This is a genomic window from Streptomyces sp. 4F14, assembly GCF_048159485.1.
Classification (GTDB): Bacteria; Actinomycetota; Actinomycetes; order Streptomycetales; family Streptomycetaceae; genus Streptomyces.
The window spans coordinates 399,260-454,763 of record NZ_JBLRVY010000006.1 but is presented as its reverse complement, the minus strand read 5'-3'; the positions used below and the strand labels follow the sequence as shown (position 1 = coordinate 454,763).

Sequence of the window (55,504 nt, the reverse complement as noted above, 5' to 3'; positions counted from 1 at the left end):
CGCTGCCCGCTGCCCGCTGCCCGCTGCCCGCTGCCCGCTGCCCGCTGCCCGCTGCCCGCTGCCCGCTGCCCGCTGCCCGCTGCCGGTCGGGCCCTTGGCCGTTGGCGGCTCCGTCCGGCGCCTCGTCCGCATTCGGCGGCCACGCCCTCCCCCCGACCTGCCCTTCTCCGCTGGCCGACCCCTGCACCGGCTCGTCGGCGACCGCCCCCGACCCGGTATCCTCCGGCGCCATGACCACCCCCCTCCCCAGACTCAGCGACGCCCACCGCCGCGCCCTCCTCGTCACCCGGCACCGCCTCGCGCCCGCCCTGCGCGCGGCCACTCCGGAGGAGGTCGCCGAGTCGGTGCTGTGCCTGCACGCGACGGACCCGGCGAGCGTCTATCTCTCGGTGGCCGCACGTCAGGAACCGCCGTCCATCGGGGAGTTGGAGCGGGCCCAGTACGAAGACGGCACCCTGGTGCGGATGTTGTGCATGCGGCGCACGGTGTTCGTGGTGCCCCGTGACCTCGCCCCCGTCGTCGACGCGGCCGCCGCCCGCCCGGTCGCGGCCCGCCTGCGCCGGGACCTCCTCAAGGTGCTGGCCGAACAACTCGGCTACGACGAGGAGAGGTTCACGGCCGTCGAACGCGAGGTCGTGACCGCGCTCACCGGACTCGGCGAGGCGACGGCGAGTCAGCTCTCCGGCGCCGTACCGGAGTTGAGCGAGCGGATCGTGCAGGCGCCCGGCAAGGCGTACGAGGCGCGGCCGAAGATCGCCAACCGGTTCCTCGGGGTGATGGCGGCGGAGAACCGGATCAGGCGCGGGCGCCCGCTGGGGAGTTGGGCGTCGTCGCAGTTCCGCTGGCGGCTCGTCGAACCGCACCCCGAACTGCCCGCGGCCGAGGCGAGGACGGCGCTGGTCACCCGCTACCTGGAGGTGTTCGGACCGGCCACCACCGAGGACGTGAAGTGGTGGACGGGCTGGAACCTCACCGACACCCGCAAGGCCCTCGCGGAGACCGGCGCGCTCCCCGTCACCCTGGACCACGGCGAGGGCCACGCCCTCCCCGCAGACCTGGAGACCCCCGACCCGGTGGAGCCCGGCATCGCCCTGCTGCCCGCCCTCGACCCCACCCCCATGGGCTGGCGGCACCGCGACTGGTACCTCCAACCCGCCCTGACCACCGACCTGTTCGACACGAACGGCAACATCGGCCCGACGATCTGGTGGGACGGCAGGATCGTCGGCGTCTGGTCCCAGCGCGCGGACGGCGAGATCGCCACCCACCTGTTCGACCAGGACGTCAGCACGGCCGCCCTCACCGCCGAGACCGCCCGCCTCGCGGACTGGTTCGGCGACACCCGCGTCCGTTCGAGCTTCCGCACACCCATCGAACGGCGCCTGTACGACGGCACCCTCTGACGGCCCGGCCCGAAGTCGCCGAGAACACGGCGGGGTTGCCCTCCGCATGGCGCCAACCCCCCGTGACCGGTGAGAATTCTGCGAAGCACGCTTTCGTCCGAGACGTGAACGATAAGGTTCCCAGCATGAACGCGCGGTTGGCTTTGCTCGGCACGGTAGGCCCCGGCATCCCGGAGAGCGAAGTCTTCCGACTGGCCCTCCAGCACGCCGTGGCCGAGCTGGGCGCCCTCGGTGGCACGATCCACCTGCGCGGCCCCAAGTCCCCGCTGCGCCTGGTCTCCTCGACCGGCCTGCCGTCCGCCCTCACCCGCGCCTGGGAACTCGTCGACCAGGGCGGCCCCCTCGCCCCCGCCCGCGCCCTGCACCGCGGCAGCGGCGTCTGGGACCCCCTGCCGGGCGACGCCACCGACCCCACCTGGCCCGGCACCGGCCTCGCCGCCCTCCCCCTGTACCGGGGCGAGCACAGCATCGGTGCCCTCACCGTCCTCACCGGCGACTCCGGCCAGCCGACGGCCGCCCAGTGGTCGTACCTGCGCGCCCTCGTCTCCTGGGCCGAGGACCGCATGGGCCAGGCCCCGCCGCTCACCCACCGCCCGCGCGGCGAACAGCACGCCCGGCTGCGCCAGGCCCTCAAGGAGGCCCGGGTCGGCGCCTGGGACTGGGACCTCACCAGCGGCGCCCTCAGCTGGGACGAGGCCGCGATGGAGCTGTACGGCACCCGCCCCGCCGACTTCACCGGACACATCGACAGCTGGCTGCGCGTCGTCCACCCCGACGACCTCGCCCCCACCCTCGCCCTCGCCGAACGCGCGGTGCGCGACCGCGACGTGTTCGAGGCCGAGTACCGGGTGCGCGCCCTGGACGGCGGCTGGAACTGGACCCGCACCCGCGGCAAGGCGACGTACCACGCGGACGGCGAGCCGCACCGGCTCATCGGCATGGCCTGGGACAGCGACGACTCCCGGCCGGGACGCGACGCCCTCGGCCGCGCCCTGCGCCACATGAGCGACGGCTTCCTCGCCGTCGACGACGACTGGCGGATCACCTTCGCCAACCTGGAGGCCGAGCGCACCCTCGGCCTCACCGAGGAGGAACTCTTCGGCCGCACCCTGTGGGACGTACCCGCCATTCGCTACGTCCCCGGCCTCGAACAGCGCTGCCGCAAGGCCGCCGCCGAGGAGAGACCCACCGAGTTCGACATCCACCCCAGCGACACCTGCCGCCGCTTCCACCTGCGCCTCGTGCCCGGCCCCGACGGCCGCACGCTGTACTTCACCGACGTCACGGAGAAACGCCGCCTCGCCGACGAACGCCGCGCGGGCGAGCGCGCCGCCTCCCAGCGCGCCGCGCGTATCGCCGAACTGACGGCCGCCCTCGCCAAGGCGACCACCTCGCAGGACGTCGTCGACGCGGTCGCCCGCCGGGTGCTGCCGCCGTTCGCCGCCACCGGACTGCTCGTCCAGGTCATCGAGGACGACCGGCTGCACAACGTCGGCGCCGTCGGCTACCCCGAGGAGTTCCTCGCCGAGATCGAGGGCCGCCGCCGCGTCCCGCGCGACCCCTCCTGGGACGCCGTCACCCACGGCACCCCCCTGTTCCTGTCCACCGCCCGCGAACTCGTCGAACGCGCCCCCCAGCTGGCGGCCATGCCCGAGCGCGCCGGCAAGGAGGCGTGGGCGTTCCTGCCGCTCACCGCCTCCGGCAAGACCTTCGGCATCTGCGTCGTCGCCTTCGACCGCCCGCGCCGCCTCACCGACGAGGAACGCACCCTGCTGGCCACCATCAGCGCGCTGGTCGCCCAGGCCCTGGAGCGCGCCCGCCTCTACGACGCCGAGCACACCCGGTCCCGCGAACTCCAGCGCAGCCTGCTGCCGGACGCCCTGCCCGACCTGCCCGCCTGCACCGCCGCCGCCCGCTACCTCCCCGCCGGCCAGGGCATGGACGTCGGCGGCGACTGGTACGACATCATCCCGCTCTCCGGCGGACAGGTCGCCCTCGTCGTCGGCGACGTCATGGGGCACGGCCTGCGCGAGGCGGTCACCATGGGACGGCTGCGCACCGCCGTCCACACCCTCGCCGACCTGGAACTCCCGCCCGACGAGATCATGGGCCACCTCAACGACATCGTCAGCGCGATGGGCGAACGTTCCTACGTCACCTGCCTGTACGCCCTGTACGACTCCACCACCCAGACCTGTTCCCTGGTCCGCGCCGGGCACCCGCCGCCCGCGCTGGTCCACCCCGACGGCACCGTCCACTTCCCCGACACCGTCGTCGACCCGCCGCTGGGCGCCGCCCGGCCGCCCTTCGAGACCGTCGAACTCGCCGTCCCCGAAGGCAGCCTGCTGGTCCTCTACACCGACGGGCTGGTGGAGTCCGCGACCCGCGAGGTCGACCAGGGCATGGCCGACCTCGGCCGCCTCCTGCGCACCGCGCACCGCGACGGCACCACCGCCGACCTGGAAGCCCTCTGCGACCGCCTCACCGCCGAACTCCTCCCCGCCGACCAGCAGGCCGCCGACGACGCCGCGTTCCTCGTCGCCCGGCTGCACGCCCTGCCCGCCGAGAAGATCGCCTCCTGGTGGCTCCCCGACGACCCGCGCGCCGCCGGACAGGCCCGCGGCCACGTCCGCGACCAGCTCACCGCCTGGCACCTCGACGACCTCATCCCCACCACCGAACTCCTCGTCAGCGAACTCGTCGGCAACGTCGTACGCCACGCGCGCGGCCCCGCCCGGCTGCGGCTCCTGCACGGCACCGAGCTGGTCTGCGAGGTCTTCGACGGGAGCCTCACCATGCCGCGCATCCGCCGGGCCACCGACACCGACGAGGGCGGCCGGGGGCTCCAGCTCGTCTCCGCGCTCGCCCACCGATGGGGGACGCGGTACACGGCGACCGGCAAGTGCATCTGGACGCAGCAGCCGGTCGACGGGCCGGTGGGCCTGCCCGGAGCCACGGACGCGGAGGGGGCCGGGATCCTCCCCGGGTTCGCGGACTTCGACGGCGACCTCGACAAACTGCCCTTCGGGGACGACTGGTGACCCCCGCTCAGTACGCTGCCCCCATGCGCATCTCCGTCTCCTCCGACATGGACGAACCCGTCGCCCGCGCCCTCGTCGTCGAACTGCGGGGGCGCGGCCACGACGTGATCACGCACGGCGCGCTGCGCGAGGGCGCCGACCCCCAGTGGGCGGTGTGCTCCGAGGCCGCCGCCCGGGACGTCGCCGAGGGCCGCGCCGACCAGGCCGTCGTCTGCTGCTGGACCGGTACCGGCGCCTCCATCGCCGCCAACAAGGTCCCCGGCGTCCGCGCCGCCCTGTGCACCGACGCCTACACCGCCGACGGCGCCCGCCGCTGGAACGACGCCAACGTCCTCGCGCTGGGGCTGCGCCTCACCTCCGAGCCGCTCCTCAAGGAGATCCTGGACGCCTGGTTCACGGCAGAGGCGAGCGACGACGCCGAGGACCGGGGGAACGTCGAGCACGTGTCCCGGCTCGACGGACGCTGACCTCAGCGACGTATTCGTACGACCGCCCGGCCCCCGTCGAGATCGACCGTCGTCCGGTGCGGCGGCGCCCCGTCCTCCTCGTCGTCCCGCAGGACCAGCGACGACTGGCGCTCCTTCAGCTCGTGCTGCTTGCCCGGCGACAGCGCCGCGTGGAGCTGCTCGAAGCCGGTCGCCGAGATCTGGCCCTGGCGGGCGGAGTTGCGCCACGGCAGGAGACCCGCGCGGCCGGCCCGCAGGAGGAGCTGGTCCGCGAAGGCCACGGCCGTCAGCACGATGACCAGTCCCGGCAGGGTCATGAAGACGACGAGTTCCATGCCGCCCAGTATGGGTCAGCCCACTGACAACGACCCCACCGCACGGTCGAAGTAGCGCCGCTCCGCGGGCTCTTGGGGCCGGAAACCACGCTCGGCGAACGGCGCGAACAGCCGCCCGTGACGCTCCAGGAGGTCCCGGGCCGGCTCCCGCGCGTCGACCGCGCCCTCGACCGTCACCAGCGGCAGCGACCGCGCCCCCGCGAGGACCGACACCGCCCACCGCTCCACGTCGTCCTCCGCGAGCCGCAGCCGCCGGAACCCCACCCCGGTCACCTCCTCCCAGCCGACACGCCGCCGCGACCAGGGCCGCAGCACCGTCACCCCGGAGTCGTCGCAGCGCACCGCGAACCGCCCGCGCAGCGCGAAGTGCAGCAGGAACGGCAGCACCAGGCTCCCCACGACCGCCGGCCCCGCCGGATCGGCGCCGAACAGGCCGCTCACCCCGCTCACGGTCATGGCGACCCAGCTGACCACGGTCACCCCGATGAACCACTCCGTGCGCAACGGGCCTTCCAGCACCCGCACCCTGACATCCGTCACACGATCACGGTAACCGCACGACAGAGACCCTGACATGAGTGTTCTCACTCAGACCGGGCAGATGAATTGAGCGAACCTCGACGACGCCGCCGCTGCCGACGACGCCGACGACGATGCATCGATGCATCCGAAGACCCGTACGGCAAGGGGCGGTTGGGGCCGGACAGGGCTCAGGGGGCACCGGACGGTATCCGCGGCCGACGCGGGGCGCACGGCCGGGGCGTCCGGCGCAGAGGCAGGGTCAGGGCGCCGGGGCGCGTGCGCCCTGGCCCGGTCCACCACCGGGCGCCTACTGTGGCGCCACAGCCCTGCGGCGCGGGACCGGCGGGGCACCCCGCAAGAACCCCGGAGCCCCGGCCGCCGCCCGGCCGGGCCCGCACACCGGGTCCGCACCCCGCCACGGCCGCCGGCCGACGGGGCACGGACACCCCGCGCGACAGGCACCACCCGTGACACCGCACGCGCCGAGGGCGCCGACCACCCCGCGCCGCGAGCGCGCGTCGAGAGCATCAGGAGGCCGCTGTGTCCCGACCCCGCATCGCCCTGATCGCCGACCCCACCTCGCCCGAAGGCTGCCGGGACTACCTCGCCGAGGCCGTGGAACTGCTCACCGGAACCCCGCCCGTGCGCGTCGACTCCCGGCACTTCGAGACCGGCGGCGGGGGACGCGCCGTACGCGACGGCGGCCGGTTACGGCTCCAGGTGCCCGAGGAGCACCTCGACCTCGTACCCGACGTCGTCGTCCTCTACGAGATCCCGCCCCACCGGCGTGCCGCCCTCGCCGGTTTCCAGCGGCTGCTGGAGGAGTGTGATGTCGCGACCCTCGGTGCCGGGCCCGACGCCTGGCGCACGGCCACCGAGAAGAACCTCACCGTGGAGCGCTTCCGGCGCGACGGCGTCGCCCAGATGGAGACCGTCGTGCTGTCCCGGCCCACGGACGGCGAGGCCCGGGACGCCTTCGAGGGGCTGGGCGGGGACACCTGGGCCCGGCCGGTCGTCGGCACCGGCGGCAACGACACCTTCCACGTCACCAGCCTCGACCGCCTCGCCGAGGCCGCCGCCTACTACGCGGGCCAGGACACCGACTGGCTGCTGTCGCGCGACGCCGGGAACGTCACCGCCGACGGGCAGCGCCACCAGTTCCGCGTCTTCGTCCTCGGCGGGCGGATCGTGCACGCCCGCGAGCACCTCCAGCCCGAGGACGACACGCCCTGCAACACCTGCCGGGGCGCGACCCCGGTCCACCTGGGGGCGCACGGACTGCCGCCCCGCCTCGCCGAACTGGCGATCGCGGCGACCGCCTCGGTGGGCCTGCCGTTCGCCGGGGTCGACCTCGCGGTGGAGAACGGCGGCGTCGTCTTCGAGGTCAACGTCCAGCCCGCCTTCGTGGACGGCGAACTCCCGCTCGTCGCCGTCCCGTACATCGAGGCCCACCTCGAAGCCCACGCCCTGGCCACCGGCGCCCGCCCCGGCGCGGCGCGGGTGCCGCTCGGGCGGGGAGACAGGCTCCCGTCCCGGTGACGTGACGCGACGGCCGGAGCACCCGACCGACGTGCTCCGCCCTGACCGTCACCGGGACGGGGTCCAACCACCCCGACCTGCGGGGGAGTCGGACCGTACAGCAACAAGAAAGCGGCGCGGCCGGGGAGGGACCCCGGCCGCGCCGCCGCGCGCGGAAAGCTCGGAAGCCGTCAGTAGGGAAGCGTCCGACCGGAGGGCGTCCGCAGGTCCTGCGGCTCCGGTCGGCGAGGTCCACGGGGATGCCTGTTCAACTGGATCCTCTTCACGTCCGCCTCCTCGTCCCCCGCAGCACGGGCCAGTTTGCGTCCCGTGCGCTCGGGCGTGTTGACCTTCTTGGGGCCGGTCATCCCCATCTCGCGGCCGGAATATGCCGGTGGGCCGGAACGAATGTGCGCAGGTCGGGGCGCACGCTCCGATGAGCCTGCGCCGCCTCTCTTGACGTGTACTTGGCCAAGTGGGTTCATGGGAGCGCTCCCATCTCTCTGTCCACAGCCTGAACTTCCTGGCGCTCACTCAACGGAGCCGCAGTGAGAACACCCAGATCCGTCTTCCGGAAAGTGCTGGCCGCCCTCCTCGGGGCACTCCTGCTCGGCGCGCTCGCCCCCGCCGCCGTCCAGGCCGCCACGACGGCACCCGCCGTCAAGGCGACCGGCCTGCACATCAGCAACGGCCGCCTCCTGGAGTCCAACGGCAACGATTTCGTGATGCGCGGCGTCAACCACGCGCACACCTGGTACCCGACCCGCCTCAACCAGTCCCTCGCCGACATCAAGGCGTTCGGCGCCAACACCGTCCGCGTCGTCCTCGCCGACGGCCACCGCTGGACCGCCAACACCGCCTCCGACGTTGCCAACGTCATCGCCCAGTGCAAGGCCAACCGCGTCATCTGCGTCCTGGAGGTCCACGACACCACCGGCTACGGCGAGGAGTCCGCCGCCGGCACCCTCGACCAGGCCGCCGACTACTGGATCGGCCTCAAGAGCGTCCTCGCCGGACAAGAGGACTACATCGCCATCAACATCGGCAACGAGCCCTGGGGCAACACGAACCCCGACGGCTGGACCGCCCCCACCGTCGCCGCCGTCAAGAAACTCCGCGCCGCCGGCTTCCAGCACCTCCTGATGGTCGACGCCCCCAACTGGGGCCAGGACTGGCAGGGCGTCATGCGCGCCAACGCCCAGTCCGTGTACGCCGCCGACACCACCGGCAACCTCATCTTCTCCATCCACATGTACAGCGTGTTCGACACGGCCGCCGAGATCACCGACTACCTCAACGCCTTCGTCACGGCCAGACTCCCCATCCTCATCGGCGAGTTCGGCGGCCCCGCCGACCAGTACGGCGACCCGGACGAGGACACCATGATGGCGACCGCCCAGCAGCTCAAACTGGGCTACCTCGCCTGGAGCTGGAGCGGCAACACCGACCCGATCCTCGACCTCGCCCTCAACTTCGACAAGAACAACCTGAGTTCGTGGGGCCAACGGATCTTCAACGGCGCCAACGGCATCGTCAGCACCTCCAAGGAAGCGACGATCTTCGGCGGTGGCGGCCCCGGCGGCGACACCCAGGCGCCGACCGCCCCCGGCACGCCCACCGCGTCGGCGGTCACCGGCAGCTCGGTGACCCTGACCTGGGCCGCGTCCTCCGACAACGTTGGCGTGAGCGCCTACGACGTCGTCCGGGTGAGCGGCACGACCGAGACGGCCGCCGCCGCGTCCACCACCAACTCGGCGACCGTGACCGGGCTTTCGGCCTCGACGGCGTACACGTTCGCGGTGTACGCCCGGGACGCCGCCGGGAACCGGTCCACCCGGTCCGCCGCCGTGAACGTGACCACGGGCCCGCCCGCCCCCGGCCAGTCCTGCTCCGTCGGGTACCGGGCGGTGGGGGAGTGGTCCGGCGGATTCCAGGGCGAGATCGTCATCAAGAACACCTCGACGACCGCGATCAACGGCTGGACCCTCGGGTTCTCCTTCGCCGACGGCCAGACCATCAACAACATGTGGGGCGGCACGGCCACCCAGTCCGGGGGCGCCGTGACCGTGAAACCGGCCAGCTACACGGCGAACATCCCGGTGGCCGGGTCGGTGACCGTCGGGTTCATCGCCACCAAGGGCGCCACGAACAGTGTTCCGGCCGCCTTCACGCTCAACGGCACGACCTGCGCGAAGAGCTGACGGACCATCATGACGGGCCGGGGCGAGCGCGGCACGCCCCGGCCCGTACCGCTCAGTCCTTCGCGGGTTCCTTCTTCGCGGACGCCTTCCTGCGCCCCCAGCGCGGCCGCAGCAGGGAGCGTTCCACCTTCTCCTGCGTGTCGTCGGAGGGCGTGTGGTCGCTCCACGACTCGTAGCCGGCGAACGGGTCCTCGGCCACCCGCTGAGCCGGGATCTTGCGGCGCAGGGTCAGCGTGTCGGAGTCGGGAAGGGTGTGGTCGGTGACCGTCACCGGGAGCATGACGAGGGACGTCGTGCCCGACCGGGCGGCGGACGGCCGCAGCTGGACCCGGATGCCGTGACGGTGGGCGAGCCGGCTCACCACGAACAGGCCCATGTGCTGGGAGGCGGTCGCGTCGGGGGCCGGGGGATCGGCGAGCTTGCGGTTGATCGTCGCGAAGTCCTCGGGGCGCAGCCCGATGCCCTGGTCGTGGATCTCGACCATGACCCCGCCGTCCGGCAGCCGGGTCGCCAGGACCCGCACCGGCGCCTTCGGCGACGAGAACGACGTGGCGTTCTCCAGGAGTTCGGCCAGCAGGTGCACCAGGTCGGTGACGGCCGGGCCGCCGATCTCGACGTCCGGGACGCCCGCCAGCTCGATCCGCTCGTAGCTCTCCACCTCGGAGGACGCCGCCCGCACCACGTCCACCAACGGCAGTGGCCGGTCCCAGAGTTGGCCGGGCCGCTCGCCGCCGAGGACGAGGAGGTTCTCCCCGTTGCGCCGGACCCGGGTGGCGAGGTGGTCGAGGCGGAAGAGGTTCTCCAGTTGCTGCGGGTCCGTCTCGTGGTCCTCCAGCTCGCCGATCAGGGCGAGCTGGCGCTCGACGAGGGACTGGTTGCGGCGCGAGAGGTTGGTGAAGATGGCGTTCACCTGACCCCGCAACCTCGCCTGGACGGCGGCGAGTCGGGCCGCCTCGCGATGGACGTGGTCGAAGGCGCGGGCGACTTCGCCGATCTCGTCCGTGGAGGTGATCGGGATCGGCCGCACCCGGGGGTCGACGGTGTGCGGGTCGTTCTGCGACAACCGGCCGATCAGCTCGGGGAGTTGACGCTCGGCGATGTCGATCGCGGAGGCGCTCAGGGAGCGCATGCCCCGGCTGGTGAGGCGGGCCATCCACGCCGCGAACAGGAACGCCAGCAGGATCGCCGCCAGCACCAGAGCGCCGGTCAGGATCGCGTCGTCACGCGAATCGTCCGCGATGGCACGGGCGTTGGTGAGCGCGCTGTCCACCAGCTGCACCTGGACGCTGCGGTAGGCGTCGAAGCCGAGCGTGGAGGACGCGAAGAACGACTCGGCGGTGATGCCTTCTTCGGCGAGGTCCTCGATGGACGCCCCCGTGGAGATCCGCTCGACCATCGTGGCGATCGTCGGCGGCGCCACGTACGTCCGCCCGGCGGCTTTCGCCTCGGCCTCGGCCTGCGCGTTGCGCTCCTGCCCGCGCGCCTGCGCCGTCGCCAGGGCCTGCTGGAGGCGGGTCGTGTCGTCGGGGGTGCCCGCCGCCGCGTATTCGAGCAGCGCGACCTGTTCGAGGTAGGCGTACGAGCTGAACGCGCTGAGCTGGGCGGCGAGTTCGCCCCGGGCGAGCTTGTCGCGGTCGCCGACCAGGAGGTGGGTGCCGATGGACCGGATCAGCGACTCGGCGGCCTGCGTGAGGGAGATCGCGTACAGGGAACGGCCGAAACTGGACTGGTTGGAGCGGCCGTAGCCCAGCTCGTTGGACATCTCCATCAAGGGGTGCTGGACGGCGTAGTAGCTCTCCTCGGTCTGCACGCCCGTCGTCTGCGCGGTGAACGCGGCGGCCCGCACCTGCGGCAACTGCCGCTCCCCGGCCCGCACCAGGGCGACCCGGCGGATCAACCGGCCTTCCTGCGGCATCCGTTCGACGGCCTCGGCGAACGCCTTCGCGTCCGCGTCGGTCACTCTGCGCGCCTCGGCGACGACCGCCGCGTCCCGCTGGCCACTGAGCAACGGGACGACGGAGACGTCCCGTTCGTTGATCGCGTCGCTCGCGTACTGGCTGGCGGCGCGCACGAGTTCGGCCACCCGGACCGCGTCGTCGGCGGCCCGCCAGGTCTCCAGCGAGTCCCGCACCCGGATCCCGCCGAGAACCAGGGTCACGAGCACCGGGAGCAGCAGCACGGCCCGAAGCCGCCTGGCCACCGGCCAGTTGCTGGTGAGCGGCGTCCTCGCGGGCTTCTCCGCGGGCCCTCTCGTGGGCTCGGCCGCCGGGGCGTCGGCTGAGGTGTTCGGCAAGTGCGTCCCATTCGGTTCCGAGCCCGCACACGTCCGGGCAGGGTGGGGCGGGGCTCGATCTGATCTGGCCAATTCTTAGCATCGAGCGATCGCCGGTGTTCATCGTTCGGCCCAAGCCGTCCAAGTTTCACACAGCCCGGTCGATCTCCACGACCGGCGTGTCACGTCGGAGGACCGTCAACCGGAGCGCAGCGCTCCCCACGTCGCCCGGTCCACGGAGCCTGTCACACCCAGATCCGCCGCGTCCTGGAAACTGCGTACCGCGGCCTCCGTGCCTGGCCCGAAAGTGCCGTCCTCGCCGCCGACGCCGTATCCTCGCGCGACCAGCAGACACTGCGCCTGCTTGACCTTCTTGCCGCTGTCGCCGGGGCCGACCGGGCCGTTGCCCGAGTAGTAGGCGCAGGTCGCGGGATGGGGATCGGGGTCGGTGGACGGGGACTCCACGCCCGGCGTGGGGCCCGGGTCGACGGCGCCGCCGCTCGGGCCCGCCGAGGGGGTCGGCACGTCGGGCACGGAGCCTTCGCCGGCCGAGCCGTCGGGGGTGGGCGCGGAGGAGCTCTCGCCGCCGTCCGTGCCGGGCCGCGAACCGGCGCGGTCGCCGGAGATGGTCTTCGTGCCGCTCGGCGTGCCCGACGAGGACGCCGCGCCCGGGCCCGGGGTGCCGTCGGTGGTCACGACGCTGTTCCTCGGCGGGGCGGCGGACGCGGGGCTGCCGGGGCGGGTCAGCACGAACGTGCCGGCCGCGACCGCGCACAGGGAGACGCCGGTGGTGGCGATGATGAGCCGCTTGCGGCGACGGCGGCCGGGTCCGGCGAGGAAGGGCTTGGCGGCGCCGGCTCCTGTCTCTCCTGAAGTGCCGTTCGAGTCCGGCGAGTTGCCCTCATGCTCCGGTTGCGGGGAGGCCGGCTCCGCCAACTCCCCTGACTCCGCGGCCCTGTACGCCGACTCCCCGGGCTCCGCGGCCCCGTACGCCAGCGACCCCGGCGTCTGTGCCACCCCGCTGTCCGCGACCGGCGGGATCACCACGGCCTCCGGCGCCGGGCGGCTCAGCGGGCCCGGCGGGGGCGTCGCGCCGAGCGGCGGGCGGTGGCCGCGCGGGCGCAGGAGAGGCACCAGCGCCACCGGCATGTCGTGCAACACGTCGTACGCCTCGCGCAGTTCACGGACCCGGGTGCGCAGCGGCTCGGGCCAGTCGGGGGAGGTGACGTGGGGTGCGGCGGACGCGGTCAGCGCGGCCGGGGTGGGGCGCTCGGCGGGGTCCTTGGCGAGGCAGGAGGCGAGCAGGGCGCCGAGGCCGGGGTCGGCGGCCGTCACCTTCGCGAGGACCTCCGCGTCGGGCTCCTCGAACGCCACGCGGTGCATGACGTCCACGCCCGTGCCGTCCCCGAACGGGGCGCGGCCCGCGGCGGCGTAGATGAGCGTCCCGGCCAGCGAGAACACGTCGGAGGCGGTGTCGCAGTGGCCCGTGCGCAGATACTCCGGGGACATGTACGCGGGCGTGCCGACCCGGTTGCCCGTGCCGGTGATCGCGCTGACGTCGACCGCCTTGGCGATGCCGAAGTCTATGACGTGCGTCCCCCGGTCCGAGAGCAGCACGTTGGACGGCTTCAGGTCGCGGTGCACGACATGCGCCTCGGCCAACACGCCCAGCGCCTCGCCGAGTTCGGCAACAAGGCGCCACACGGCGGCCGTCGGCAGCGCGCCGTCCTCGCGGACCGAGTCGGCGAGGTCGAGGGACGGGATGTACTCCGTTGCCATCCACAGGAGTTCGGCCTCGAAGCCGGTGCCCCGTAAGCGCGGCGCGCGAGCCGTGCGGATCCGGTCGTGGACCAGCGCCTCGCGCTCGAACCGGCGGCGGAAACGGGGGTCTTCGGCGTACTCGGGCCTGATCACCTTCACCGCGAACAGCCCGGGTCCGTCGTCGGCGGCCCGCCCCAGGTACACCCGGCCCATGCCGCCGCTGCCGAGCAGCGCGAGAGTCGCGTACGGACCGACGCGGTCCGGGTCGCCGGGCCGCAGCGGCTGCGCGCCGGTCCGCCGGAGGGCACCGGCCTCGTTCGTCACCGGACCCGGTGGGACCGGTCGCTGGTCTGACACAGATCAACCCCGAAGTGATGTTCGCCGTACGTCAGTTCGTCTGGGACGGGAAGTACGAGGCTAGCCCAGTACCGGCAGCTGACGCCGGTGATCGGGGCGATCGGATCAGGCCGGACCGCGGGTCGGGAGCATGGCCCAGACGGTCTTGCCCACAGGCGCGCGTTTCGTCCACCCCCAGTGCTGCGACAGCGCCTCGACGATCCTGAGCCCCCGGCCGTGCTCGACGAGCGGATCGGCCGTGTGCGGGTACACGGGGACGTCGTCGCTGCGGTCGGTGACCGCGCACATCAGATGCGTACGGCGCAGGGTGAGCCGGACGCGTACGTCACACGTATCCGCGTGCGGGAGGGCGTGCAGCACGGCGTTGGCGGCGAGTTCGGTGACCACCGCGACCGCGTCGTCGACGTCGAGGCGGTGCTCCAACTCCCAGTCGTCCAGCGTGCGGTGGGTGAAGTCGCGGGCCTCGGCGAACCCCTCCCGGCTGCCTGTGAGATCCAGGGTCGCGGACTTCGCGGTGGGGAACGGGGCGCGTGGCGGCACGGCTTCTCCCTGGGACGACGTCAAGTCGGGGCTCTGGCACACCGGTTGTCGGCCTGTCTATTATCCACGGTGTCGATGGCCGCGTGCAATTTCACGGGAAATTGCCCTCACCACCCAGGAGGCAGCCGTGCCGGTGGAGAACGGAGTACGGGCGAGCTCGCTGGACGCCCGCTGGACCAAGAGCCGCCACAGCAACGCGACCGGCAACTGTGTGGAGGCAGCGGCCCTGCCCGGCGGTTCCGTCGCCCTGCGCAACTCCCGCGACCCCGACGGCCCCGCGCTCGTCTACACGCCGGACGAGATCGCGGCGTTCCTCGCGGGCGTGAAGGACGGCGAGTTCGACCACTTGATGGGATAATCCGGTCGGAAAAGCACGGCCTCGTCATGTGCCCGGCCCTGAGGAGTTCAGGATGTCCGCGGAGTCACCTCGCGTCTCCCGCCTCGCACCGTATCTGAACCGGCAAGAGCCCGCGCCGACCCTGCTGAAGACGCTGGTCGGCCTCCAGCTCGCCGGAATGCGCGAGGACAAGGGCCTCGCCCAGGAGGAGGCGGCCCGCGCCGCCGGGTTCTCCCCGGCGAAGCTCTCCCGCATCGAGTCCGGCAAGGGCCGCAAACCGCCCGCCGAGACCGACGTACGCCTCCTGCTGCGGCTCTACGACGCCGAGGAGTACGAGGCGAGCGTCCTGCTCCAACTCCTGCGCCGGGCGGGCGAACCCGGCTGGTGGCAGCGGTACGACAAGCGGCTCATGCCCGAGTGGTTCGACCGGCTCGTCGGCCTCCAGGAGGGCGCCACCGCGATCCGCACCTTCGAGATCCAGTACGTGCCGGGCCTGTTGCAGACCCCCGCGTACGCCCGTGCCGTCGTCGAACGCGGGCTGCCCCGCGCCCCCTCGCGCGAGGTCGAGCGCCGGGTCGACCTGCGGATGCGGCGGGCCGAACTCCTGCACCGCCCGGACGCGCCCGCGCTGTGGGCGATCGTCGACGAGTCCGTGCTGCTGCGGGTGATCGGCGGGCGGGACGTGATGCGCGAGGAGCTGGCCCACCTCGTCGAGATGGCCGGGCGCCCCCATGTCACGCTCCAGGTCGTCCCGTTGGACGGCGCGGTCGCCTCCGCACCGCCCCTGCCGGTGACCTACCTGCGCTTCGGCGGCGTCGACCTGCCCGACGTCGTCTACCTGGAGCACCTCGCCGGAGCGGTCTTCGTGGAGGCGCAGGAGGAGACCGAGGAGTACCGGGCGGCGCTGGACCGGCTGGCGGACCAGGCCCTCGACCCCCGTGACTCGCTGGGGCTGCTGAGACAGGTGATGGCGGAGCGCTACCCCGGATAGCGGACGGCCCGGCCGGCGGGGTTCAGGACGGGATCCGGCCCACTCCGCCGAACTCGATCCACTCCAGGGTCTGCTGGCGCGGCGCGACCTCCGTGTCCGGGCGCCAGGTGGACACCTCCAGCAGGCCCGGTTCCAGGATCTCCAGGCCCTCGAACCACGCGGCGACGTCCCGCTCCTGGCGCACCCGGCCCCAGTGCCCCTGCGTCGCCTGGTCCATGAAGTCCGTGACGAACTTCCGCACCTCCGCGTCCTCGCTGACGAGCTGGCACATCACCAGGAAGCTGCCGGGCGCGAGCCGCTCGACGACCCTGCGGACGACGGCGTCGGGACCGTCCTGCTCGTCGTCCGGGATGCAGTGGAACACCGAGTTGAACAGCACGGCCACCGGCTGGGAGAAGTCGATCAGGCGCTCGGTGTCGGGGTGGGTGAAGATCTCCTCCGTGCGCCGCAGGTCCGCGTGGATGACGGCCGTGCGCCCGTCCTCCTCCAGCAGCGCACGGCCGTGCACGAGGACCATCGGGTCGTTGTCGACGTACACCACGTGCGCCGCCGGGTCGACGCGCTGGGCGACCTGGTGGACGTTGTCCTGCGTGGGCAGGCCCGAGCCGTGGTCCAGGAACTGCCGGACGCCGTACTCGCGCGCGAGCGTGCGGACCACCCGCTGGAGGAAGCGGCGGTTGTTCAGCGCGAGGGCGCGGGTGCTCGGGACGACCTTGTCGAGCTGTTCGCAGGCCGCTCGGTCCGCCGCGTAGTTGTCCTTGCCGCCGAGGTAGTGGTCGTACATCCGGGCCGCGGTGGGCACCGCGGCGTCGATGTCCATGGACAGGCGTTCACCGGGCCGCATGAGGCTCCCCCCAGGTCGGCTCCGCCGGGGCGCGGAGGCGAACTCATCGTAGGGAAGCGGGAATCGGGGGCGCCAGGGGTCCGTCGGGGGTTCGCCGGGGGTTCGGGCCGTGGGGGTTCACTCGAAGGTGGACTGTTCGTCCAGGCTCTGGATGTGTAGTCTAAATGGCGGAGAGGAGGGCGGAGGGATGGCGGGAAGCGGGAGCAGGGACGCCGAGCGGGACGCGATCCTGGCGGCGCTGCGGCCGGTCGTCGAGGGGCTCGTGGCGACGTTCGGGCCGGTGTGCGAGGTGGTGCTGCACGACTACCGGCGCCCCGAGCGCTCCGTGGTGGCGGTCGCGGGTGAGGTCACCGGGCGTGTGGTGGGGGCCGCGATGAGCGAGATCGGGCTGCGGGTGCTCGCCGGGGGAGACAAGGCGTCGGACGACCTGAACTACGTGACCCGCACGGTCGGGGGCAAGATGGTGAAGTCGTCCACGATGGTGCTGCGGGACTCGGGCGGCTCGGTCTTCGGCGCCCTGTGCGTGAACGTGGACATCACCGAGGTCGCCAAGGTGCAGACGCTGCTGGGCGCGCTCGCCGGACCGGCCGTGCCGGTGGCGCAGACGCCGGTGACGACGTTCGAGCACGACATCGACTCCGTGGTGGACGTCCTAGTCGACACGCACCTTCCCGCCCGCGAGGGGACCTGGTCCGACCTCGACCGCCCACGCCGCCTCGAACTGTTCCGGAGCCTGGACGCGCGAGGGGTGTTCGCCGTCCGGCACTCCGTGGAGCAGGTCGCGACCCGGCTCGGGATCTCCAGGGCCTCGGCGTACAGCTATCTGTCGCAGGCGAGAGCGGAAGAGTCTCGCTGAATGCACGTGACCGACTTGAGAGGTGGACCACCGATGACGACCACAGCCCTGCCGATCAGCTTCGACGACGTCCGGGAGGCCGCCGCCCGCCTCGACGGCGTCGCGCACCGCACCCCGGTGCTGCGGTCCCGGACGCTGGACGAGCGGGTCGGCGCCGAGGTGTACCTGAAGTGCGAGAACCTCCAGCGGATCGGCGCCTTCAAGTTCCGGGGCGCCTACAATGCGGCCTCCCGGCTGCCCCCGGAGCAGTTGGCGCGGGGCCTCGCCGCGTACTCCTCCGGCAACCACGCCCAGGCCGTCGCCCTCGCCGCCCGCGAACTCGGCACGACGGCCGTCATCCTCATGCCGGAGGACGCCCCGCGCTCCAAGCTGGAGGCGACCGCCGGGTACGGCGCCGAGATCGTCCTGTACGACCGGTACACCGGTGACCGCGAGGCCATCAGTGAGGCCCTCGCCGCCGACCGGGGCCTGACCCTGATCCCGCCCTACAACCACCCCCACGTGATGGCCGGCCAGGGCACGGCCGCGCTCGAACTCGTCGAAGAGGCCGGCGCGTTGGACGCCCTGCTGGTGCCGGTCGGCGGCGGCGGGCTGATCGCCGGGTCCGCCACCGCCGTGAAGGGGCTCGCGCCCCGCGCCCGGGTGATCGGCGTGGAGCCGGAGGCCGGGGACGACACGAAGCGGTCCCTGGAGGCCGGTCACCGCGTCAGCGTCCCGATCCCGCGCACGATCGCCGACGGACAGGCCCTGGACACGCCGGGGGAGCTGACCTTCGCGGTGATCCAGCAGCTGGTCGAGGCCGTGGAGCTCGTCTCGGACGACGAGATCAGGGCGGCGATGCGGTTCGCGTTCGAGCGCCTGAAGATCGTGGTCGAACCGAGCGGGGCGACTCCGCTGGCGGCGCTGCTCGCGGGACGGGTGGAGGGGCTGACCGGCAAGGTCGGGCTGATCGTGTCGGGCGGGAACGTGGACGCGGAGCGGTTCGCGGCGCTGTGCGGGGGAGGGGCGTGAGGGGGCTTCTGTGGCGATGCCGGTCCGGCGGCCCCGATGACGCCGGTTCCCCGGCACCCCCTCCGTAACGCCGGTTCCCCGGCAGCCCCTCCGTAACGCCGGTTCCCCCGAATGGCGGACCCCGCTGGACAGGCGGACCATGGAGAGGTAGGGCCGGAAGCGGAGGCCGGGGGGCCGGTCCCGGCCGTGATGTTGGCGTGGCCGGAAGGGAGGAGCGTCATGCTGGAGACGAAGACGCTCGACAAGCCCGACGAACGGCGCGATTTCCCGCGCGGTCACCTCGAAGCCGTCCACCTCACGGGGCTCGACTTCGCCGTGGCGACCTTCGAACCGGGCTGGCGCTGGTCCGAGTCGGTGGCCCCCCTCGCGGGCACGGACAGCTGCGAGATCCACCACAACGGTTACGTCGTCCAGGGCCGTATGCACATCCGGATGGACGACGGAGGCGAGGGCGAGGTCGGCCCCGGCGACGTGTTCGTCTGCCCGCCCGGGCACGACGCGTGGGTGGTGGGCGACGACCAGGTGATCGTGTACGACTTCGCGGGGTCGATGGCGAAGGAGTACGCGAAGGCGGACCAGTAGGTCAGACGGGGAGCAGTCGGCTGACGAGTTCGCCGAGCTGGCGGGCGGTGCGGCACTCGTGCATCGCGACCAGCTCGGCGTACTCGGGGGCGGCGGAGTCCCCCGTACCCCAGAGGGAGCGGGGCTCGGGGTTCAGCCAGTGCACACGCCGCGCGCGGTCGGCGATCTCGCGCAGGGCGGGCAGGTTCGGGTCGCTCATGTTGGTGCGGGCGTCACCGAGGACGAAGACGGTCGTGCGGGGGGTCAGCGTGAGGGCGTACCGCTCGGCGAACTCGCCCAGGGCGACGCCGTAGTCACTGCTCCCGTGCCACCGGGTGAGGTTCGCCGACGCCTGGATGGCCGCGCCGAGCCCCGCCGGGTCGGCGGCGCCGTGCCGCAGGAAGCCGGTCACCTCGTCGACGCGGTTGACGAACGCGAAGACGCGGACCTTCGAGAACTGGTCGTGGAGGGCCTGCACGAGCAGCATCGTGAAGTCGGAGAACCCCGACACGGACCCGGACATGTCGCAGAGCAGGACCAGTTCGGGCCGCACGGGCCGCCGCCGGCGCAGCACCGGACGGACGGGCACCCCGCCCGTCGACAGCGAGGCCCGCAGCGTACGCCGCAGATCGATCGTCCCCCGCGACGCACGCCGCCGCCGCGCCGCCAGCCGCGTCGCGAGCTTGCGCGCCAACGGCTGCACCGTACGCCGCAGTTCGGCCAGCCGGTCGCGCCCGGCGTACAGGAAGTCCACCCGGTCCGCGGTGGGCGCGACCGCGCGCCGCGCGATCATCTCCCGCCCCCGCCGCTCGGCCACCCGGCGCCGCGCCTCGGCGGCGACCAGGCCCCGGAACTCCTCGATGCGCCGCCGGAGTTCGTCGTCGAGGAGCCGGCCGGTGAACCCCGAACCGCCGCCCCGCGAGCGCACATCGTCGCGGACCCGCGCCAACAGGGTCTGCGGGCGCAGCCGTTCGAGGGTCTGGTGCGCCGACCAGCCGTCCGAGCCCGGCGAACTCCCGTACCCGCCGAGGCCGTCGACCGCCTCGACGGCCAACTGCCCCAGCGCCACCGAGTCGTCGTCCGCGAGGGCCCGAGCGAGCCGGTCCCGCAGCGACTCCCGGTCACCGGGCACCCCGCCGGGCGCCCCGACGGAGCGCGGGAAGTACAGGTCGAACACGGCGTCGAACACGGCCCGTTGCCCCGGCGTGTGCAGCAGGGTCGCGGCGAGCCCCTCCCGCAGCACCTCCCGGTCGTCGAACCCGAGCACGGCCACCGCCTCGGCCGCGTCGACGGTCTCGCCGGTCCCGACGGACACCCCGTGCTCGCGCAGCACGCCGGTGAACGCGGCCAGCCGCGCCGCGACGTCGTTCACACCGAGTCCAGGTCGAGCTTCGCGGCGGCCTTGAGGATGTCGTCCTGGTGCTTGAGGACGACCCCGAGGGTCTCGCGCACGACGGTCTCGTCCAGCGTGTCCGCGCCGAGCGCGAGCAGGGTCCGCGCCCAGTCGACGGTCTCCGCGACCGAGGGCGCCTTGCGCAGGTCCATCGCCCGCAGCGCCCCCACGACCCGGACGACCGACGAGGCGAGCGCCTCCTCGACGCCGGGCACCTTCAGCCGGACGATCCGCCGCTCCAGTTCCTCTTCCGGGAACCCGATGTGCAGGAAGAGGCAGCGCCGCCGCAGCGCCTCGGACAGTTCCCGGCTGGCGTTGGAGGTGAGGACGACGAACGGCCGGTGCGTCGCGGTGACCGTACCCAACTCCGGGACGGTGACCTGGAAGTCGCTGAGCACCTCCAGGAGCAGCCCCTCCACCTCGACGTCCGCCTTGTCGGTCTCGTCGATCAGCAGCACCTTGCGCGCGTCCCCGCGGATCGCCGTCAGCAGCGGCCGGGGCAGGAGGAACTCCTCGCTGAAGATGTCGGTCCGCGCCTCGTCCCACGACTCGTCGCGCCCCGCGCTGATCCGCAGCAGTTGCTTGGCGTGGTTCCACTCGTACAGCGCGCGGGACTCGTCGATGCCCTCGTAGCACTGGAGGCGGACCAGTTCGGCGCCGCCCACCGCCGCGACGGCCTTCGCCAGCTCCGTCTTCCCGACCCCCGCCGGACCCTCGACGAGCAGCGGCTTGCCGAGGCGGTCGGCGAGGAAGACGGTCGTGGCGATCGCCGGGGAGGCGAGGTACCCGGCCTCGGCGAGGCGGGCGGAGACGTCGTCGACGGACGTGAACAACGGGGCCTCCGACGGGGGAGCGGTGCGGACGGACCCCCCTATCTAAGCGCTTGTTCACTCCCCTTGTCACTGTCCACCAGGATCACCTCCAGCGTCCGGGGCCCGTGCACCCCCTCCACGCGGTCCAGCTCGATGTCACTCGTCGCCGAAGGACCCGAGATCCACGTCAACGGCCGCAGCGGATCGAGCCGTTCGAGCGCCTGCGGTACGGACGACACGACCTGGTCCGGCACCCGGACGACGCAGATGTGGTGGTCGGGGACCAGCGTGATCCGGCGTCGCCCCTGGTCGGGGCTGCCGTCGAGGACGATCGTGCCGGTCTCGGCGATGGCGAGCGCGCACGCCGTGACGACACTGGCGACGCGATCCAGCTCGTCCGGGGTGCTGCTCTCGACGTCCTCGACCCGCTCGACGTCGGACGCCGAGAGCCACTCGGCGTCCAGTCCGGGCGGGACCACGACGTGCCGGGAACCCCGATCGGCCAGCAATCGCACAATCAGACCAGGCAGCTCTTTGGAGTCCGCCCGGTGCACGATCGCCCGGTAGTCCGCGAGGTTCTCCGCCAGCAGCTCCACACACTCCGCCGGGCTCAGCCCCCCGTGCTCCCGCAGATACCCCCGCTCGATCGGCGCGTCATCGACCGCCACCTCCGCGAGAGCGCGCCGCACCCGCCCCAACACCCGTTCCCTGCTGCTCACTTCGCGCCCCCTCGGGTCCGCTGCCACCAGTCACGGAACGGCTCGACGGGCACCGTCGGCAGATCCCGCGTCCCGCTCCACGCCTTGCCGGGCCCGGGCAGCGTCCGCGGATGGAACCGCCGGCTCCGCGAGGCGACCCGCTGCCCCGCCCGCAACGCGCCCGCCCGTCCGAACGCCCACCCCGCCGCCCGCATCGCGGCCCGCTCGGCGGCATGCCCCTTCGCGGGCTTCAGCACGACCCGGTTCCCCTCCCGCACGACGGGCCCGCCCTGCACGACCCGCTCCCGCAGATGCACCAGCACCTCGGGAATGTCGATCGCGACCGGGCACACCTCGTAACACGCCCCGCAGAGCGACGACGCGTACGGCAGCGAGGCGTCGATCTCGCTTCCCGTGCCCCGGAGTTGAGGACTGAGGATCGCCCCGATCGGCCCCGGATACACCGACCCGTACGCGTGCCCCCCGGCCCGCTCGTACACCGGGCACACGTTCAGGCACGCCGAGCACCGGATGCACCGCAGTGCCTGCCGTCCGACCTCGTCGGCGAGGGTGTCGCTGCGGCCGTTGTCCAGCAGGACCAGGTGGAACACGCGCGGCCCGTCGCCGTCCGTCGTACCCGTCCAGGTGCTCGTGTACGGGTTCATGCGCTCGGCCGTCGAGGAGCGCGGCAGGGTCTGGAGGAAGACCTCCAGGTCCCGCCAGGTCGGGACGATCTTCTCGATGCCGACGACCGAGATCAGCGTCTCGGGGAGGGTCAGGCACATCCGGCCGTTGCCCTCGGACTCGACGACGACGAGGGTGCCGGTGTCGGCGACCATGAAGTTCGCGCCGGAGACGCCGACCTTGGCCCGCAGGAACTTCTCCCGCAGGTGCAGCCGGGCCGCCTCGGCGAGTTCGGCGGGCGTGTCGGTGAGGCCCTCGGGGGCGGGGCGGCCCCACTCGCTCATCTCGCGCTCGAAGATGTCCCGGATCTCACCCCGGTTGCGGTGGATCGCCGGGACGAGGATGTGCGAGGGCCGGTCCTTGCCCAACTGGACGATCAGCTCGGCGAGATCGGTCTCGTAGGCGTGGATGCCCTCCGCTTCGAGCGCCTCGTTGAGGCCGATCTCCTGCGTGGCCATCGACTTGACCTTGACGACCTCGGTCTCGCCGGTCTCCTTGACGAGTTGGGTGACGATCGCGTTCGCCTCGGCGGCGTCGGCCGCCCAGTGCACAATCCCGCCCGCAGCCGTGACCGACTCCTCCAACTGGACCAGATACCGGTCGAGTTGGCGCAGCGTGTGGTCCTTGATCCGCTTGCCGGCCTCGCGCAGCTCCGCCCAGTCCGACACCTCGGCGACCGCCTTCGCGCGCTTGGCGCGGATCGTGTGCGTGGCGTGGCGCAGGTTCCCGCGCAGCGTCGTGTTGCCGACGGCCTCCTTCGCGGCCACCGGGAACGCCGGCATCCCTACGAACGTTCCGCTCATACGGCGGGTTCCTCCTCCGTGCTCGCCAGGATCTCCGCGATGTGCACCGGCCGCATGCCGGTCTTGAGCCGGGTCATCGTCCCCCCGATGTGCATGAGACACGAGTTGTCGGCGGCGCACAGCACCTCCGCGCCGGTCGCGGCGGCGTTGCGGACCTTGTCCGCGCCCATCGCCGCCGAGACGTCGGAGTTCTTCACGGAGAAGGTCCCCCCGAACCCGCAGCACTCGTCCGCGCCCGGCAGCTCCATCAGTTCAAGTCCCTTGACGGCCTTGAGGAGTTGGTACGGCCGCCCGCCGAGCCCGAGGCTGCGCAGCCCGTGACAGGTCGGGTGGTAGGTCACGGTGTGCGGGTAGTACGCGCCCACGTCCGTCACCCCCAGCACGTCCACCAGGAACTCCGTCAGCTCGTACGTCTTCGGTACGACCGGCGCGAGCACCGCGGCCAGGGAGTCCCCCCGGCCCTCCGCCCGGGCCCGCTCGCCCATCCGGGGATACAGTTCCCGGACCATCGCCCCGCACGATCCGGACGGGGTGACGATCGCGTCGTACCCCCCGAAGACATCGGAGAACTTCCGGGCCAGCGGTTCCGCCTGATGCCGGTACCCGGTGTTGTAGTGGGCCTGCCCGCAGCACGTCTGCGCCATCGGGAAGTCCACCTCGACGCCCAGTCTGGTCAGCAGCTTCACCACGGCCCGGCCGGTGTCCGGATACAGCGTGTCGTTGACACAGGTCAGGAACAGAGCGACACGCATCGCGGCTCCTCGTGGTCAGTCATCGGATGAGTGCAGAGTAGTCGGAGACGAGCGCGGAGGGGAGAAGGGGTGGGGCGCGGTCCCCGGGATGCGCGCCCCACCCCCGGTACCCTCACCGCCCCCCGAGCCGCTCCTGCGCCTCGCGCCACCGGTCCGTGCCCCCCTGGGGCTCGTACCGGGTGAGCGGCAGGCTCTGGACCAGCAGGCGCCGCATGTCCGCACGGTCGCCCACCAGCCCGTGGGCGCGCGCCTGGACCAGCACGTTCCCCAGCGCGGCGGCCTCCGTCGGCCCCGCCACCACCGGCAATCCGCAGGCGTCGGCGGTCAGTTGGCACAGCAGCGCGTTACGGGTCCCGCCGCCGACGACATGGACGACGTCGACGGGGTGGTCGGCGAGCCGCTGGGCGTCCTCGATCGCCCGCCGGTGCGCGAGGGCCAGGGAGTCGAGGATGCAGCGCGTGATCTCCCCCCGGGACTCCGGGACCGGCTGCCCCGACGCCCGGCACGCCTCGGCGATCCGCTCCGGCATCCGCCCCGGCGCGAGGAACGCCGCGTCGCCCGCGTCCACCACCGACCGCAGGGCCGGAGCGGCGGCGGCCTCCCGCAGGAGCGCCCCCAGATCCGGTTCGCCCCAGGCCCGTACGCACTCCTGGAGCAGCCACAGCCCCATGATGTTGCGCAGGTAGCGGACCGTGCCGTCGATCCCCAGCTCGTTGGTGAAGTTCGCGGCCCGGCTCTCCTCGCTCAGCACGGGCGCGTCCAGCTCCAGACCGGCCAGCGACCAGGTCCCCGTGCTGATGTACGCGAACCGCTCGCTCCCGGCGGGGACGGCGGCCACCGCGGACGCGGTGTCGTGCGAGGCGACGGCCGTCACCGGGACGGGGCCGGTGAGCCCCGTCTCCTCCAGCACGGCGGGCAGCAACTCCCCGGCGTGGTCGCCGGGTTGCCGCAGGGGCGCGAACAACCCCAGGTCGACACCGACCCGTTCGGCGACCTCGGCCGACCAGTCCCGCGTCCGGGGATCGATCAACTGGGTTGTCGAGGCGTTGGTCAGCTCGGTGCCCTGCTCCCCGGTCAGCCAGTACGCCAGCAGGTCCGGGATCAGCAACAGCCGTGAGGCGTGCGCGAGTTGATCGGACCCCTGCGCCGCCACGAGCTGGTACAGCGTGTTGAAGGGCGCGTACTGCAACCCGGTCGCCGCATACAGCTCGGCGGCCGGAACCGACGCCCACACCTTCTCGGCGATCCCCTCCGTACGGGAGTCCCGGTAGTGCACGGGGTTGCCGAGCAGCACCCCGTCGGCGTCCAGCAGCCCGTAGTCCACGGCCCAGCTGTCGATGCCGACGGAGTCGACCTGCCCGGCCGCCTTCAGCCCGTCCAACACCCCGGCGTACAGGGCGAGTACGTCCCACCGCAGCCCCTCCGGCAGCCGCACCGGCCGGTTGGCGAACCGGTGCACCTCCGTCAGCTCCAGCGACTCCGGACTCACCCGGCCGGCCATCACACGCCCACTGGACGCGCCCAAATCGACGGCGGCGTACGCCTTCTGACGCCCGCTCACCGCAGGAACGCGGCGGCCACACCCGCGTCGACCGGTACATGCAGCCCTGTGGTGTGCGTCAACTCCCCGCCCGTCAGCGCGAACACGGCGTTCGCGACGTGCTCGGGCAGCACCTCGCGCTTGAGGATGGTCCGCTGCGCGTAGAACTCGCCGAGCTTCTCCTCCTCGATGCCGTAGGTCGCCGCCCGCTGGGCACCCCAGCCCCCGGCGAAGATCCCGGACCCGCGGACGACCCCGTCGGGGTTGACGCCGTTGACCCGGATCCCGTGCTCACCCAACTCGGCCGCGAGCAGCCGTACTTGGTGGGCCTGGTCGGCCTTGGTCGCCGAGTACGCGATGTTGTTCGGCCCGGCGAAGACGGAGTTCTTCGAGGCGATGTAGACGATGTCCCCGCCGATCCCCTGCGCGGTCATCACCCGCGCCGCCTCCCGCGACACCAGGAACGAGCCGCGCGCCATGATGTCGTGCTGGAGGTCCCAGTCCTTCGCCGAAGTCTCAAGGAGGGGCTTCGAGATGGAGATCCCGGCGTTGTTCACGACCAGATCCACACCGCCGAACGCGAGCACGGCGGCCTTGAAGGCGGAGGCGATCTGCTCCTCGGACGTCACGTCGACCGTGACCGCCACCGCCTTGTCGGAACCGCCCAACTCCTCTGCCACGGCAGCGGCGTTGTCGCCGTTGAGGTCCGCGACGACGACACAGGCGCCCTCGGCCACCAGCCGCTCGGCGATCGCCTTCCCGATCCCGCTGCCGGCCCCGGTCACCAGCGCCACCCGGGTCGCCAGCGCCTTCGGCTTCGGCATCCGCTGGAGCTTCGCCTCCTCCAGCGCCCAGTACTCGATCCGGAACTTCTCCGACTCCTCGATCGGCGCGTACGAGGAGACCGCCTCGGCCCCGCGCATCACGTTGATCGCGTTGACGTAGAACTCCCCGGCGACACGGGCGGTCTGCTTGTCCTTGCCGAAGGAGAACATCCCGACGCCCGGGATCAGCACGATCGCCGGGTCGGCGCCGCGCAGGGCGGGGGAGTCGGCGTCGGCGTGCCGCGCGTAGTAGGCGGCGTACTCCTCACGGTACTCGGCGTGCAGCTCCTTGAGCCGGGCCACCGCGTCCTCCAGCGGCGCGGCCGGCGGCAGGTCCAGGACGAGCGGCCGGACCTTCGTGCGCAGGAAGTGGTCGGGGCAGGACGTCCCCAGCGCGGCCAGTCGAGGGTGCTCGGCGCGCGCGAGGAACTCCAGCACCGGCGCCGAGTCGTCGAAGTGCCCGACCTGCGGCTTGTCCTGCGACGCGAGCGCCCGTACGTACGGCGCGAGGGCGGCGGCCCGCTCCCGCCGGCCGGCGTCCGGGAGAGCCTCGTACCCCTCGATCACGGGACCGAACGGCTCGGCCTTGCCGCGCGAGGCGAGGAACTCCTCGGCGGTACGGATGATGTGCAGCGAGTTGCGCTCGCACTCCTCGGCCGTGTCGCCCCAGGCGGTGATCCCGTGTCCGCCCAGGATCACGCCGATGGCCTGCGGGTTGGCCTCCTTGATGGCGGCGATGTCGAGGCCGAGCTGGAACCCGGGCCGCCGCCAGGGCACCCAGGCGACGGTGTCGCCGAAACACTCGGCGGTCAGCTTCTCCCCGTCGGCCGCGCAGGCGAGCGCGATCCCGGAGTCGGGGTGGAGGTGGTCGACGTGCGCGGCGTCGACGAGGCCGTGCATGGCGGTGTCGATGGAGGGCGCGGCACCGCCCTTGCCGTGCAGGCAGTAGTCGAACGCGGCGACCATCTCGTCCTCGCGCTCGACACCGGGGTACACGTCCTTCAGGGCGTGCAGCCGGTCGAGCCGCAGCACGGCGAGCCCCGCCTCGGTCAGCGTCCCGAGGTCGCCCCCGGACCCCTTGACCCACATGAGCGGCACGTCGGTCCCGGTCACGGGATCGACGGCATCGCCCTTCGCGGACGCGTTGCCACCGGCGTAGTTGGTGTTACGAGGATCGGCACCGAGCCGACGCGACCGAGCGATGAGGGCAGCAGCCTCGGGATGAACGCTCACGGATCTTTCCTTAGCTTTCTGGGGAGAAGGGGACTGTTTCTTACGTCGGCTGTCGGAGGCTCAGGCCCCCCACCCGGCCTGCTGCCCACCCACACGCTCCGCCACGATCTTCTCGGCCCACCCGGACCGCGCGTACGCCGCGATGGGGTCCCCGTCCAGCCCCATCTCCTCGCGCACCTCCCGCAGCAGCGGCCGCACGTCCGTGTTGAACGCGTCCATCAGCACCGCGTTCGCCGCCAGTACATCCCCGGCGACCTGGGCCGCGCCCAGTGCCTCCCGGTCGACCAGCAGCGCCTTCGCCGTGGCCTCCTGGACGTTCATCACCGACCGGATGATCGCCGGAATCTTCGCTTCGAGGTTGTGGCACTGGTCGAGCATGAACGCGACGTCGGAGGTGAACCCCCCGCCCCGGGACACCTCGTACATGATCCGGAACAGCTGGAACGGGTCCGCGGCCCCCACCATCAGGTCGTCGTCCGCGTAGAACCGCGAGTTGAAGTCGAACCCGCCGAGCTTCCCCTCGCGCAGCAGCAGCGCGACGATGAACTCGATGTTGGTGCCCGGCGCGTGATGCCCCGTGTCGACGACGACCTGGGCCTTGGGCCCGAGCTTGAGGCAGTGCGCGTAGGCGGTGCCCCAGTCCGGGACGTCGGTCGTGTAGAAGGCCGGCTCGAAGAACTTGTATTCGAGGAGCATCCGCTGGTCGTCGCCGAGCCGCTCGTACACGGCGGCCAGCGCCTCAGCGAGCCGGTCCTGCCGGGCAACGATGTCGTCCTGCCCCGGATAGTTCGTCCCGTCGGCGAACCAGAGCTTCAGATCACGGGACCCGGTGGCGTCCATGATGTCGATGCACTCAAGGAGATGGCCGACGGCCTTGCGCCGTACGGCCGCGTCCGCGTGGCAGACGCTGCCGAGCTTGAAGTCGTCGTCCTGAAACGTGTTGGAGTTGATGGCCCCGAGCTTGAGGCCCCGCTCCTCGGCATGTTTCGCAAGTGCCGCGTAGTCCTCGACCTTGTCCCACGGAATGTGGAGGGCGACGGTCGGCGCCACGCCGGTGAACGCGTGGACCTGGGCGGCGTCGTCCAGCTTCTCCCAGGGCGTGCGGGGAACCCCCTGCTGGGCGAACACCTTGAAGCGGGTCCCGGAGTTCCCGTACGCCCACGACGGCGTCTCGACGGCCTGGTTCTTCAGTGCGGACTTCACCGCGGCGAGATCGGTCACTTCGGGCTCCAGAGGCAGGCGTCGGATGAAACGATTCAGAAGGGGAAGCTATGAGCACGTCGGGGGAGTGTCAACCCCTCCGGCCGGGCGGGTTCTCCGTGACCGTCGCGTGACCTTCGGCTATCGAAATTTTTTCGAGACGGACCCATTGACGTGACATGCCCGTGGTGCCTACGGTCCCGGCAATCCAGTTGAAACCTTTCACGACGTCGTGGGGCCCACCGCCGACGTCGTCGTCGAGGAGTCCCCATGACCCACCCGTCCGACTCGGGACCCGCCCCGGTGCTGGCGCTGAAGGACGTCGCCAAGTCCTTCGGCGCCGTCCGCGCCCTGCGCGGCGTCTCCCTGGAGCTGTTCCCCGGCGAGGTGCACGCGCTCGCCGGGGAGAACGGCGCGGGCAAGTCGACGCTGATCAAGACGCTCGCCGGGGTGCACAGGCCGGACGCCGGCCAGGTGCTGCTCGACGGCTCACCGGTCGCCTTCCACGGCCCGGGCGACGCCCGCGACGCCGGGATCGCCGTGATCTACCAGGAGCCCACGCTCTTCCCCGACCTGTCGATCGCCGAGAACATCTTCATGGGCCGCCAGCCGCGCCGCGCCCTCGGCCGGATCGACCACAAGGCCACCCACGCGGCCACCGCCGCCCTGATGACCCGCCTGGGCGTCGCCCTCGACCCCGACCGCCCGGCGCGCGGCCTGTCCATCGCCGACCAGCAGATCGTCGAGATCGCCAAGGCGCTCTCCTTCGACGCCCGGGTCCTGATCATGGACGAGCCGACCGCCGCCCTCACCGGCAGCGAGGTCGCCCGCCTCTTCGGCGTCGTCCGCACCCTGCGCGAACAGGGCGCGGCGGTGCTGTTCATCTCGCACCGGCTGGAGGAGATCTTCGAGATCTGCCAGCGGGTGACGACACTGCGCGACGGCGCCTGGATCGCCAGCGAGCCCATCGACGGCATGACCGAGGACGACCTCGTACGCCGTATGGTCGGCCGCGACCTGGACGAGCTGTACCCGAAGCAGGACGTCACCCCCGGCGCCGTCGCCCTGAGCGTGCGCCGCCTGACCCGCGAGGGCGTCTTCACCGACGTCTCCTTCGACGTACGGCGCGGCGAGATCGTCGGCCTCGCCGGGCTCGTCGGCGCCGGCCGTACCGAGGTCGCGCGGGCCGTGTTCGGCATCGACCGCTGGGACGGCGGCGAGGTCACCGTCGACGGCAGGCCGCTCACCAACGGCGCCCCGTCCGTCGCGATGGCCTCCGGGCTCGCCCTGGTCCCCGAGGACCGCCGCGCCCAGGGCCTCGTGATGGACATGTCGATCGAACGCAACATCGGCCTCACCGGGCTGCGGACGACCGTGAAGGCCGGCCTCATGGACCGGGGCGCCGAGCGCAGCCGCTCCCTCGACTGGGCCGTCAAGCTCCAGGTCAAGTACGCCCGGCTGGCCGACACCGTCAACACTCTTTCGGGTGGAAACCAGCAGAAGGTCGTCCTCGCGAAATGGCTGGCCACCGGCCCCCAGGTGCTGATCGTCGACGAACCCACCCGGGGCATCGACGTCGGTACGAAGGCCGAGGTGCACCGCCTGCTGAGTGAACTCGCGGCCGACGGGGTCGCCGTCCTGATGATCTCCTCCGACCTGCCCGAGATCCTCGGTATGGCCGACCGTGTCCTCGTCATGCACGAGGGCCGGATCACCGCCGAGATCCCCCGCTCCGACGCCACCGAGGAAACCGTGATGGCCGCAGCCACCGGGAGGGCCGCATGAGCGCCGTCCCCGTCGAGGTGCCGAAGTCCTCCGGGACCCGGCTCGTCGACCGTGTCTTCAAGATGCGCGAACTCGCCATCCTGGTCGTCTTCCTGGTGATGATCGCCATCACCCAGGCCGGCAACAGCGAGTTCCTCTCCGAGCAGGGCATCAAGGACCTGCTGCTGAACGCGACGATCCTGGTCCTGGTCGCCACCGGCCAGTCGCTGGTCGTCATCACGAGGAACGTCGACCTGTCCGTCGGCTCCACCCTCGGCATCAGCGCCTTCGCCGCCGGCACCTACCTGCACGGCGGCGGGAACTCCGCCGTAGCCATCGCCCTCGCCGTCCTGCTGGGCATCGGGTGCGGGCTCCTCAACGGCCTGCTCGTCAGCCTCGGCCAGGTCCCCGCGCTCGTCGTCACCCTCGGCACCCTCTACATCATCCGGGGCATCGACTCCATCTGGGTCGGCTCCCGCCAGATCACCGCCGCCGACCTGCCCGAAGGGTTCGTCGACTTCGGCTCCGGCGGCATCTCGGCGATCCCCTACCTCGCGCTGATCGCGCTGGCCGTGCTCGTCGCGACCGCCTACTACCTCAAGCACTTCGGCAGCGGACGCGAGCTGTACGCGCTCGGCTCCAACCCCGAGGCCGCCCGGCTCGCCGGCATCCCCGTCCGCAAGCGGATCCTCGCCGCGTACACGTTCTGCGGGGCCCTCGCCGGGCTCGCCGGCGCGCTGTACCTGGCGCGGTTCGGGAACGTCGACTCCGGCACCGGCAACGGCTACGAACTCACCGTCGTCAGCGCCGTCGTCGTCGGCGGGGTCGTCTTCACCGGCGGCTCCGGGAGCGTGTACGGCGCCGCGCTCGGCGCGCTGCTGCTGACGTCCGTCAACAGCGTCCTGCCCGCACTCGGGGTCAGCTCCGTGTGGGTGCTCGCCATCAACGGCGTCCTGCTGCTGCTCGCCATCGCCGTCGACCGGGTCGTCGCGCTGCGGGTCGCCGCCTCGCTGAAGAAGAAGGCGGGGGCCGCGCGGATCGCCGCGGGCGGCAATGGCGTACCTGGCGACGGCGCACAGAAGACCGTCGTAGAGAAGAAGGGTGATCCCCGTGCCTGAGTCCCTGACCAGGGCCGTCCGTTGGGACACCGTCGTCGGTGCTCTGCTGGTCGTCCTGCTGCTGCTCTCCTTCACCACCGTGGACGGGTTCGGCAACGCGCTCAACCTGTCGTTCCTGCTGGGGAACACGCTGCCGATCGCGCTCGTCGCGCTGCCGATGACGATGCTCGTCGTGTCCGGCGAGATCGACCTGTCCGTCGCCTCCACCGCCGGGCTCTCCGGGGCCGTCATGGGGCGGCTGTGGAACGAGGGCATGACGATCGAGGTGATCATCCCGATCTGCCTCGCCCTCGGCGTGGTGTGCGGGCTGATCAACGGGCTGCTCGTGACCCGCCTCGGCCTGCCCTCCCTCGCCGTCACCATCGGTACCCTCGCCGCCTACCGGGGGATCGCGCAGATCGTCCTCGGCTCCGACGCGGTCACCGACTTCCCGTCCCAGTACCTCGACTTCGCGGCCGGACGGGTCGGCGACAGCTTCCTGCCGCAGGCGTTCCTGCCGTTCCTCGTGCTGCTGGCCATCGCGGTCGTCGTCCTGCACGCCACCCCCTTCGGGCGGTCCGTGTTCGCGATCGGCGCCAGCGAGGAGGCCGCGCGGTTCGCCGGCATCCGGGTCAAGCGGGGCAAGCTGATCCTGTTCGTCGTCACCGGTCTGATGGCCTCGCTGACCGGCATCTTCTGGGCGCTGCACTACTCCAGCGCCCGCTACGACAACGCCACCGGCCTCGAACTCTCCGTCATCGCCGCCGTACTGCTCGGCGGCATCGACTTCGACGGGGGCAAGGGGACGCTGGGCGGGGCCATCGCCGGGGTGTTCCTGCTCGGCACCGCGCAGAACGTCATGAGCCTCCAGGACGTCTCCGCACAGTCGCAGATCGTCGTCACCGGCGTTCTGCTGGTCATCTCGGTGCTCGGCCCGAAGGTCGCACGCCAGATCTCCGTCGCGAGGGCGGGCAGACAAGCCGCCTCGACACCGACGTCGTAACTCCGCTCTCGTAAAGGAAACCCGCCATGCGCAAGACCACTCTCCGCCGCGCCTGCGTCGCCCTCGCCGCCGTCTCCTCCCTCGCCCTGACCGCCACCGCGTGCGGCGGCACCACCAAGGAGGACGTGAAGACCGAGAACAGCGGCGCCGCGAACACCGGCGGCAAGGCCGACCCGAACGCCGCGACCAAGAAGGGGCTGACCGTCGGCTTCCTGCCGAAGCAGGTCAACAACCCCTACTTCACCTCCGCCGACAAGGGCGGCGAGACCGCGCTGAAGGAACTCGGCTCCAGCTACAAGGAAGTCGGCCCCTCCAGCGCCACCGACACCTCCGGCCAGGTGAGCTACGTCAACACGCTCACCCAGCAGCAGGTCGACGCGATCGCCGTCTCCGCGCAGGACCCGGGCGCGCTGTGCCCGGCGCTGAAGACCGCCATGGGCAACGGCATCAAGGTCGTCACCTACGACTCGGACACCAACCCCGAGTGCCGCAACGCCTTCATCTCCCAGGCCAGCGGCGAGGACCTCGGCCGCACCGAGGTGCAGCTCCTCGCCGAACAGATCGGCTACAAGGGCGAGATCGCGATCCTGTCGGCCGCGCAGACCGCGACCAACCAGAACGCGTGGATCGAGTTCATGAAGGAAGAGCTCAAGGACCCGAAGTACAAGGACATCAAGCTCGTCAAGATCGCCTACGGCAACGACGACGCGCAGCAGTCCTTCCAGCAGACCCAGGGCCTCCTCCAGGAGTACCCGAACCTGAAGGGGATCATCTCCCCGACCACCGTCGGCATCAAGGCCGCCGCCCAGTACCTCTCCGGCTCCAAGTACAAGGGCAAGGTCAAGCTCACCGGCCTCGGCACCCCCAACGACATGCGCAACTACGTCAAGAACGGCACCGTCGAGGCGTTCGAGCTGTGGGACCCGGCGAAGCTCGGTGACCTCGCGGCGCGGACCGCCGTCGCGCTGGCCTCGGGGCAGATCACCGGCAAGGAGGGCGAGACCTTCAAGGCGGGGGCGACGACCTACACGATCGGCGCGAACGGCGTGATCACGCTGGGCAAGCCGACCGTGTTCGACGCGAAGAACATCGACCAGTTCAACTTCTGATTGACAGTCAGTTGTCTAAAACTCAGGGGGCGTTGATGCAGCGAGTCTGTTTTCTCCTCAAGGTCCGTGCCGACCGGCTCGACGAGTACCGCGAGCGCCACGCCGAGGTGTGGCCGGAGATGCTGGCGGCGCTGAGCGCCACCGGCTGGCGCAACTACTCGCTCTTCCTGCGCGAAGACGGTCTCCTGGTGGGCTACCTGGAGACCGACGACTTCGCCGCCGCGCAGGCCGGCATGGAGGCCACCGACGTCAACGCCCGCTGGCAGGCCGAGATGGCGCCGTTCTTCGAGTCGCTGGACGGCGCCCGCCCGGACGAGGCCATGAAACCGCTCACCGAGGTCTTCCACCTAGCGTGATTCTGTAGGAGCCGCATGAAAAGACGTACCGTCCTCACGACGGCGATACTTGCCGCCGTGAGCACGCCAGGCATAGCAGGCACCGCACGGGCGGCCGACCCCGGCCCCTCCGTCAGCCTCCGCCAGAACACCCAACTCGACGCCCAGGCCGTCTTCTTCGTCTCCTACGACGGCCTGGTGAACAACAACTCGTTCCAGAAGAACGGCCTGTTGACCTACAAGGGCTACCAGTACGCCGTCTGGTACACGGCCGCCCGCAACGCGGTCGTCGCCCGCCGCGCCCTGGGCGCCTCGTCCTGGTCGACGGTCACCCTCTCCCACCAGCTCAAGGCGAACGACTCCCACAACGTCATCTCCATGGGCGTCTCCAAGGTGGACGGCCGCCTCCACCTCAACATGGACTCCCACAGCGACGGCTTCTTCTACGTCAAGTCGGTCGCCGGGCTGATGGACAACCCCGGTACCACGGCGTGGACTTCGGCCGCGTTCGGCGCCGTACAGACCACGCTGGACGGGCTGGCGCTGACGACCCAGTTCACCTACCCGCAGTTCATCGCCACGCCCGAGGGGAAGTTGCAGCTCAGCTACCGGGTCGCGATCTCCGGCAACGGCCGCAACGCCCTCGCGGAGTACGACGGTTCGGGCTGGACGGCGCTCGGGGAGTGGTCCAGTTCGACGGGGACGTACACGAGCGAGCACGGCTCCTCGACGGCCCGCAACATGTACCTGCACGGCATCGACTACGACAAGAACGGCCGCCTGCACTCCTTCTTCACCTGGCGGGAGCAGAACGGCTCGGTGATGTGCTCCTCGGGCGGCATCACCAACCACGACACCGGCTACGTCTACTCCGACGACCGGGGCCGCACCTGGCGCAACAACGCGGGGGCCGTCGTCGGCACCACCGGCGGCTCCGACAAGGTCGCCGTCACCGACAGCGGGCTCGTGGTCGACGCCCTCAACCCCGACCACTCCCTGATGAACCAGGAGAGCCAGACCACCGACGCCGCCGGCCTGCCGCACGCGATCATCTCGTACGTCCCCGGCCGCTTCGGCCAGTGCACGACGAACTACGTGAACGACCGCACGGCCAACGGACGCGCCTTCCACCTGCGCAAGAACAGCTCCGGCAGCTGGCAGAAGACCGAGATCCCGGTCCCCCTGAACTCCAGCCAGCGCACCAAGCTGCTCCTGGACAAGTACGGCAACGCCTACGCGATCTTCCCCTTCGGCCGGATCGCCGCCGCCTCCAAGGCGTCCGGCTACACCGACTGGACGATCCTGTACGACGGCTCCGGACTGAACGCCTTCGGCGAGGTCGTCATCGACGAGTCGCGGGTCGCCGCCGACAACGTCCTGTCCTTCATGTACCAGGAGAAATCCAGCGGTACGACGCCGTCGGCGCTGCACGTCGTCGACTTCACGTTGCCCGCCTGATCCGTCAGGGGTACGGCCGGGCCGGTACTGTGAGGTCCCGCCCGCCGTACCCCGTTCACCTGGAGGTATCCGTCCGATGGCCCAGTCGGTGGGTATCAAGGACGTGGCCCGCGCCGCCGGAGTCTCCGTCGGCACGGTCTCCAACGTCATCAACCGCCCGGACACGGTCGCGACCGAGACCCGGGCGCGCGTCCTGTCCGCGATCGACCGTCTCGGGTACGTCCGCAGCGAGTCCGCGCGGCAACTGCGCGCCGGGCGCAGCCGGATCATGGGGCTGCTCGTCCTCGACATGGGCAACCCCTTCTTCGTCGACGTCGCCCGGGGCGCCGAGCGCGCCGCCCGCAACGCCGGGCTCGGCGTCATGGTCTGCAACAGCGCCGAGAGCGTCACCGAAGAGGCCGACTACCTCTCCCTCTTCGCCGAACAGCGCGTGCGGGGCGTCCTGTTCACCCCCGCCGACGCGACCGGGCGCAACATAGAGTCCTTCCGCCGGCACGGCATCCCCTTCGTCCTCGTCGACCGCGTCTCGGACGGTACGACCGAGTGCTCGGTCTCCGTCGACGACGTCGCCGGCGGCGCCCTCGCCGTACGCCACCTCATCGACGCCGGCCACCGCTCCATCGCGTACGTCAGCGGGCCGCCCGGCTTCAACCAGGTCCGGGACCGCCGGACCGGCGCGCTCCAGGCGCTCGCCGAGGCGGGCCTCGGTCCCGAACGGCTGAGGGAACTGCCCACCGAACGCCTCGACGTCGCCGCCGGACGCGACGCGGGCGCCCGCCTCCTCGGCCTCGCGGACCGGCCGACGGCGGTGTTCTGCGCGAACGACCTGCTGGCGCTCGGGGTCCTCCAGGCCATGTACGCGGCCGGGGTGAACGTCCCCGACGACCTCGCGATCGTCGGCTACGACGACATCGAGTTCGCGGCGGCGGCTGCGGTGCCGCTGACGTCGGTCCGCCAACCCGCCGTGACCATGGGGGCGTTGGCGGCGGAACTCCTCCTGGAGGAGACGGACGAGGACACGCCGAAGCGGGCGCACGAGCACCGCAGGGTGGTGCTCCAGCCGGAACTGGTGGTGCGGAGGTCGAGCCTGTCGGCACGGTGAGTGATCATGGAGGCTGTCCGCCTTCACCCCGGGAGCCCCCGTGACCGTCCCGCACTACCGCCAGCCCGGCGTCGTCCTCACCGACCACCGCTTCACCGTGCCCCTGGACCACACCGACCCCGACGGGGAGACGATCTCCCTGTACGCGCGCGAGGTCGTCGCCAGTGAGAAGGCCGGGCGGGAGCTGCCGTGGCTGCTGTACCTCCAGGGCGGGCCGGGTTTCGGGGCGGACCGCAGCGTCGGACGCCCCGGCTGGCTGGGGAGGGCGCTGCGGGAGTACCGGGTGCTGCTGCTGGACCAGCGCGGCACCGGCCACTCGACGCCGGCCACCCGGCAGACACTCCCGCTGCGCGGCGGGCCCCGCGAACAGGCCGCGTACCTCACGCACTTCCGCGCCGACTCCATCGTCCGGGACTGCGAACTGATCCGCCGCGAGCTGACCGGCGACGCCCCCTGGACCGTCCTCGGCCAGAGCTACGGCGGCTTCTGCACGGTCACCTACCTCTCGCTCGCCCCCGAGGGCCTCGCCGCCGCCGTCGTCACCGGCGGCCTGCCGTCCCTGGACGCCCACGCGGACGACGTGTACCGCGCGGCCTACCCGCGCATGGAACGCAAGGTCACCGCCCACTACGCCCGCTACCCGCAGGACGTCGACCGGGCCCGCCGTATCGCCGAACACCTGACGGACACCCCCCTCACCCTCCCCAACGGCGGCCTCCTCACCGTCGACGGCTTCCGCAGCCTCGGCATCCTCCTCGGCGGCGGCGAGGGCAGCCACCGCCTCCACCACCTCCTGGAGTCCGCGTTCGTCCCGACGCTCGCGGGCGAGGCCCTCTCCGACGAGTTCCGGGAGAACCTCCAGAACCACCTCTCGTACGCGAAGAACCCCCTCTACGCGCTGGTCCACGAGTCGATCTACGGCCAGGACACCCGCCCCACGGCCTGGTCGGCGGACCGGGTCCGCGCGGAGTTCCCGCAGTTCACCGGCACCGACCCGTTCCTGTTCACCGGCGAGACGATCCACCCGTGGATGTTCGAGACCGACCCCGCCCTGCGCCCCCTGAAGGAGACGGCCGACCTCCTGGCCGCCCGCACGGACTGGACCCCGCTCTACGACAGGGCCCGCCTGGCCGCGAACGAGGTCCCGGTCGCGGCGGCCGTCTACCACGACGACCTGTACGTCGACACCGCGCACTCCCTGGAGACGGCGAGGGCGATCAAGGGCCTCAGGACCTGGGTGACGGACGAGTTCGAGCACGACGGCATCCGGGCCGGCGGCCCCCGCGTCCTGGACCGGCTGCTGGCCCTGACACGGGACGAAGCGTGATGTGCGCCCCCGTAGGGTGGGGGCATGGGAGAAACGATGCCCGCCCCGGCTGACCTGCGCGGCGACTGTACGAACTGCTTCGGGCTGTGCTGTGTGGCCCTGCCCTTCGCGCTCTCGGCGGACTTCGCCTTCGACAAGCCCGCCGGCACCCCCTGCCGCAACCTCCTCGCGGACCACACCTGCGGTATCCACGACCGGTTGCGGCAGAGCGGCTTCACCGGCTGCACGGTGTACGACTGCCTCGGCGCCGGCCAGAAGGTCTCCCAGGTCGTCTTCGAGGGCCGCGACGGAGGCCGTCGTATGCACGAAGTCTTCCCGGTGGTACGGCAGTTGCAGGAACTCCTGACGTACCTCACCGAAGCCCTCACGCTGCCCGCCGCCCGCCCTGTGCACGCCGGACTCCGTGAGGCGCTGGCGCGTACGGACGTGCTGACCCGGGGGACGCCGGACGAGCTGCTCGCTCTGGACGTCGCCGAGCACCGGCAGTCCGTGGCCCAACTGCTGTCGCGGGCCAGTGAGTTGACGCGGGCCGGGGTGCCGGGGAAGAAGAAGCGGCGGCGGGGCGCGGATCTGATGGGCGCCCGGCTCAAGGGCGCCGACCTGCGCGGGGCCGATCTGCGGGGCGCCTATCTGATCGCCGCCGACCTCACCGGCGCGGATCTGCGGGGTGCGGATCTGATCGGGGCGGATCTGCGGGACGCGGACCTCAGCGACGCGGATCTGACCGGGGCGCTCTTCCTGCTCCAGCCGCAGGTCGACGCGGCGCGGGGGAGTGCGGGGACGCGGCTGCCGGGGTCAGTCGGCAGGCCGGTGCACTGGGCAGCGGGGGGCTGAGGCGGGGGCGGTGCAGGAGGTGGGCTCGGTGTCCTCGCGGGTCCTCGTGTGTTCAGCAACGGTCTTGCCGGGGGCGGCCGTTCGGCGGTCCAGGCCCAGGCGCAGGCCCTCCGGCATCAGGGTCAGGCGTTCGGTGATCCGGAGTCGGTAGGCGGGGTCGGGGCGCAACTCGTAGCGGCGCAGCAGGAGTCCGAGGACGAGGGTCGCCTCGTGCAGCGCGAACTGCCGTCCGATACAGGCGCGTGCGCCTGTGCCCCAGGGCTTGAAGGTGTGCGCCGGCCGCGCGCGGACCGCCGCCGCGTCGAAGCGGTCCGGGTCGAACCGTTCCGCGTCCGGGCCCCACGCCTCGGGATCGCGGTGCACCAGCGAGGTCAGGACGAGCGCCCACGCGCCGCGCCGCATCGGATGCTCCCCGGCGAGCGAGGTGTCCTCCAGCGCCTCCCGCGAGAACGCGGGCGCGGTCGGCCACAGCCGCAGTGTCTCGTCCAACACCCGCCGTACGTAACGGAGTTTGGCGACCTGCTCGTACTGCGGCACCTCGCTGTCCCCCCACACCCGGTCCACCTCCGCGCGGGCGCGGGCGGCGATCTCGGGGTGCAGGGAGAGGTAGTGCAGGGCGAAGGAGAGCGCCCCGGAGGTCGTCTCGTGCCCGGCGACCAGGAAGGTGATGACCTGGCGGCGCACGTTCTCGGCGGACAGCCGCTCACCGGTCTCGGGGTGGGCCGTGTCCAGCATCCGGTCGAGGAGGTCGCCGTCCCCGCCGCCGTCCGCCTTCCGGGCGCGGACGAGGTCGTCGACCGTGTCGTTGAGGAACGCGATGTCGGCCTCGTTGCGCTTGGCCGCGCGCCTCAACAGGGCAGGGAACGGGAGGCCGTTGAGGCGCTGGGCGTAGCTGAGGGTGCCGACCATCGCGGTGACGAAGGGGTGCGGGCGGGACCGCTCGAAGGAGCCGAAGTCGTGGCCGAAACCGGTCCGGGAGATCGTCTCCAGGGTCAGCTTCGTCATGTCCCCGGGCACGTCCACGGTGACTCCCGACGCCGCCGCCCGGTCCCAGCCGGCGGTCAGCCGGGCCGCCACGTCCAGCATCATCGGGTGGTACGCCGCCATCGCCTCCCGGCTGAACCCGGGCGCCAGCACGTCATGCGCGAGCTGCCAGTTGGGCTCGTGGTTGTGCGCCGTGAACAGGCCGTCCCCGGCGACCGGGCGGAGGTTGGCGATGCCGAGCCCGACATGCTTGGCGAACCGCGACTCGTCCGCGAGGTCGGCCGCGAGCCGCGCGCCGCCGACGAACACGAACTCCTTGCCGAACGCCTTGCGCCGGAAGATCGGCCCGAGTTCGGCGCCGAAGCGCATCGTGTCCTGGAGCGGGGTCGCGCGGTTCACGCCGCGCACGTCACCGAGGAGCGGTATCCGGCCCTTCGGGTGCGGTACGCGATGCAGTTCGGGCCAGCCCTGTGCGGCGTCCATGGCGCGATCTCCCTTGATCCTGCGGCACGTTGAGCCTGTTGTACGTGAGTTCAATAGCGGCTTTCAGTCTGATCCGCCTATTGAATCCACGTCAAGTAAAGTGCTGCCATGACCGCCGAACAGGGGGAGCGCGTCCGGCGCCGGCTCAGTACGCGGGAGCGTCGCGAGCAGTTGCTGTCGGTCGGCGCCCGGCTGTTCTCCGAGAGTCCGTACGACGAGGTCTGGATCGAGCGGGTCGCCGAGATCGCCGGGGTCTCACGCGGGCTGCTCTACCACTACTTCCCGACGAAACGGGACTTCTTCGCGGCGGTCGTCGAACGCGAGAGCGCGCGGATGCTGCACCTGACGGCGGCCGTGCCGGGCGTGCCGGTCCGTGAACAGCTCTCCGCCGGGCTCGACGTCTTCCTCGGGTACGTCGAGTCCCACGCCCACAGCTTCCGCGCCTTCCACCGCGCCGACGCCGCCGGCGACCCGGCCGTACGGCGCGTCTATCAGCGGGCGCTCGCCGCGCAGGAGCGGCAGATCCTCGCCGCGCTCGCCGCCGACCCCGAGTTCGGGCCGCTCTTCGGGGAGCGCCCCGAGGTACGGCTCGCGGTGCGCGGGTGGCTCGCGTTCATGACGTCCGTCTCCCTGGAGTGGCTGCGGGGGAGCGAGTTGTCGCGGGATCAGGTGCGGGAGCTGTGCGCGCGGGCGTTGCTCGGCGTCCTGGCGTGAGCCGGCGTCGGCCGGTGTGAGCCGCGCCTCTTGGCGGACCGGTGGCCGGCTGATGGTTGGCGTGCGCCTCGATCTTCGGTAAGTTAGGCAAGGCTTACCTAAGGAGGTCTTCGGATGGGTGACAACCCGAGCTGGACTGCCGCGCCTTCCGCGGCGCAACGCGCCCGGTCGATCCTCGCCACCGCCTGGTCCTGCGGGGTCACCGCGGACGGCGGACGCGAGGAGTTCGTCGGCGCCCACACCGTCACCGACGACGGCCGCGTACTGCTGTGCGTGCCCGACGACAGCGCCCTCGTCACCGCCGCGATCTGCGCCCCGCGCGGCGAGCCCTCCGCGGTGCTGGAGTTCGCCGACGTCGCGCCCGTCCCCGTCCGGGGCCGGATCCGCTCCCGGCTGTGGCTCGCCGGCTGGTTCGCCCCCGAGGACGGCCTCCTCGGCTTCCACGCCACGCGCATCGTACTCAAACAGCCGACCGGCGCCGTCGTCGTGGACCGCGACGAGTTCGCCTCCGCCGCGCCCGACCCCCTCGCCACCGCCGAGGCCGGACTCCTCACCCACCTCGCCGACTCCCACCCCGACGCCGTCGAACGCCTCACCCGGCTGGTCGGCCGCGACAGCCTGCACGGCGCCGTACGCGTCCACCCCCTCGCCGTCGACCGGCACGGGCTGACCCTGCGCATCGAGCGCGCCCGTACGCACGGGGACGTACGACTGGCGTTCCACGCACCGGCCGACGACGTCTCCCAACTGACCGAGCGGATGCACGCGTTGCTGACGCAGGCGAGCACGGCGTCGTGCGGGCGGACGTTGCAGAGGCAGCGGGAGGACGGGTGAGGGGCCTCGCGGCGGGGGCGCCGGGTTCGTGGTGGCGTTCTGTCGAGGGGGCGGGGGTGTGCGCGGGCGGGGTGTGCGCGGGCCTTGGTCAGAGGGGGAGCGCGCAGACCGCCATCGGGGAGGCGTACGGCTCGCCGGTCGGGGTGAGTGCTCCGGTGGCCGGGTCGACCCCGAAGACCGTGACCGTGCCCGATCGCTGGTTCGACGCGAACAGCAGGCGGCCGTCGGGGGAGAGGGAGACATGGCGGGGGAAGTCGCCGCCCACCGCGACCGTGCCGAGCAGCCGCAGCCTCGCGCCGTCCGCCTCCACGCCGTACCTGGCCAGCGTGTTGTCGACCCGGTTCGCGAGATACGCGTACGCCCCGTCCGGCGTCACCGCCAACTGGGCCGGATAGCTGGGGTGTTGCTTCGACCCCGTCGACAGCGGCTCCCCGATCGTCAGCCGGCCCGACTCCGCGTCGTACGCGCACACCGTGACCGTGTCGTCCAACTCGTTCGCCAGGTACGCGTACCCGCCCCCGGGGTGGAACACCAGATGCCGGGGACCCGCCCCTGAACGGGAGCGTGCGCGGGAGACCTCGGTGAGCGTCCCCGCGGTGCCGTCGAGGCGGTACGTGTACACCGTGTCGGTGCCCAGGTCGACCGCCAGGACGTACCTGCCGTCCGGCGTCGTGATGATCTGGTGGGCGTGCGGGCCGTCCTGGCCGGGGCCCGGAGCGGGTGAGTCGTGGGTGATCGACTGGGTACGTTCGCCCAGCTCGCCGCCGCTCCCGATCGGGTGCACGGCGATACTTCCCGAGCCGTAGTCCGCGCTCAGCAGCCACCGCCCGCTGGGATGCACCGACAGATGGCAGGGATGGCGGCCCCCTGTCCCACGGCTCCCCAGCACCTGCCCGTCCGCGATCCGCACGGCGGTCACCGAGCCCTGCTCCCGCTCGTTCACCGCGTACAGCGTCCGCCCGTCCGGATGCACGGCCAGAAACGAGGGGTCCGGAACGCCGGTCACCGTCCCGGTGGTCGTGATCTTCCCGGTCGCCGGGTCGTACGAGGCGAGCCGGATGCCGTCCCCGCCGCCGGCCTGGGAGGTGTAGGTCCCGACGTACAGCGGCCGAGGCCCGGCAGGCACGGGGCTCGGACTGCCGGACACCCTGGGCTGGGGAGCGCGGGAAGGCTCCGTCAGACGCTCGGCAACAGCCTCCTGCCCTTCCCCGGCACACCCCACGACGCCGCCACCGACCACCGCGCCCAACAGCCCGCCGAACCGACGCCTGCTCCACCCGCCACTCATCCCACACCTCGCATCCTCGCCACCACTGCCACCCGCCACCATGACCCGCCGAGGGCCGAGGAGGCAAAACGGGGAGCCGGGGAGGGGCGTTTTCCAGCAGGCCCGGTTCCTCTGCGGTCGGCAGCCCCCCTCCCTCAGCTCACCACTCCCCGTCCTCCACCGCCTTCCCCCGCGCATCCTTCAGCGGCGTGACCTGGCCAGGACCCGGTTCCTGCCAGGCGTCCAGGTCGTCGCCGATCCAGTCGCCCACCGGCTTCACCTCGCCGAGTGTCCCGGTCGGCGGCAGGTCCTCGGCCTGCTCGTCGTAGTAGTCGAACCAGGGGAGCCCGGCCTGCGTGTACGCGGCGCGGTCCACCGGGGACGGGGGAGGGGCCTCGCCGGTGATGCGGCGCCACTCCGGGGGAGTGACGAGGTGGACGAAGAGGCGGGCCGCCGGTGCGGGGGACCAGTCCGTGAGGGGGCGGTCGTCGCGGTACACCTCCTGCCGCATGGCACCGCCGACGCCCAGCCCCATCGCGGCGCCGGGGCGAGGCGCCGAGGCCATCGCGCGCAGCGGACTCGCGGTGGCCGCCTCGGCGGCGAAGGCCGTGGGACCGAACCGCTTCGTGTGCTGGCGCTGCGCCTCCCGCCACACCCGCAGTCGCTCCTCGGTCAGCGTGAACGACTGGAGCTGGACCCCGCCCCAGGTCTCCTCGCCGGTGACCTGCCCCTCGACGGTCGCCCCGAGCCCCAGCGGAACCGCGACGAACTGCCGGACAGTCCCCTCCCCGGAGTTGACGCCGTCGAGCCAGGGCTGACGGGGAAGGACGACGTAGTTCTGCGGATCCCGGGAGAGCCGGTCACTCCACGGCCTCCCCGAGACCGCGCACACCTTCCCCACCCCCACCTGAAGCGCCGCAGGCTCCCGCGTCCCCGTGAAGTTCAGCCACATCGCCTCCCGGAGATACATCGGCAGCATGACCCCACCCCGCGCGAGCCAGTGCGCAGGAGCCGTCTCGGGATAGTCGCCGATCCGCCGCACCGGAAACTCCCCGAGCCCCGGCGGCAACGGATGCGTCCCCGTCTCGGGCAGCCGCAGCGTCCGCATGAACCGCACGGCCACCCCGCCCGGCATCCGCAGCACGTCCCCGTCGATCCGGACCTTCGCCTCCGCCATGACCTCGCTCCTTCCACCGTCGTCCCGCACCATCCGCTGCTGCCCGGTGAACGCCCGGCCCTCCCCACCCAGTTCCCCACCCCCACTCGATCACCCGTAAGGAGGAACCGTCCGGCGCCGGGTACGGCACGGCAGTTCAGACCGCCAGCTTGTCCAGGAACGCCGCCAGCAGCCCCGTCGTACGGGCGATCTGTTCCTCCACGGTCAGGCTCTCCTCGAAGCGGCTGCCCGAGTCGGGGAGTCTGCGGCCCCGGATGTAGAGGGAACAGGCGAGGTCCGTGCACATGTAGACGCCGACGGAGTTGCCGTCGCGGCCGGCCGGGCCGGCCTTGCGGGCGGTCATCAGGGAGACGCCGCCGCCCCGGTGGGTCGTCAGGCAGAGGGAGCACATGCTGCGGTGCAGGAAGCCGCGCCGGGAGGACGGGAAGCGGAGGGTGATGCCGGTCAGGCGGCCCGCGTGCTCGGTGACGAGGTAGCTGCGGTCGGGCGCCCCGGGGTCGCGCCAGCCGAGGAAGTCGAGGTCGTCCCAGGGGCGTGTCTCCAGGTCACGCGGGACCGCGAGCCGTTTGGCCTCCCCTTTTGAACAGTTCACGAAGGAGTTGCGGATCTCCGGCTCGGTGAGCGCGCGCACGGTTAGCCTCCAGAGGTCGAGAATCTCAAACCTAGTATCCCTAGGTTTGGGCCTAGAGTAAGCAGTCAACCTGAGGAGGAGCCAGTGGATTTCGCGTCCCCGCGCGCGCGTGCCGCAGTCGCCCATGTCACCACCCGCGCGTACGGGCCCGCCGTCCCGCCGAACCTGCGGATCACCCTGAACTTCCACCCCGACCGCGCGGCCGGCGGGGAATCGATTCTGCGGGCGCTCGCGCGGGACGGCGCCTACCACTCCCAGTTCGTCACCGGCACCAGCAACGGCGGCCTCACCGCGCACCCCGGCGGCGACCGCTGGCGCTGGGAGAGCCGCATCTTCGGCGGCGCGTACGACGACGCCGCACCGCACGAACGGCCCGTCTACGGCGCGCTCGACTTCCGCCGCCAGGTCGTCGGCGCCGCCCCGCGCTTCGGCTCCGCGCACTTCCGCCTCACCGCCGAGACCCTCGCCCGCGCCACGTTCTGCTACCCCGACAGCGCCGCCGAACCGACCGATTTCGGTGTCGCCGCGTCGTCCTCGCTGACCGCCCTCGCCGCAGCCGACGAACAGGACGCCCTCAACGACTACATCGAGACCCAGGTGCACGGCGGAGTCGACCTCGCGAGAGACGTCGAAGCGGTCGTCCTGGACGCCTGCTACCGAGGTACGCCGGTCGAGGCCGAGGCATGCCTCCTCCCGGTCCGAGTCGAATGGCACCCCGGCTACCACCTCACCGTCCCCGAACTCCATGCCCACGCGGACTACCGGGGCGCCGAGTACGCCGCCCTGGGCGAGGAGATCGCCGACGACGGCCACATCGACCCCCGCGTGATCGGCGACGCGGCACGCACGGGCCGCTACGAACTCCAGGACCTCAAGATGATCTGGCACACGCTGGCCCGCTTCGGAGCACCGGAGGGAGCGGGCACGGCGCGAACCCCGCCCCCTCACCCCCTCCCCTCCGGCGGCCACACCCCCGCCGCGAGCACCCCCTCCGCATAAGCCCGGGCCACCAGCTCCGTACGGTTCGCCGCCCTCCACCGCGCCGACAGCCGCCGCAGGTGATAGCTCACCCCGTCCGCGGTGAGCCCCGTCTCCCGTGCCGCCCGAGCCGTGGTCGCGCCCCCGGCGAGGAGCGCGAGGATACGGGCCTCGACGGGGGTGACGGCGTCGGAGGGCGGCGGGCACGTGGCGGGCTCCTCGTCGAGGATCCGCAGCATGACCAGCAGCGCCGGGGTCTTGCCGACGCTGTCGCTGACGGGGTCGGCGGTGAGTTCGCCGTGCCGGACCCGCCCGCCGGGCGCGTCCCACCGTACGGACACCTGGTAGCGGGACCGGTGCCGCAGCCGCAGCGCCTGCGCGATCCGCTCGACCTGTTCCGCCTCGACGGGCCGGAACAGGTCCAGGACGTCCCGCCCCTTGAGCCGCCCCGGCGTCGCCCCGAACTCGGCGGCCATCGCGGGATTCGCGAGCAGCACGGCCCCGTACACGTCGCACACGGCGACCGGGACGGACACCCGGTCGAAGAGGGTCAGGGCCCGGTTGCGCCAGACGACGGCCTCGTCCGCCGTCATCCGGCACCGGCCACGCGGGGTTCTCGCATACGGCGACCCTACCGACCTGCGTGGACGGGGTGCGCGGCCTGCCAGGCGAGGCGGCTGTCGGCGGCCTCGCCGATGCGGGTGAGGGTCTCGTCGAGGCGCAGGAAGACCTCCCAGACGGGCCGCCCGCAGGCCCGGGAGAGCTCGGCGACGACGAGGTCCTCCAGGTCGGTGACGCGCTTGTTCTTCCAGATCTTGTCGGCGAGGCTCACGAGCAGATCCTCGGGACCGGCCTCGGGCGACTGCCAGGCCGCGTGCGTGCCGGCGAACCGGGCGAGTCCGGCGGGGACCCGGCGCGCGAGCAGCAACTCCCGCCCCGCCTCCTCGTGCAGGGACCCAGGGCCGGACAACTCGGCGGGGTGCACGGCCTTGCCGATGTCGTGCGTCGCCGCCCCGAACAGCACGGCCTCCCGGTCCACAGCGAGCCCGAACTCTCCGACGGTGTCGAGGAGTTGGGCGGCGACGTCGTGCACGGCCCGCAGGGGCAGCGGCAGGAGCGGGGGGTCGGTGGTCTCGTCGAGGGCGATCGCGGAGACAGACATCCGACCAGCCTAACCAGGAGGGCCAAAGCCGCTGCGCACAAGGGCTATTGCGAAGTCTTGACTGCACGATCGTGTAGTCCTCGCGCCGGGTCGCCCTCCGCCCGTGCACAACGCTGGACGACGTACCCGCCGCCCAGCGAGAGGAAGCCGAGCGCCATGTCCCCCACCGCGCCGCACCCGGAACTCACGTCCGTCCCCGTCGCCGACATCAGCGCCACCGGACCCGGCCGCACGCCGGTCCAGCAGGTGATGGACCTGATGCGGGAGCAAGGGCCGGTCCTGGTCAGGCGGTTGCACGGGCGGGACACCCTGTTCGTCGCGGACCTGGACCTGGTGAGCGACCTCGCGGACGAGACCCGCTTCGCCAAGCACGTCGGCCCCGCCCTGGAGAACGTACGGGAGTTCGCCGCCGACGGCCTGTTCACCGCGTACAACGACGAGCCCAACTGGGCGAAGGCGCACGACATCCTGATGCCCGCGTTCGCGCTCGGCTCGATGCGCACCTACCACCCCGTGATGCTGAAGGTGGCCCGCCGCCTGATCGACGCGTGGGACGGCGCGGCCGGTGCCGGACAGTCGGTGAACGTGCCGGACGACATGACCCGGATGACCCTCGACACCATCGGACTCGCCGGATTCGCCTACGACTTCGGCTCTTTCGAGCGCGCCGAACCCCACCCCTTCGTCGAGTCGATGGTCCGCTGCCTGGAGTGGAGCATGACCCGCCTCGCCCGCGTCCCCGGCACCGACCACGCGACGGCCGACCAGGTGTTCCGCGACGACTCCGCCTACCTCGCCCAGGTCGTCGACGACGTCATCGCCGCCCGCACCGGCACCGACCAGTCGGCCGCCACCGACCTCCTCGGCCTCATGCTGAGCGCCGCCCACCCGGCGGACGGCACCACCCTCGACCACGCCAACATCCGCAACCAGGTCATCACGTTCCTCATCGCCGGACACGAAACCACCTCCGGCGCCATGTCGTTCGCCCTCTACTACCTCGCCAAGCACCCCGAAGTCCTGCGCCTGGTACGACGCGAGGTCGACGCCCTGTGGGGTGACCAGGCAGACCCGGAACCGACGTACGACGAGGTCGGCAGGCTCACCTATACGCGCCAAGTCCTCAACGAGGCCCTGCGGTTGTGGCCCACGGCAGCCGCGTTCAGCCGGCACGCCCTTCAGGACACCCTCCTCGGCGGACGCGTCCCGCTGCGCGCCGGACAGGCCGTGACCATCCTCGCGCCGATGCTGCACCGGCAGCCCGTGTGGGGCGACAACCCCGACCTGTTCGACCCCGAACGCTTCACCCCCGAGGCGGAGGCGGCCCGCTCACCGCACGCCTTCAAACCGTTCGGGACCGGTGAACGCGCCTGCATAGGACGGCAGTTCGCGCTCCATGAGGCGACGATGCTCCTCGCGATGCTCGTCCACCGCTACCGCCTCCACGACCACGCCGGCTACCGCCTCACGATCAAGGAGACCCTCACCCTCAAGCCCGACGGCTTCACCCTGACCCTCACCCCGCGCACCCCCGCCGACCGAACTCACGCCCCCCTCCCGGGAGTCACGGCCCCCGAACCCGCCCGCACGGACACCGTCACCCTCCCGGCCCGCGTCCTCCCCGGTACCGAAGCGCTCTTCCTGCACGGCAGCAACTACGGCACCTGCCGCGACTTCGCCGCCGGGCTCGCCGACGAGGCGGGCGACATCGGCTGTACGACGCGGACGGCACCCCTCGACGCGTACGCCGGCGGCCTGCCCACCGACCGCCCCGTCGTCATCGCCGCCGCCTCCTACAACGGCCGCCCCACCGACGACGCCACCGCCTTCGCCGCCTGGCTGGAGGAGGACCACGACCTCACGGGCGTCACCTACGCCGTCCTCGGCGTCGGCGACCGCAACTGGGCCGCCACCTACCAGCACGTCCCGACCCGCATCGACGACCGCCTCGCCGAACTCGGCGCGACCCGCCTCACCGCCCGCACGGCCGTCGACGCCTCCGGCGATCTCACGGGCGCCGTACGGGAGTTCACCCGCACCCTGCGCACCGCACTCCTTGAGCGCTACGGCGACCCCGAGGCGACCCCCGCCGACGCGCGGACGCCGGAGGCCCCCGAGCACGCCTACGCCGTCCGCGTCCTGAACGGCGGCCCCCTCGGCGCCCTCGCCGAACGCCACGGCCTCGTCCCCATGACCGTCACCGAGGCCCACGACCTCACCGACCCCGACCACCCGCGCCGCAAGTGCTTCCTGCGCGTCGCCCTCCCCGAGGGCACCACGTACCGCACGGCCGACCACCTCACCGTCCTGCCCGCCAACTCCCCGGCGCTGGTGGACCGTACGCTCACCGCCCTCGGCCTCGACCCGGACACCCTCCTGGACGTCCGCCCCACCGGCCGCGACGGACTCGCCGTCGACCGCCCGGTGACGGCACGTCAACTCCTCACCCATCACGTCGAGTTGCAGGACCGCCCGACCGCCGCCCAGCGCGCCGCGCTCGCCGCCGCCAACCCCTGCCCGCCCGAACGAGCCGCCCTCGTCGCCCTCACCGAGGACGACCCGCGCACCCTGCTCGAACTGATCGAGGCGAACCCGGCGCTGCGCGGAGCCCTCGACTGGGCCCAACTCCTCGATCTGCTCACGCCGTTGCGCCCCCGCCACTACTCCATCTCCTCCTCGCCCCAGGCCGACCCCGGCCACGTCGACCTGATGGTCTCCCTCCTCGACGCCCCCGCCCGCTCCGGCAACGGCCGCTACCGGGGCACCGGTTCGGGCCACCTCGCGGGCCTCGCGCCCGGCGACACCGTGTACGCCCGCATCCAGCCCTGCCGCGAGGCGTTCCGCATCGACCACACCACGCCCGTCATCATGGTCGCCGCCGGCACCGGCCTCGCCCCCTTCCGCGGCGCGATCACCGACCGCGTCCACGCGACCGGCGAACTCCCGCCCGCCCTCTGCTACTTCGGCTGCGACGCCCCCGACGCCGACTACCTGCACGCCGAGGAACTCGCCGCCGCCGACGCCGCCGGAGCCATCTCGATCCGGCCCGCCTTCAGCGCCGGACCCGACGGCGGGTTCGTCCAGCACCGGATCGCCGCCGAGGGCGAGGAGGTCTGGAAGCTGCTGACCGAAGGCGCCCGGGTCTACGTCTGCGGCGACGGCTCCCGCATGGCCCCCGGCGTACGCGACGCGTTCCGCACGCTGTACCGGGACCACACGCCGGACGCCGACGGGACGGCGGCCGAGACCTGGCTCGACGAGCTGATGGCGAACGGGCGTTACGTCGAGGACGTGTACGCGGCGGGCTGACCGACACGCGTGAGGCGCCGACTTCGGGGAAGCCGGCGCCTCACAACCGACGGTTCAGCCCGCGAACGCGTTCACACCCGTCCGCTCAGCCGACAGCGCCCACAGCCGCTCCGCCTGCTCCGCGTCCGCCGCCCACGGAGCGACACCGGAGGTCACCGCCCCGGACGCGATGTCCTCGGCGGACACCGCCTCCGACACCTCGCAGTCCTCCAGATAGACCCCGCCGAGACCGTCGAGCTGCGTCGACGTCGCCGCCCACACCTGCGTCGCCGCGCCCTGCTCGGGCGTCTTGAACAGCTCAGGCATCGCCACCTCGCCGTTCTCGTCGATCCAGCCGCGCTCGACCATCTCCTCCTTGGCCAGGTGACGCTGGAGGGGAGTGAGGATGCCGCCCGGGTGCAGGGAGAACGCGCGGACGCCCGCGTCGCGTCCCAGGCGGTCGAGGTGGAGGGCGAACAGGGCGTTCGCGGTCTTCGCCTGGCCGTACGCCTGCCACTTGTCGTAGCCCTGCCGCCAGTCCACGTCGTCCCAGCGGATGCCGGAGAAGTGGTGACCGCGCGAGGAGACGGACACGACCCGCGCGCCGCCCGGCTCGATCGCCGGCCACAGCCGGTTGACCAGCGCGAAGTGACCGAGGTGGTTCGTGGCGAACTGGGTCTCCCAGCCGGGACCCACCCGCGTCTCCGGGCAGGCCATGATCCCGGCGTTGTCGATCACGTGGTCCAGCGTGCGCCCCGACGCGAGGAACCGCTCCGCGAACGCCCGCACGCTCTCCAGATCACCGAGATCCAGCTCGTCGACCTCGACCCCGGCGATCCCCCGGAGCGCCTCGCGCGCCACGTCCACCCGCCGGGCCGGTACGACCACCCGCGCGCCCGCCTTGGCCAGCGCCCGCGTCGTCTCCAGCCCGAGCCCCGAATAGCCCCCAGTCACCAGGGCCAGGGTGCCGGTGAGGTCACGCCCCGCGAGTACGTCGTCGGCGGTGCTCCGGGCGCCGAAACCCGAACCGATCTTGACTTGAGGAGTGTCGCTGTTGCTCATGACCACGACCGTACGAATTGAAGTGCTCTCGAAGTCAAACGCGGGCGTCCACCCAGCCCATCAGCCGTTCGTACGACCACGTCGTCACCACCCGCTCCGCCGGAACCCCGCACTCCTCCGCCCGCGCGCACCCCAGCACCTGCCAGTCGAGCTGCCCCGGCGCGTGCGCGTCCGTGTCCACCGAGAACAGCACCCCCGCGTCCACGGCCTGCCGCAGCAGCCGCCGAGGCGGGTCCAGGCGTTCCGGACGGCTGTTGATCTCCACCGCCGTCCCGGAATCCGCGCACGCCGCGAACACCGCCGCCGCGTCGAACTCCGACTCCGGCCGCGCCTTCCCCGCGATCAGGCGGCCCGTGCAGTGGCCGAGGATGTCGGCGTGCGGGTTGCGGACGGCGGCCACCATCCGGCGGGTCATCGAGCGGGCGTCCATCCGCAGCTTGGAGTGCACCGACACGACGACCACGTCCAGGCGGGCCAGCAGCTCCGGGTCCTGGTCGAGGGAGCCGTCGTCGAGGATGTCGCACTCGATGCCGGTGAGCAGGCGGAACGGGGCCCACGTCGCGTTCAGCTCCGCGACCAGGTCGAGCTGGGCGCGCAGGCGGTCCGCCGTGAGACCCCGGGCCACCGTCAGGCGCGGCGAGTGGTCCGTCAGCACCGCCCACTCATGGCCCAGCGCCGCCGCCGTACGGGCCATCTCCTCGATCGGGCTGCCACCGTCCGACCAGTCGGAGTGCAGGTGGCAGTCCCCCTTCAGCAGGGCCCGCAGCCGCGCGCCGCCCTCCGGGGGAGGGGGCTGCTCGGCCTCGACACGCTCCAGGTACGCCGGGGTACGCCCCGCCAGGGCCTCCCGCACCACCTGCGCCGTCTTCGGGCCGACCCCCTTGAGCGACTCCAGCGTCCCCGCCGCCGCCCGCTCCGCGACCTCCGCCTCCGGCAGCGCGGCCAGCACCCGGGCCGCCGTACGGAACGCCTTCACGCGGTACGGCGGGGCGAGGGAACGCTCCAGCAGGAACGCGATCCGCTCCAGGGCCTCTACGGGGAGCATGCCACCAGGGTTGCGCAGGAGCGGCCAGGGCGCCCGCCGGGCGTCGGGTAGCGGTCGGCCGGAGTCGCTCTACCCTCGATTACATGACCGAGATAGCGAGCCCCTACATCTCCCACCCGCGGGTCATGGTGCTCGGGGTCCAGCCGGGCACACCCCCGTTCCGCATCATGGAGATCGACGGCCGAGTCGTCGGCTCCGCCCACGCCGTCACCGAGGTCCTCGACACCGCGGCCCTCTATGGCATCACCATCCACGACCTCGACGACCCGGACATGATCCGCTGGGTCGGCGGCGACCGGTACACGTGGAGGCCCCGCTAGCCGCGCCGGGCGTGCACTGCGCGTCCCAGGCGTCGGCCCAGGAGCAGGTAGCCGATCAGGGCGCCGGTCGTGTTGAGGATGACGTCGTCGATGTCGAAGGCGCGTCCCGTGACCAGCGCGCCCTGGGCGAACTCCACCGCGAGCATCACCAGGGCCGTCAGCAGCAGCACCTTCACGAAGCCGCGCGCCCTCGGCGCGATCACCGGGACGAGGATCCCGAAGGGCACGCCGAGCAGGATGTTGCCGCCGATCTGCCGCACCGCGTCCCGCAGCGCGGGCTGATCCAGGTACGCCCGCACGGAGTGGCCGGGGCGGAGATTTGTGTGGACCAGAGGGACCGAGGCGGGGGAGGGCTCCAGGGTGAGCCGGGCCAGGATCGCCCCGAACCCGATGAACACGGCGAAGCCGACGGCCATCGCGGGGATGCGGAGGTACCAGGGGAGGGGGCGCGGACCTGCGGGGGGACTCTTGGCGGCGGGCTTCTTGGCGGGGGCGGTCTTCTTCGGGGGCACCGATTTCTTCGAGGCGGCCGGCTTCTTCGGGGGCGCCGGTTTCGCGGACGTCCGGGTCCGTACGGCCGTCAGGCGCTTCGCGAGCGCCTTCACCCCTCTTGGACCGGGCTCCGAAGCGGGTGCGGGGGTGGGCGCGGCCTTCGCGGTACGCGGACGTGAGGCGGCACGGGCCATTGCGGTCCTCCAGGCTTCAACTTCCCTGCGTCCTAAGGCTGTTACCCAGGAAACGCCCGGGGATGCCGATCCGCGCACCCCCGGACGCCACCCGGTCACGCGACGTACGAGACGGTGACCTCCTTGAAGCCGAGGGACCGCAGCAGGCCCTTCAGCATGCCGGTCGTGTTGGTCTCCGCGCGGGCCGTCAGCTCGCTGTCCCGCGCGGCCTCGCCGATGTGCCGCACGGCGAGCTTCTGCACCGCCTGCTCGCTGTTGGGGTTGCCGGAGAAGAAGTCCCCGAGCCGGTCCAGCAGGCCGCGCTGCTTCGACACGGCGTACGAACGGTCCGGGTTCAGCGCCGGCGTCGCGAGCCGCGCGTGCGGCAGGCGCAGGGTCGCCGTCGTACGGTCCTTGTCGACCGTGACGTCCTTGTCGCCCACCTTCCCCAGATCCACGTACGCGTCGACCGTGCCCGCCCCCACGTACAGGGTGCGGCTGCCGCGGATCGCGTCGGGCAGGAACTTCGCGTCCTTCTCCAGGTCCACGACGACCTGGAAGTTGCCGGAGGCTCCCTCGTAGCGGCTCATGTCCTGGATCGACTGGAGCAGGGCCGGGCCGGTGCGGTCGGTGGTCTCCGTGCCGAAGAAGTCGCGCAGGCCCGGCAGGAGGCTCAGCCGGATGCCCGCGAACATGACGGCCAGCACCACTACGACCGAGGTGAGCACCTTCGCCCACACCGGCATGCGCTGGGGCAGTCGCTTCGGGGGAGTCGTCACGGTGTCGGGGGGAGTCGTCGTCATGGCGGTCTCCTTCCTGCGGTCCCCGCTCTCGCGGGGTCCCCGTACTGGTGTTCCCTCCCTACGGATTCCCGCCGAACGCCCCTCCGCACCGCCTTGTCGACAACCTGTGACAGCCGCGCGCCCTCCCGAAAGCGATTCGCGGAGATCACCGCAGGTCGGCAACAATCCCTCAGGCAACGCGAGTTCACACAGAGAGGTCCCGCCTTGAGCCCCGACACCCGTACCGCGGTCGGCCAACTCCTGCGCGCCATCGGCGAGGGCGATCCCGACCGCATCGCCTCCCTCTACGCCGAGCAGGTCGACTGGAAGCTCGACTGGCCCGCCGAGGAACACGGGCGTCCCGCCACGCCCTGGATCCGGCACCGCTCCACCCGGGCCGACGTCGCCGAGCACTTCCGGGAGCTGGCCGCGCACCATGTCGTCGAGGAGGCCGACACCCGGATAGAGAACATCCTCGTCGACGGCGCCCACGCGGTCGTCCTCGGAGAGATCCGGCAAACCGCACGGACGACCGGACGCGCCTACCGGGCCCGGTTCGCCCTCCATCTCACCCTGCACGACGGCTTGGTGACCCGGCATCACGTGTACGAGGACAGCCTCGCCGTGGCCCAGGCGTTCGAGGAGGAGAAGGCGCTCGGCGAGCACAAGGCGTGATCCGGCGTGGGCGCCGGTCGCCCGGGCCCTAGGGCGCTTCTGATGGATCTCCGCGGCGTCGCGACGCCCGGCACGCTCCCCCAAGCTCTCCGAGCAGGGGGGACCCCCACTCGCCGCACCGCGCGAAAGCCCCCGTAGCTCCTCCCCCACTCGCGACTTCGCTTGAGCGGGGGGACCCCCATCGAGGACTTCCACACGGCACACCGAGAGCACGCACCGAACGCCGCTCCTTCTCCCACGGATATCCATCAGAAGCGCCCTAGCCACCCGGCCTCACCAAGCCGTGATCGAACGCGAACACCACCGCATGCACCCGGTCCCTCAACCCCAGTTTCTCCAGGACCCGGCCCACATGCGTCTTCACCGTCGCCTCCCCGATGTGCAGCCGGTCCGCGATCTCCGCGTTCGACAGGCCCCGGCCCAGCAGGAGCAGTACGCCGTGTTCCCGCTCCGTCAGCCGCGCCAGCCTCCGC

General features: G+C 72.1%; 50 protein-coding genes and 1 pseudogene (1 of these 51 only partly in view). 25 read left to right on the top strand and 26 right to left on the bottom strand.

Features of this window, described 5'->3' with window-relative positions; translation table 11 throughout:
- A pseudogene (locus ACLZOT_RS13360) lies at positions 1-232 on the bottom strand (hypothetical protein); the annotation flags it as partial.
- Between ACLZOT_RS13360 and ACLZOT_RS13355 the strand changes: the two are divergent.
- From ACLZOT_RS13355 to ACLZOT_RS13345, 3 genes are all read left to right on the top strand, one after another.
- Positions 231-1,403 carry a winged helix DNA-binding domain-containing protein gene (locus ACLZOT_RS13355; RefSeq protein ID WP_416969052.1) on the top strand — a complete coding sequence of 391 codons (1,173 nt, stop codon included), beginning with the start codon at positions 231-233 and terminating at the stop codon, positions 1,401-1,403. The pseudogene ACLZOT_RS13360 and the gene ACLZOT_RS13355 overlap by 2 nt on opposite strands.
- A gap of 125 nt (positions 1,404-1,528) precedes the next feature.
- Positions 1,529-4,444, top strand: coding sequence for a SpoIIE family protein phosphatase (locus ACLZOT_RS13350; RefSeq protein WP_416969051.1), 2,916 nt, complete (start codon positions 1,529-1,531; stop codon positions 4,442-4,444).
- A gap of 23 nt (positions 4,445-4,467) precedes the next feature.
- The gene (locus ACLZOT_RS13345; RefSeq protein ID WP_416969050.1) at positions 4,468-4,911 is read left to right on the top strand and encodes an RpiB/LacA/LacB family sugar-phosphate isomerase; all 444 of its coding nucleotides are present in this window, start codon (positions 4,468-4,470) and stop codon (positions 4,909-4,911) included.
- A 2-nt stretch (positions 4,912-4,913) separates the two neighbouring features.
- Here ACLZOT_RS13345 and ACLZOT_RS13340 read toward each other — a convergent pair whose 3' ends face one another.
- Positions 4,914-5,225, bottom strand: a complete 312-nt coding sequence (locus ACLZOT_RS13340) for a DUF6191 domain-containing protein (RefSeq protein ID WP_416969049.1) — start codon at positions 5,223-5,225, stop codon at positions 4,914-4,916.
- Between the two features lie 15 nt (positions 5,226-5,240).
- Positions 5,241-5,765, bottom strand: a complete 525-nt coding sequence (locus tag ACLZOT_RS13335) for a hypothetical protein (protein WP_416969048.1) — start codon at positions 5,763-5,765, stop codon at positions 5,241-5,243.
- 522 nt (positions 5,766-6,287) lie between these two features.
- Between ACLZOT_RS13335 and ACLZOT_RS13330 the strand changes: the two genes are divergently transcribed.
- Positions 6,288-7,286, top strand: coding sequence for an ATP-grasp domain-containing protein (locus ACLZOT_RS13330; RefSeq protein ID WP_416969047.1), 999 nt, complete (start codon positions 6,288-6,290; stop codon positions 7,284-7,286).
- Between the two features lie 527 nt (positions 7,287-7,813).
- On the top strand, positions 7,814-9,466 hold the full coding sequence (locus ACLZOT_RS13325) for a cellulase family glycosylhydrolase (protein ID WP_416969046.1): 1,653 nt from the start codon (positions 7,814-7,816) through the stop codon (positions 9,464-9,466).
- A 52-nt stretch (positions 9,467-9,518) separates the two neighbouring features.
- On the opposite strand, the gene ACLZOT_RS13320 is transcribed toward ACLZOT_RS13325, so the two are convergent.
- From ACLZOT_RS13320 to ACLZOT_RS13310, 3 genes are all read right to left on the bottom strand, one after another.
- Positions 9,519-11,666, bottom strand: coding sequence for a nitrate- and nitrite sensing domain-containing protein (locus ACLZOT_RS13320; protein ID WP_416969075.1), 2,148 nt, complete (start codon positions 11,664-11,666; stop codon positions 9,519-9,521).
- 270 nt (positions 11,667-11,936) lie between these two features.
- Complete coding sequence (locus ACLZOT_RS13315; protein ID WP_416969045.1) at positions 11,937-13,823, bottom strand: protein kinase domain-containing protein; 1,887 nt, start codon at positions 13,821-13,823, stop codon at positions 11,937-11,939.
- Positions 13,824-13,961: 138 nt separating this feature from the next.
- A complete protein-coding gene (locus ACLZOT_RS13310) occupies positions 13,962-14,396 on the bottom strand; it encodes an ATP-binding protein (RefSeq protein ID WP_416969044.1) in 435 nt (144 codons plus the stop codon).
- 133 nt (positions 14,397-14,529) lie between these two features.
- Here ACLZOT_RS13310 and ACLZOT_RS13305 point away from each other — a divergent pair, with 133 nt between their 5' ends.
- Both ACLZOT_RS13305 and ACLZOT_RS13300 read left to right on the top strand, forming a co-directional pair.
- The gene (locus tag ACLZOT_RS13305; RefSeq protein ID WP_416969074.1) at positions 14,530-14,754 is read left to right on the top strand and encodes a DUF397 domain-containing protein; all 225 of its coding nucleotides are present in this window, start codon (positions 14,530-14,532) and stop codon (positions 14,752-14,754) included.
- Between the two features lie 52 nt (positions 14,755-14,806).
- On the top strand, positions 14,807-15,724 hold the full coding sequence (locus ACLZOT_RS13300; RefSeq protein ID WP_416969043.1) for a helix-turn-helix domain-containing protein: 918 nt from the start codon (positions 14,807-14,809) through the stop codon (positions 15,722-15,724).
- 22 nt (positions 15,725-15,746) lie between these two features.
- On the opposite strand, the gene ACLZOT_RS13295 is transcribed toward ACLZOT_RS13300, so the two are convergent.
- Positions 15,747-16,568 (bottom strand): SAM-dependent methyltransferase, encoded by an 822-nt coding sequence (locus ACLZOT_RS13295; protein WP_416969042.1) that lies wholly within the window; start codon positions 16,566-16,568, stop codon positions 15,747-15,749.
- A gap of 187 nt (positions 16,569-16,755) precedes the next feature.
- Here ACLZOT_RS13295 and ACLZOT_RS13290 point away from each other — a divergent pair, with 187 nt between their 5' ends.
- From ACLZOT_RS13290 to ACLZOT_RS13280, 3 genes are all read left to right on the top strand, one after another.
- Positions 16,756-17,424 carry a helix-turn-helix transcriptional regulator gene (locus tag ACLZOT_RS13290; protein WP_416969041.1) on the top strand — a complete coding sequence of 223 codons (669 nt, stop codon included), beginning with the start codon at positions 16,756-16,758 and terminating at the stop codon, positions 17,422-17,424.
- Between the two features lie 33 nt (positions 17,425-17,457).
- A complete protein-coding gene (locus tag ACLZOT_RS13285; protein WP_416969040.1) occupies positions 17,458-18,435 on the top strand; it encodes a threo-3-hydroxy-L-aspartate ammonia-lyase in 978 nt (325 codons plus the stop codon).
- A gap of 219 nt (positions 18,436-18,654) precedes the next feature.
- The gene (locus tag ACLZOT_RS13280) at positions 18,655-19,017 is read left to right on the top strand and encodes a cupin domain-containing protein (protein WP_416969039.1); all 363 of its coding nucleotides are present in this window, start codon (positions 18,655-18,657) and stop codon (positions 19,015-19,017) included.
- A gap of 1 nt (position 19,018) precedes the next feature.
- Here the strand turns inward: ACLZOT_RS13280 and ACLZOT_RS13275 are convergent, their stop codons facing one another.
- From ACLZOT_RS13275 to rhaI, 8 genes are all read right to left on the bottom strand, one after another.
- Positions 19,019-20,368 carry a vWA domain-containing protein gene (locus ACLZOT_RS13275; RefSeq protein WP_416969038.1) on the bottom strand — a complete coding sequence of 450 codons (1,350 nt, stop codon included), beginning with the start codon at positions 20,366-20,368 and terminating at the stop codon, positions 19,019-19,021.
- Positions 20,365-21,222, bottom strand: a complete 858-nt coding sequence (locus ACLZOT_RS13270; protein WP_416969037.1) for an AAA family ATPase — start codon at positions 21,220-21,222, stop codon at positions 20,365-20,367. Before ACLZOT_RS13270 ends, ACLZOT_RS13275 begins: the two co-directional genes overlap by 4 nt.
- Before the next feature lie 38 nt (positions 21,223-21,260).
- Positions 21,261-21,920: a LutC/YkgG family protein gene (locus ACLZOT_RS13265; protein ID WP_416969036.1), complete on the bottom strand. Its 660-nt coding sequence runs from the start codon at positions 21,918-21,920 to the stop codon at positions 21,261-21,263.
- Entirely contained in the window at positions 21,917-23,386 is a 1,470-nt protein-coding gene (locus ACLZOT_RS13260) for a LutB/LldF family L-lactate oxidation iron-sulfur protein (RefSeq protein ID WP_416969035.1), read from the bottom strand. Before ACLZOT_RS13260 ends, ACLZOT_RS13265 begins: the two co-directional genes overlap by 4 nt.
- Positions 23,383-24,138: a (Fe-S)-binding protein gene (locus ACLZOT_RS13255; RefSeq protein ID WP_416969034.1), complete on the bottom strand. Its 756-nt coding sequence runs from the start codon at positions 24,136-24,138 to the stop codon at positions 23,383-23,385. Before ACLZOT_RS13255 ends, ACLZOT_RS13260 begins: the two co-directional genes overlap by 4 nt.
- A gap of 112 nt (positions 24,139-24,250) precedes the next feature.
- Positions 24,251-25,639, bottom strand: coding sequence for a rhamnulokinase (locus tag ACLZOT_RS13250; protein WP_416969073.1), 1,389 nt, complete (start codon positions 25,637-25,639; stop codon positions 24,251-24,253).
- A gap of 56 nt (positions 25,640-25,695) precedes the next feature.
- Positions 25,696-27,735 (bottom strand): bifunctional aldolase/short-chain dehydrogenase, encoded by a 2,040-nt coding sequence (locus ACLZOT_RS13245; RefSeq protein ID WP_416969033.1) that lies wholly within the window; start codon positions 27,733-27,735, stop codon positions 25,696-25,698.
- 60 nt (positions 27,736-27,795) lie between these two features.
- Positions 27,796-28,956, bottom strand: a complete 1,161-nt coding sequence (gene rhaI / locus ACLZOT_RS13240; RefSeq protein ID WP_416969032.1) for an L-rhamnose isomerase — start codon at positions 28,954-28,956, stop codon at positions 27,796-27,798.
- 249 nt (positions 28,957-29,205) lie between these two features.
- On the opposite strand from rhaI, the gene ACLZOT_RS13235 reads away from it, so the two are divergent.
- The 9 genes from ACLZOT_RS13235 (at position 29,206) to ACLZOT_RS13195 (ending at position 38,964) form a co-directional block, all read left to right on the top strand.
- Complete coding sequence (locus tag ACLZOT_RS13235; protein ID WP_416969031.1) at positions 29,206-30,720, top strand: sugar ABC transporter ATP-binding protein; 1,515 nt, start codon at positions 29,206-29,208, stop codon at positions 30,718-30,720.
- Positions 30,717-31,817, top strand: a complete 1,101-nt coding sequence (locus tag ACLZOT_RS13230; protein WP_416969030.1) for an ABC transporter permease — start codon at positions 30,717-30,719, stop codon at positions 31,815-31,817. Before ACLZOT_RS13235 ends, ACLZOT_RS13230 begins: the two co-directional genes overlap by 4 nt.
- Positions 31,810-32,799: an ABC transporter permease gene (locus ACLZOT_RS13225; RefSeq protein ID WP_416969029.1), complete on the top strand. Its 990-nt coding sequence runs from the start codon at positions 31,810-31,812 to the stop codon at positions 32,797-32,799. Before ACLZOT_RS13230 ends, ACLZOT_RS13225 begins: the two co-directional genes overlap by 8 nt.
- Positions 32,800-32,825: 26 nt before the next feature.
- On the top strand, positions 32,826-33,908 hold the full coding sequence (rhaS, locus tag ACLZOT_RS13220; protein ID WP_416969028.1) for a rhamnose ABC transporter substrate-binding protein: 1,083 nt from the start codon (positions 32,826-32,828) through the stop codon (positions 33,906-33,908).
- Positions 33,909-33,943: 35 nt separating this feature from the next.
- Positions 33,944-34,264, top strand: a complete 321-nt coding sequence (locus ACLZOT_RS13215) for an L-rhamnose mutarotase (RefSeq protein ID WP_416969027.1) — start codon at positions 33,944-33,946, stop codon at positions 34,262-34,264.
- Positions 34,265-34,279: 15 nt separating this feature from the next.
- Positions 34,280-35,701 (top strand): BNR repeat-containing protein, encoded by a 1,422-nt coding sequence (locus ACLZOT_RS13210; RefSeq protein WP_416969026.1) that lies wholly within the window; start codon positions 34,280-34,282, stop codon positions 35,699-35,701.
- 76 nt (positions 35,702-35,777) lie between these two features.
- Entirely contained in the window at positions 35,778-36,803 is a 1,026-nt protein-coding gene (locus ACLZOT_RS13205) for a LacI family DNA-binding transcriptional regulator (RefSeq protein WP_416969025.1), read from the top strand.
- A 40-nt stretch (positions 36,804-36,843) separates the two neighbouring features.
- On the top strand, positions 36,844-38,130 hold the full coding sequence (locus tag ACLZOT_RS13200) for an alpha/beta fold hydrolase (RefSeq protein WP_416969024.1): 1,287 nt from the start codon (positions 36,844-36,846) through the stop codon (positions 38,128-38,130).
- A gap of 24 nt (positions 38,131-38,154) precedes the next feature.
- Positions 38,155-38,964, top strand: coding sequence for a pentapeptide repeat-containing protein (locus tag ACLZOT_RS13195; protein WP_416969023.1), 810 nt, complete (start codon positions 38,155-38,157; stop codon positions 38,962-38,964).
- Here ACLZOT_RS13195 and ACLZOT_RS13190 read toward each other — a convergent pair.
- Complete coding sequence (locus tag ACLZOT_RS13190) at positions 38,926-40,431, bottom strand: cytochrome P450 (RefSeq protein WP_416969022.1); 1,506 nt, start codon at positions 40,429-40,431, stop codon at positions 38,926-38,928. The two genes, ACLZOT_RS13195 and ACLZOT_RS13190, sit on opposite strands and share 39 nt — an antisense overlap.
- A 108-nt stretch (positions 40,432-40,539) precedes the next feature.
- Between ACLZOT_RS13190 and ACLZOT_RS13185 the strand changes: the two genes are divergently transcribed.
- Positions 40,540-41,145 carry a TetR/AcrR family transcriptional regulator gene (locus ACLZOT_RS13185; RefSeq protein ID WP_416969021.1) on the top strand — a complete coding sequence of 202 codons (606 nt, stop codon included), beginning with the start codon at positions 40,540-40,542 and terminating at the stop codon, positions 41,143-41,145.
- Between the two features lie 114 nt (positions 41,146-41,259).
- Positions 41,260-41,979, top strand: a complete 720-nt coding sequence (locus ACLZOT_RS13180; RefSeq protein ID WP_416969020.1) for a DUF2470 domain-containing protein — start codon at positions 41,260-41,262, stop codon at positions 41,977-41,979.
- An 88-nt stretch (positions 41,980-42,067) separates the two neighbouring features.
- Here ACLZOT_RS13180 and ACLZOT_RS13175 read toward each other — a convergent pair whose 3' ends face one another.
- From ACLZOT_RS13175 to ACLZOT_RS13165, 3 genes are all read right to left on the bottom strand, one after another.
- Positions 42,068-43,309: a lactonase family protein gene (locus tag ACLZOT_RS13175; RefSeq protein ID WP_416969019.1), complete on the bottom strand. Its 1,242-nt coding sequence runs from the start codon at positions 43,307-43,309 to the stop codon at positions 42,068-42,070.
- Between the two features lie 97 nt (positions 43,310-43,406).
- Entirely contained in the window at positions 43,407-44,423 is a 1,017-nt protein-coding gene (locus tag ACLZOT_RS13170; protein ID WP_416969018.1) for a hypothetical protein, read from the bottom strand.
- A gap of 136 nt (positions 44,424-44,559) precedes the next feature.
- The gene (locus tag ACLZOT_RS13165; RefSeq protein WP_416969017.1) at positions 44,560-45,054 is read right to left on the bottom strand and encodes an FBP domain-containing protein; all 495 of its coding nucleotides are present in this window, start codon (positions 45,052-45,054) and stop codon (positions 44,560-44,562) included.
- 84 nt (positions 45,055-45,138) lie between these two features.
- Between ACLZOT_RS13165 and ACLZOT_RS13160 the strand changes: the two genes are divergently transcribed.
- Complete coding sequence (locus ACLZOT_RS13160) at positions 45,139-46,053, top strand: DUF3626 domain-containing protein (RefSeq protein ID WP_416969016.1); 915 nt, start codon at positions 45,139-45,141, stop codon at positions 46,051-46,053.
- Here the strand turns inward: ACLZOT_RS13160 and ACLZOT_RS13155 are convergent.
- Both ACLZOT_RS13155 and ACLZOT_RS13150 read right to left on the bottom strand, forming a co-directional pair.
- Positions 45,999-46,625 (bottom strand): PAS domain-containing protein, encoded by a 627-nt coding sequence (locus ACLZOT_RS13155; RefSeq protein WP_416969015.1) that lies wholly within the window; start codon positions 46,623-46,625, stop codon positions 45,999-46,001. The genes ACLZOT_RS13160 and ACLZOT_RS13155 overlap by 55 nt on opposite strands.
- Positions 46,626-46,663: 38 nt before the next feature.
- Positions 46,664-47,194 carry an HD domain-containing protein gene (locus ACLZOT_RS13150; protein WP_416969014.1) on the bottom strand — a complete coding sequence of 177 codons (531 nt, stop codon included), beginning with the start codon at positions 47,192-47,194 and terminating at the stop codon, positions 46,664-46,666.
- Positions 47,195-47,350: 156 nt separating this feature from the next.
- Between ACLZOT_RS13150 and ACLZOT_RS13145 the strand changes: the two genes are divergently transcribed.
- Positions 47,351-50,503, top strand: coding sequence for a cytochrome P450 (locus tag ACLZOT_RS13145; protein ID WP_416969013.1), 3,153 nt, complete (start codon positions 47,351-47,353; stop codon positions 50,501-50,503).
- Between the two features lie 54 nt (positions 50,504-50,557).
- Here ACLZOT_RS13145 and ACLZOT_RS13140 read toward each other — a convergent pair whose 3' ends face one another.
- Both ACLZOT_RS13140 and ACLZOT_RS13135 read right to left on the bottom strand, forming a co-directional pair.
- On the bottom strand, positions 50,558-51,544 hold the full coding sequence (locus tag ACLZOT_RS13140) for an SDR family NAD(P)-dependent oxidoreductase (protein WP_416969012.1): 987 nt from the start codon (positions 51,542-51,544) through the stop codon (positions 50,558-50,560).
- A gap of 34 nt (positions 51,545-51,578) precedes the next feature.
- The gene (locus ACLZOT_RS13135) at positions 51,579-52,589 is read right to left on the bottom strand and encodes a PHP domain-containing protein (protein WP_416969011.1); all 1,011 of its coding nucleotides are present in this window, start codon (positions 52,587-52,589) and stop codon (positions 51,579-51,581) included.
- A gap of 83 nt (positions 52,590-52,672) precedes the next feature.
- Between ACLZOT_RS13135 and ACLZOT_RS13130 the strand changes: the two genes are divergently transcribed.
- A complete protein-coding gene (locus ACLZOT_RS13130) occupies positions 52,673-52,909 on the top strand; it encodes a hypothetical protein (RefSeq protein ID WP_416969010.1) in 237 nt (78 codons plus the stop codon).
- Here the strand turns inward: ACLZOT_RS13130 and ACLZOT_RS13125 are convergent.
- Complete coding sequence (locus ACLZOT_RS13125) at positions 52,906-53,514, bottom strand: VanZ family protein (RefSeq protein WP_416969009.1); 609 nt, start codon at positions 53,512-53,514, stop codon at positions 52,906-52,908. The genes ACLZOT_RS13130 and ACLZOT_RS13125 overlap by 4 nt on opposite strands.
- Positions 53,515-53,690: 176 nt before the next feature.
- Positions 53,691-54,377: a DUF4230 domain-containing protein gene (locus ACLZOT_RS13120; RefSeq protein WP_416969008.1), complete on the bottom strand. Its 687-nt coding sequence runs from the start codon at positions 54,375-54,377 to the stop codon at positions 53,691-53,693.
- 204 nt (positions 54,378-54,581) lie between these two features.
- Here ACLZOT_RS13120 and ACLZOT_RS13115 point away from each other — a divergent pair, with 204 nt between their 5' ends.
- A complete protein-coding gene (locus ACLZOT_RS13115) occupies positions 54,582-55,031 on the top strand; it encodes a nuclear transport factor 2 family protein (RefSeq protein ID WP_416969007.1) in 450 nt (149 codons plus the stop codon).
- 259 nt (positions 55,032-55,290) lie between these two features.
- On the opposite strand, the gene ACLZOT_RS13110 is transcribed toward ACLZOT_RS13115, so the two are convergent.
- On the bottom strand, positions 55,291-55,504 hold the end of the coding sequence (locus tag ACLZOT_RS13110) for a response regulator (protein ID WP_416969006.1). It continues 452 nt past the right edge of the window; 214 of the gene's 666 nt are visible here — the last part of the coding sequence; its start codon lies beyond the right edge, outside the window; the stop codon is at positions 55,291-55,293.

Excerpts from the sequence above, each read along its gene's own strand:
- ACLZOT_RS13280 (WP_416969039.1), top strand. The coding sequence starts at position 18,655 with ATGCTGGAGACGAAGACGCTCGACAAGCCCGACGAACGGCGCGATTTC.
- ACLZOT_RS13255 (WP_416969034.1), bottom strand. The coding sequence starts at position 24,138 with ATGCGTGTCGCTCTGTTCCTGACCTGTGTCAACGACACGCTGTATCCG.
- ACLZOT_RS13185 (WP_416969021.1), top strand. The coding sequence starts at position 40,540 with ATGACCGCCGAACAGGGGGAGCGCGTCCGGCGCCGGCTCAGTACGCGG.
- ACLZOT_RS13175 (WP_416969019.1), bottom strand. The coding sequence starts at position 43,309 with ATGGTGGCGGGTGGCAGTGGTGGCGAGGATGCGAGGTGTGGGATGAGT.
- ACLZOT_RS13235 (WP_416969031.1), top strand. The coding sequence starts at position 29,206 with ATGACCCACCCGTCCGACTCGGGACCCGCCCCGGTGCTGGCGCTGAAG.
- ACLZOT_RS13260 (WP_416969035.1), bottom strand. The coding sequence starts at position 23,386 with ATGAGCGGAACGTTCGTAGGGATGCCGGCGTTCCCGGTGGCCGCGAAG.
- ACLZOT_RS13205 (WP_416969025.1), top strand. The coding sequence starts at position 35,778 with ATGGCCCAGTCGGTGGGTATCAAGGACGTGGCCCGCGCCGCCGGAGTC.
- ACLZOT_RS13145 (WP_416969013.1), top strand. The coding sequence starts at position 47,351 with ATGTCCCCCACCGCGCCGCACCCGGAACTCACGTCCGTCCCCGTCGCC.
- ACLZOT_RS13130 (WP_416969010.1), top strand. The coding sequence starts at position 52,673 with ATGACCGAGATAGCGAGCCCCTACATCTCCCACCCGCGGGTCATGGTG.
- ACLZOT_RS13300 (WP_416969043.1), top strand. The coding sequence starts at position 14,807 with ATGTCCGCGGAGTCACCTCGCGTCTCCCGCCTCGCACCGTATCTGAAC.
- ACLZOT_RS13120 (WP_416969008.1), bottom strand. The coding sequence starts at position 54,377 with ATGACGACGACTCCCCCCGACACCGTGACGACTCCCCCGAAGCGACTG.
- ACLZOT_RS13250 (WP_416969073.1), bottom strand. The coding sequence starts at position 25,639 with ATGGCCGGCCGGGTGAGTCCGGAGTCGCTGGAGCTGACGGAGGTGCAC.
- ACLZOT_RS13285 (WP_416969040.1), top strand. The coding sequence starts at position 17,458 with ATGACGACCACAGCCCTGCCGATCAGCTTCGACGACGTCCGGGAGGCC.
- ACLZOT_RS13170 (WP_416969018.1), bottom strand. The coding sequence starts at position 44,423 with ATGGCGGAGGCGAAGGTCCGGATCGACGGGGACGTGCTGCGGATGCCG.
- ACLZOT_RS13190 (WP_416969022.1), bottom strand. The coding sequence starts at position 40,431 with ATGGACGCCGCACAGGGCTGGCCCGAACTGCATCGCGTACCGCACCCG.
- ACLZOT_RS13345 (WP_416969050.1), top strand. The coding sequence starts at position 4,468 with ATGCGCATCTCCGTCTCCTCCGACATGGACGAACCCGTCGCCCGCGCC.
- ACLZOT_RS13290 (WP_416969041.1), top strand. The coding sequence starts at position 16,756 with ATGGCGGGAAGCGGGAGCAGGGACGCCGAGCGGGACGCGATCCTGGCG.
- ACLZOT_RS13150 (WP_416969014.1), bottom strand. The coding sequence starts at position 47,194 with ATGTCTGTCTCCGCGATCGCCCTCGACGAGACCACCGACCCCCCGCTC.
- ACLZOT_RS13155 (WP_416969015.1), bottom strand. The coding sequence starts at position 46,625 with ATGACGGCGGACGAGGCCGTCGTCTGGCGCAACCGGGCCCTGACCCTC.
- ACLZOT_RS13140 (WP_416969012.1), bottom strand. The coding sequence starts at position 51,544 with ATGAGCAACAGCGACACTCCTCAAGTCAAGATCGGTTCGGGTTTCGGC.
- ACLZOT_RS13295 (WP_416969042.1), bottom strand. The coding sequence starts at position 16,568 with ATGCGGCCCGGTGAACGCCTGTCCATGGACATCGACGCCGCGGTGCCC.
- ACLZOT_RS13340 (WP_416969049.1), bottom strand. The coding sequence starts at position 5,225 with ATGGAACTCGTCGTCTTCATGACCCTGCCGGGACTGGTCATCGTGCTG.
- ACLZOT_RS13210 (WP_416969026.1), top strand. The coding sequence starts at position 34,280 with ATGAAAAGACGTACCGTCCTCACGACGGCGATACTTGCCGCCGTGAGC.
- ACLZOT_RS13215 (WP_416969027.1), top strand. The coding sequence starts at position 33,944 with ATGCAGCGAGTCTGTTTTCTCCTCAAGGTCCGTGCCGACCGGCTCGAC.
- ACLZOT_RS13350 (WP_416969051.1), top strand. The coding sequence starts at position 1,529 with ATGAACGCGCGGTTGGCTTTGCTCGGCACGGTAGGCCCCGGCATCCCG.
- ACLZOT_RS13180 (WP_416969020.1), top strand. The coding sequence starts at position 41,260 with ATGGGTGACAACCCGAGCTGGACTGCCGCGCCTTCCGCGGCGCAACGC.
- ACLZOT_RS13355 (WP_416969052.1), top strand. The coding sequence starts at position 231 with ATGACCACCCCCCTCCCCAGACTCAGCGACGCCCACCGCCGCGCCCTC.
- ACLZOT_RS13135 (WP_416969011.1), bottom strand. The coding sequence starts at position 52,589 with ATGCTCCCCGTAGAGGCCCTGGAGCGGATCGCGTTCCTGCTGGAGCGT.
- ACLZOT_RS13230 (WP_416969030.1), top strand. The coding sequence starts at position 30,717 with ATGAGCGCCGTCCCCGTCGAGGTGCCGAAGTCCTCCGGGACCCGGCTC.
- ACLZOT_RS13195 (WP_416969023.1), top strand. The coding sequence starts at position 38,155 with ATGGGAGAAACGATGCCCGCCCCGGCTGACCTGCGCGGCGACTGTACG.
- rhaS (WP_416969028.1), top strand. The coding sequence starts at position 32,826 with ATGCGCAAGACCACTCTCCGCCGCGCCTGCGTCGCCCTCGCCGCCGTC.